This window comes from Neobacillus novalis NBRC 102450, assembly GCF_001591805.1.
Lineage (GTDB): Bacteria > Bacillota > Bacilli > Bacillales > Cytobacillaceae > Neobacillus > Neobacillus novalis.
In genome coordinates this window covers 1-57671 of sequence record NZ_BCVP01000028.1, presented here as the reverse complement: position 1 = coordinate 57671, position 57671 = coordinate 1, and the positions used below count along the sequence as shown (strand labels likewise).

The following is a 57671-nucleotide window of genomic DNA, read 5'->3' as shown; positions in this document are numbered from 1 at the left end:
TTGCTCAATCCACTTATTTTTCTCGTTCACTTATTCCCCTTGCTTTCTCATTTATTTTATCTTATGTGGCAATAAGACTTATTTGGTTATTAATGTAGAAGTCTTCTAGCCACAAATTATAGTAGATGAAATTTCTTCCAACTATATAAATATATATCAAAATAAAGGACATTTCAACAGATAATATACTATGTATTAACCTCTATCTTCAATAAAATAAAAAAAAGCGTTCTCTGAATAAAGCGGCGCTCCGCCCCTTTTCCACATAAAAGGGCGTCCCATAATATATGGGACGCCCCTTCTTAGATCATCTCTCAAATTAAATTCGATGAGTGTTCCTTAGTATTTAATCGTTATCACGTTGTCTGGCACGTGCTTCGCCGCCTTTACGACCTGCTTCTGCTTTGCTCATTTTTCCATCGCGGTTATTATCGTCGTCGCGTTGGTTAGCACGTGCTTCTCCACCCTTTTGACCAATTTCCTCGTAAAATTCTCTGTCATGATTTTTAGAAGTTGCTTCGCCGCCTTTGCGACCAATCTCCTCATAGAATTCTTTGTCATGGCTTTTAGCTGTAGCTTCGCCGCCTTTACGTCCTGCTTCTTCGACGGTCATCTTTCCATTATCATTGTTATTTTGTCTTTTGTCAGCCATTAAGAATCCCTCCATAATTTTAATTGAGTTCCCTTACACGCTTTATATTCCCGCCCTCTATTAAATGAAACCTTTTTCTATTACTCTTAAAATTTCTCTAAATTGATAGATTATGTATCCAAGACAAAAAAAGAGGTTTCCTATAAGTTTTCTCAACTTTGGGAACCTCATATTTTTATATTATTTAAATCATTTTTCCTTAGAAATGGAATTATAATTTTTTAATTTTGAAAACCGTTTTTTCTTTCTTATATACTTTTCGTTAAGCACAAGAACTTTCCCGTTCTCTGCGGGTGTATATTTTCGAAGTTTTTCTGATTCAATATTTTTACACCTTTATTATCGAAAAAAACTTCGTTAAAAGCCAAGGTCCTTGTGTGAATCCCAATGTTAATTGCCAGGCACCTAAGCCTTGTAGTCCATATTCACGAATTAGTACCATTTTAGCACCCATGCTTCTTACATCTTCAAACCAAACTTCATGTGTTAATCCCTTTTGATCTGTATAGTGGAAAAAAGGCGACTCAAATTCAGTTGAATACTGTATTGGTGATTGGTACTTCATAGCTGTTTCAATAGCATTCTGATTTGAAATCGCTGGGGCAACTCTCCCTGGACTGTATGGAACGATCCAATCATATCCATATAAAGGCATACCTATAATAATTTTTCGACGAGGAACATATCTTATAGCAAATTCAACAGTTCTTCTTACCTCAGTAATGGGAGCTGCAGGTCCTGGTTCACTTCCTGCATGATGCCAGTCATAAGCCATGATAAACATAAAGTCCACAACTGACCCTATTCCTCCGTAATCATACCCCCTAAGCCAAGGTATTTCTTCACTTGTTTTTGCAGGAAGCGCAATTGTTAGCGTGCGTCCTATTGGCTTCAAACGATCTCGTAATTCACGTAAAAAGCCTGTGAAAAGATCCCTATCTTCAGCCCTAACACGCTCAAAGTCAATATTGACTCCTCCATACCCCCTATTGTTCACTAAATAAGTAATATTATTAACAAGGTTCGACCTTGTAGAAGGATTGTTTAATACTTGATGAACTAGTTCGGGACTAAAACCCTCAGGTGTTAAGTTCGTGACAGTCACAAGAGGTCTTACCCGATGACTCCAAGTTGTTTGAATAGCAGTCAAATCATTTAAGGTGTTTGCGATATCTCCATTACTAGCAATGTGATATTCAAAAATGGATATGGCAGTACAATATGGGGCATCATCACTGATTAAAGCCCTGTCCAGTTCCGGACTTCGAATAACATAGAAGCTCAGTACTGATGCATGGTAATTTGATATATTAGGAATCGTGAGCCTCATTCCTGGTTGTAATGCAGCAGGATTAACAGCAGGGTTGGCATCTGTTAGTTGTTTTAAAGATAAGTATGATTTTCTAGCAATCCCTGTAAATGTATCCCCAGGTTGCACAATATACGTATATAACGGAATGAGCAAGGCCTGACCCGGAACAATATTGGTCTTCTCTAAACCATTCACACGGCGAATCTCATCAATAGAAATTCCAAACCTGCTGCCGATCGTAAATAAGGAATCCCCAGCTTGAACCTCATGAAAAAACATATTTGTCCCTCCACTAAAGGGCCCCAAAATTTATATACCCTTCACTCAGGTTTAATGGCCAGATCGATTTTATAAAACTATACAGTAAATTCCTTTTATTATATGAACAATTCTTATATGTAGAACACAATTCTTGGGTAAATAAGATTTTAACTCTTCCCCTGCCGCTTTCTCCATTTCTTTTAACTTTTTATCTACCTCTTCTAATGTATATATTTTTATAACAGTTACTCGAATATGGAGGAAAATATAAGCGCTTGAAATAAAATAATCTTTCATTTTACATCATAATAAATTAATCTGTCAACATAAAATTTGTGGTATTTCTATAAATATGTTACAATAAAAATACAATTATTTTTTAAATCGTATTTCAAATTCTTGTGTAATCTTTTTGCAGATAGAATTTAGGTGCGTTTTTTTTATATCCCTTTTTCAAATCGAAGGAACTGAAGAAAAAGGAAGGTTGTAATGGAACTAGTAGTTTAAATAATGAAAGTCACCTGTGAAGGGCATCAACCAGATAGGAGAAAAGGCACTGCAGAAACTTCGGCTTCAAATAATAAGAGAGCTTACTCTAATAGAATGAACCAAGTTTTAGTATTACAAGGAGGTCAAAAATAATGAATCTAATCAATAAAGAAGTAACACACAAGCGTTTTGGCAAAGGAAGTGTTGTTGAATATAATGATTCTTCCATAGAAATACATTTCGCAACGGAAAATAAAAAGTTTGTTTTTCCCGATGCATTTGGAAAACACCTAAAGCTACATGATAAAAGTGCTGCCAATTCACTAGAAAAGGTTATACAAAAAAAGGAACTAGAACAGGAGAAGGTAAAACAGGAAAAGGAAGAAGAAAAAAACCGACAACGTAAAGAACAGCAACTTCGTTTGGAACATGAAAAACTTATGAAGAATCATAAACTTCATCCCGAATCACAAATGGTTTTTTGGTGTGACGACGAAGAACTGAGCAGGGTTTTTACAGAGTGGAAGGTTTTTACTGGCGTAATAAAAAGCGGTAATAACAAAGGAAAGCCAAACAAACCTACCCGCATATACCAAAATAGTGTTTGCCTTTTAACAGCAAGAGATTCCAGTATACCTGAAAAAGACAGACGTATCTTAGGTGTTTATATGGTGAATGAAGATTTTATCGGTAAGTTTTGTGAAGATGGATATATTCCTGCTCATTCAGAATACAGACTACAACTTACAGAACAGGAATCTGATAGGATGCCTCTTTGGAAATATTACGTAAATGAAAAATCCCCTCACAAAATGAGTTGGAATACAGGTAAATACCGTTATTTTGATAATGTATGGATGGCTCAAATTTTACTTGATATTGTTTCTTTGAAAAGTGACACACAGGAAAAAGAACTAGCACAGAACTTTTTTGAACATTTTTGTAGATTAAATCGGATCAGGGAAGAAGAGTTACCAGAGCCTAATGGCGCATTAATGCGTTTATAGATTTTACTACCAAAGAAGTCAGTAAATAATTTTTTCCGTTGTATATTCAAATGCAAGTGAACGTGGTAAGTGAAGTACACCAGCTGTTGCGGTGTTTTATGCATCGTTTCCAAGTGTGCTAGTATCCCATCCATCGAGGCTTCATTAACAATCATGCCCCGCCAAATAAAAAGAGTCAGTCCCCAACCCATTAATGGATTGGGGACTGACTCTTCTTTTCCGATGATATAAATTGTCATTACAGCATGCGCCGCAAAAGAAACCATTATAATAATAAAAACATTACATATATGAAAAAGTACATCAGCTTTTTTTTCGCGAAAAAGCTGCTCCAGTTCAGTCTTAATCATAAGTGTGTTACATTAAACTTACAACAATTCCCGCGCGATTAATCGATAAACATCGAGACGTTTCTCTTGTGAATGGGGAATACTGACAATCATCGCTTCATCAAACCCGTATTGCTCCTGTTCTTTTTGTAGCAACGTAGCTATATCTTTCGCATCTCCAACTAAATGTATGTTACGATTTTCTTTAATAGTCATACGATCCATTTCCGTCAATTGATAATCACGGGCCTCCTCCGGTGTTAACAGTGGTGTGATCCTGCCTCTCATAAACAGTAAACGCCAAATATCTTGAGGCTTTGCTTCGAATTCAGCTTCTTCTTTGGTTTCGGCTGTTGTCACCATATAGGAAACATTGATTTTCGGTTTCTCCATAAAAGCAGAAGGTTTAAAGTTCTTTTTATAAGCATCTAAAATTGGTTTGGACAGCTCACCATTGAAAAACTGCGCAAAAGAATAGCCGACGCCCCTTATCCCCGCCTGAATAGCACTATTACCAGTAGAACCCAATAGCCAAGCTTCTGGCAAATCGACTTGGGATGGTGTGGCGATTGTTTGATTATATAAGCCATCTTCGGGTACTTCATCATTGATTAACTGCAATGCCGTATCAAATTTTTCATACATATTATGCAGCAGCGGCTGACGTCCTTCAGATAAAGCATAGATGGAACGCTGGTCCCCACCCGGAGCTCGACCAACGCCAAAATCAATCCTACCTGGCGAAAATGCGCTTAACGTTTTAAACACTTCAGCTAGTTTTAATGGAGAATAATGCATCATCATCACTCCCCCAGTGCCGATTCGAATATTTCTCGTTTTAGCAGCCAAATGAGCTGCCGTCACTTCTGGAGCTGAACTTGCAAAATCGTTTGTTCCATGATGTTCTGCCATCCACATTCGATGATAGCCTAATTCATCTCCTAAAATAGCCAACTCTTCCGCCTTTTTTAATGCATCTGCAGCCTTATTTCCCTTCGTAATCGGGGCTTGGTCCAAAATACCTAAATTCATTTTTCAACACCCTTCCAACCAGTTTATTCCATCAACAATGAAAGCTTTCATTTATTATAAAGCTCCTATATTTTAATACTAAACCAACTTTACTCTAGATTGAATTGTGACCAAATGCTTACGCTCCTTATTGTTCAGAAAATCATTAGTATGCTAACGATTTCCATAAAAGAGCCGAACTTATGATAGATTATCTGCCATTTTTTTCAAGAGTTTTTTTAATAATAATAGCTCCTCGGATGACATTCCATCCAATAACTTATCCTGCTGCTTTCTCCAAACTTTTTCAATTGGCTCTTTTATGTCTTGTCCCTTAGGTGTTAAATAGACTCTGTTGACTCTTGCATCTAATGCATCACGCTGCCGGTAGATTAAACCGTAGTTTTCCAATGCTTTCACCATATTTGCAATAGTTGGGGGTTCACAATTCAAACGTTCGCTTAACTGGGTCTGTGTAATGCCATCCTCTTTCCATAACCGGCATAATAACTGATCTTGACCTATATGAAGATCTATTTGACGCAGCATTTCTGAATAGTTCCTACGCTTCTTGGTCGATATTTCATCAAGCATTTCCCGAATTTCATCCTCAATCAAAAGTTCACCTACTTCCAGTAGTAATTAGTTAGTATGCTAAGCATATCGATAAATTGGTTTAACTTCAAGCAATTTGTTTTATAACAAATATCTTCTATATAAAAATAAGTTGATTCATGGATTGACATTGGGGACAGTCCCTCCAACTGAATTAAAAGCTTTAATGCGCCGGAGGACCCCATATCCTGTTAACATCGTGTTCAAAGAGTAAGATAAATCAGAGTTTTTTTAAATTTTTCCTGTAACATCTTTAACGGGATTTTACTGTTTCTCATGAGATTGCGTTAGCAAAACAAAAGAACTATCTGATTAGCAGAGTGATAACTAAAAAATCATTCCTTGGCGGCCACTTTTTAGGAATTTTACCTGAGTTAAACCCAATACATTAGTTGTTACTTAGAATATCGTTAATACGATTTAATTCTTCCTTTGAAAAAATAATTTCACTCGCATGAATGTTTTCAAGTATGCGCTCTTTCCTTTTTCCTCCCGGAATAACTGCATCAACACCTGCTTGAGCAAGTAACCAAGCTAGCGCTAAATTAGGAAGAGACGTTTCCTTTTGAGCAGCAATTTCTTTCAATTTGTCCACTACTTCAAGTGTTCGGTGAAATTGCTCACCTTGAAATAAAGGAAGAGAATTTCGCCAATCCTGTGAATCTAACTTAGAGTCTTTTGTGAAACCCCCGCCTAGTAATCCAAATGCTAATGGACCATATGGAATAAAGGAAATATTATTTTCAACACAATATGGCAATACCTCTGCCTGGGCTGAACGATCTAACATATTATATGGTGATTGTAAGACGGAAATTTCACCATGAGCGTTCGCCTCTTTTAATTGTTCAATTGAAACGTTTGAAATCCCAATTGCACGAATTTTTCCTTCTTCTTTTAAACGAGCTAATTCACCAATTGATTCTGCAAAAGGTGTTTCATTGTCTGGGAAGTGTAAATAATACAGGTCCACATAGTCTAGTTGTAACCGTTGTAAACTCTTTTCAACTGCTTCTCGAAAATATTCAGGACGATTGTCCGTTTTTACAGAACCATCGCGGAACCAATGTTGCGCTCCCTTTGTTGCAATCACAAAGTCATCTCGTTTAAATTCTTTTAATACTTCACCTACTAATTCTTCGGAACGTCCAAGACCATAAATATCTGCTGTATCAATAAAGTTTACCCCATTGTTCAATGCTGCTCTTACAAAGTCTATTCCATCCGCTTCATTTAAATTTTGAAACAAATTATGCCCGCCAACTGCATTGGTGCCAAGTCCAATCTCTGATACTTTAAGTTCTGTATTTTTTAATGTTGTATATTTCATGTCTTTTTCCCCCTATCATTCATTAGCCTTATCATAATGACCAAAAATAAAATCTACAAATTATTTCGTTCAAGTTTCATTTATTGAAACTTTCTTTAATGAGTATCCTATTCTCTCCGAAATTCGAAAAAACCCCACTACCTTTATTGCCACCAATCATTAAAATAACGTGCTTATATTTATTTACCATCTTGAAAGTTTCAAATAATGAAACTCCTTCTACATATTTTGAGACAATAAGTATAAGAATCTATACTAGTAGAAGATGAGGTGAGCAAATGGCAAACAATGAAGTATCAACACTGAAAAAAGGACTTCTCGTTTTAGAATTAGTCAAACAATATCGAGGGATTACGTTGAGAGAAGTGATGAATCAACTCAACCTAAGTAAATCTACGGCATTTCGATTATTAACAACGTTAGAAGAGATGAATTATATCTATAAAATTCAAACTCAATATTTTATTAATCATAAAATGTTTGGTGACAATTTTGAAAAACGCTCCGAAAAGGATTGGGCCTCATTACATTCCATCCATCAAGCAGCACAAAATTTACAAATGAGTACCTATTTAGGCAAAGTGGATGATACCGATCTTGTCATGACTCAGGTATTACATGCTCCATTTAAAAAGTCAGCTGACGAAGAAATCGGAAATCGTTCAAAGTTACATCAATCGGCTTTAGGAAAAGTCATTTTGGCCCATTTAGATGAAGAACTGTTAGCGCCTTTATTCAGTAAAATGTCACTCGAACCTGCGACGGAAAATACGTTCCAAGACTCTCAACTATTCCATTATCATTTAAAGGTAATTCGTCAAGAAGGCTATGCATTTGATGATGAGGAACGGATCGTCGGTATCCGTTGTGTAGCCGTTCCAGTATTTCGTCATAAAAAAGTAATTGCTGCATTAGCTATTGCAGCACCTGCAGAACAAATTTCACGCGGCAATATAAAATATATTGCCCAAAAGTTAAATACAGGTAGCGAAGCCATTACAAAGGAAATCGAAGCTTTAGAAACTATTCATTAATTATGAAGCTTAAAAGAGGAATTCATTAAAGGAGAATTTAAATGAAGGATAACTATCAAAAATTATTTCGAGATTATACATTTAAAAGTGGTGTCCATGTAAAAAATCGTCTCATGATGGCGCCAATGACAACTTTTTCTGCTGACGAGAATGACTATGTATCACAGGAAGAACTTAATTATTACAGAGAACGTGCAAATGGTGTCGGTACGATTATTACGGCATGTGCATATGTTTCGAAAAATGGGAAAGGTTTCGATGGGCAAATGGGCATTGATCATGATGGTACAATTGAAGGTCTTTCCAAATTAGTCGATGTGATTCATTCTGGCGGTGCTAAAGGAGTCGTTCAACTTTATCATGGCGGACGTTTAGCCGTGCCAAGACTTATTCCAAATGAGGAAACCGTAAGTGCTAGTGCCATTGCTCCACTTGAAGACCGTGGATTTTATAGCATTAAACAAGCACCACGAGCATTAACGACTGAAGAGGTATACGATATTATTGCTGATTTTGGTGAGGCAACACGTCGAGCTATCGAAGCTGGGTTTGATGGTGTTGAATTACATGGGGCAAGTGGTTACTTAATTCAACAATTTATTTCACCCCATTCAAATAAACGAAAGGACGAATTTGAAAATCCGTTCCTCTTCCCATTTAAACTTATCGCAGAAGTTAAAAAAGTAATTCAGGAACATGCCAAAAAACCGTTTTTAATTGGCTATCGTTTTTCACCAGAAGAGCCGGAAACACCGGGCATTACAATGAAAGAAACGTTTTCTTTAATTGATGAATTAATCCAGGCAGATATTGATTATCTTCATATCGCAACAACAGATGCTTGGGCAAAACCACGTCGAGGTATTGTGAGTGAAAAATCACGTACCGAATTAATTGCTGAATATATTAACGGGCGTGTACCGTTAATTGGTGTAGGTAGTATCCATACATCTGATGATGCAGCACTCCTATTAGAAAAAGGAAAAACAGATTTTGCGGCGATTGGAAGAGCGCTAATTGTTGATCCGCATTGGGTTGAAAAAGTACAGAATCATAAAGAAGGAACGGTTTCTCAACAGTTAAAACAAAACGAACAGCACCATGCTGTCATTCCAACTCCTTTATGGAAATTGATTTTAGAGGTTGAAGGTTGGTTTCCCATTGAGCGATAAATTAACTTGTGTATCATTTAAAAAAGTAGCTTAATGAGCTACTTTTTTTGTACACTTATTGGACTCTACCCTGCATACTTATGATTGGGATTTGATAGGAATTGTCTGAAGCTAAAAAAGTCTATAGCAGAAGGCAATAAATGCTTCCGCTATAGAACTGATTGAAGATAAATTTTTGCTTAAAAAGTATTGAAATAATTATTAGTTTTGTTTATACTTAAAAACGGTAAAAGACATCGAGTATTAAAAGTCTAATAGTAACTTAGCCTGGTAGAGCATTTACTATAAGATACTAAGTGTTGTACTAATAAGAATTGTTGTTCTCTTCATTAGTATTTTACCACATTAAAGTACTAATGTGATAGGATTAAACACCCGAGGCTTCAAGTTTACTCGTATCCTCAGCTTCCTCTGTTTCAGGTTTTACATAGTCGATCATCGCTATAGTTTCATCATCCTCATGGTTGATCGAACAGTTACTATAATCTTTTTTAATATCTGCTACTTTTACGGCATGGCCGATTTCAAAATCAGTGATGTCAATTTCAATTTCATTTGGAATATCATTTGCTTTTGCTGTGATATCCAATTCGTGAAGATATTGTTTAGCAATTCCTCCGACTTTCTCACCTTTAGATGTTCCCTTTAGAATAACACTCACTTTTGCATTGATTTCAGTATGCTTATCAACTTGAAGAAAATCCACATGAAGTATCTCCCTAGTTACAGGGTCATTCTGATAATCTCTTAACATTACATTTTTTGATTTCCCATCAAGATTTAGAGATAAAATACCATTCCTACCAACATCCCTCATCACTTTTAATAAATCTGCATTTTTTATAGAAATAGATTCCGTATCAATATTGTTCCCATAAACAATTGCAGGGATTTTCCCATCGTTTCTCAATTTTTTCGAAGTAGATTTTTTGTAATTTTTCCTTTCTTGAGCTACTAGCGTATTCATTTTATTTCCACCTTTCTAATTATATAAATCTTAGACATTAATTTTTATAGAAATATCTAAGATATTTAAAAATTACTTACAATTCAAGTATATCTAATCTTATATATTATTTCAAACTTACCTTATCGGTTAACTGAGTAAGCCGTGTAATTTTTTATACTCTTTCCATACTGCATTGCCGTTATCAAAGCATAAATCACCTTGCAATCTTTTGCAATATTATCTTATAATTATAAAAAAGTTGCAAAAAATTGCACCTTATTGCAATGTAGATTATTCTATACACAGGGAGTTGTTTTATGCTAATCGAAGAGAGACTTGAAAAAGAAAAGAAAATTATTGAAGAAAATATTAGTGTGACAATTGAAAGTCTTGCTGAAACACTTGGAGTTTCAAAAGATACGATAAGAAGAGACTTAATTAAACTAGAAAAAAAGAATGTTATTAGAAGAATACATGGAGGAGCAGTGTTAGCTAGTAAAGAGGCTCTTATTTTAAATTACTCAGAAAGAGCAAATCAGGAAAACACTATTAAGGAAAAAATTGCAGAGAAGACTGCTAAAATAGTCAAAGATCATTCATCCGTTATTTTTGATTCGTCCACAACAGTGGAAGCTGTTATTCCTAAATTAAACGGGAAGAGTTTGAAAGGGATTACCAACTCTCTTACACATGCTATTCTTCTTTCTAAGAATGAAAGGACAACTGTTTCAGTTCTTCCTGGCAAACTTAATATTGAACAGTTGTTTTTATATGGGGCAGATACGGTGGATAAAATCAGACAATATAGTGTTGACTATACATTATTAGGGGTTTTTGCAATTTCTGAAAAGGGCTTGTTTATTCATACAGAGGAGGAAGGGTTGGTTAAACGGGCAATGGTTCAAAGAGGGAACACGGTAATTGCTTTAGCAGATCATACAAAAATTGATACAACGGGGTATTTCAAAATATGTTCCCTCGATGAAATTGATATATTGGTTACTAATAAGATGCCGGAGCAGAAATTTGTGGAGTCTTTAGCTCAAAATAACGTAGATCTTGTAGTTACCGAAGAATGATGAAAAGAATAGGAGAATATGTTTATGACAATGAAGAAACAAGTACTATTGAAGGAAATAGAACAGCCTGAAATTGAAGAAAATGTTTCTCCCGTTTACTTAACGGATGAGACGATCAACGAAAGAAAAGAAAAACTTCTTCAATTGATGAAACAAGAAGAGTTTGATGTATTGGTGATATACGCTGATAAAGAACACGGAAGTAATTTTGAATACTTGACGGGTTTTATTCCAAGATTTGAAGAAGCTCTTTTTGTAATGAAAAACAATGGAGAATGTTCATATATTTTGGGGAATGAAAATCTAAAAATGGCAAAATATGCTCGTACAATGGGTACTGTTTATCCTTTTTCACTTTTTTCTTTGCCTAATCAACCGATGAACGATGATCATCCATTAGAAGGTATATTGGATCAAATTAATTTCTCAACGAGTCAAAAGATTGGCCTTGTCGGCTGGAAAATGTTTACTTCAAAAGCACAAGCTAACGATACGCTATTTGACATTCCTCATTTTATTGTTGAGGCATTACAAAATGCAAAGCATGATCATGCAAAGATTGTCAATGCCTCTTACATATTTATAGGAGGAGACATTGGGGTTAGGACAACAAATAATCCTAATGAAATTGCTCATTATGAATATGGGGCAAACCTTGCTTCATCTTGTATGCTAAAAGCTTTAAATGCGATTGATATAGGTGTTAAAGAATCCTTTTTAGGAGATATTCTGAATGCTGATGGGCAAGCAAATAATGTGGTTACCATTGCGGCTACTGGCAAGCGTTTTGAATATGCAAACGTTTATCCTACTAATAAACGGACCAAAGTAGGGGATCCTATATCATTAACCACAGGCTATAAAGGTGGTCTGACCAGTAGAACTGGGTTTATTGTTGAAAATATTGAACAACTCCCGTCTACTCAAAAGGATTATTTAGATAAAGTTGCAATTCCTTATTATCAGACTGTTGTATATTGGTTAGAGAACATTAAAATAGGGATGTATGGTGGAACTTTTTACGAGGTAATTGAAGGGATCTATCCGAAAGAAAAGTACAATTGGCATTTAAACCCCGGACATCTTGTTTCCGATGAAGAATGGATGTCTTCACCAATATACCCAGATTCAATTGAAGAACTTAAAAGCGGCATGATTTTTCAAATTGACATTATCCCTTCCATTGAAGGCTATGCTGGTGTTAGTGCAGAAGATACCATTGCTCTTGCAAATGAAGAATTAAGAAATAAGCTAAAAGACGAATACCCACAATTATGGAAGAGAATTCAAAAACGAAGAAATTACATTCAAGAACAGTTAAATATCAATCTATCGGAAGAAGTACTCCCTCTATCAAACACCGTTGGTTATTATAGACCATATTTACTAACGAAAGATAAGGCATTAGCCTCTGAATAAGGCAAAATAAAAGGTCTTCATCCATTCAGGATGAAAGACCTTTCTTTCATTTTACTTTAAATTTTTAACCCCAGTTTCTAATATTTCCATTTGCAGCAGTGTCTGTTCATCTGTAATGGTTTTATCATTACCATTTATGATGGCTTCATATAAATCATCATATACTCTTCCATAATCACCATTTACGGATTTCACTGTTTCTTCGTGGATTGTACCTTCTTCATCAATATATGTGAGTACACCATAATGGTTTATTGTATCTATCCCAAAGTCTTTGTTATCAGGCATATAAAATAACTTTAAATGTTCTTCCTGACGATCTTTGGAATATTTCACAAAGCATCCCTTTTTTCCATAGACGACAAAGCTAGGTCTTTCTTTAAGTCTAAAATAACTGGATTTTACAGATACTTTTAACTCACCATAATATAAATCTAAATCAAAATAATCATTCATTCTTCCTTGGCCTAATAATTGCCTTACATCATAATGAATATGTTCCGGCTTGCCAAAGTAGCTGATAACCTGATCCAGTGTATGACAGCCATGTCCATATAAAAATGACTCTGCGGGATTAAAGGAATGAGCAGACTCTGGTACTTCGGGACGATAATAGTCATAATGCATTTCCACTTCCAGCAAGTTCCCTAGTTTCCCTTCTTCGATGACTTTTTGAACGGTTAAAAAGTCACTATCAAAACGCCTGTTTTGATATGCCTGGACAATTAATCCTTTCTTGCTTGCCATTGCAAATATTTCTTTTGCCTGTTCTGAGGTTTCCATAAAAGGCTTTTCAACCAAACAGTGCTTATTATGCTCTAATACTAATTTTGTGTATTCGTAATGACTGTCAGTTCTTGTGCAAACAACTATTAGTTGAATGTCCTTGTCATGTAATAGTTTATCTAAATCAGAAGTATAATTAACCCCTGCAATCCTTTCCCAACTTTCATGCTTAGGATTTCTTTGATAAATAGTTTTTACCTTTATATTCTCTCTTTGCAGTACGAACGGCAGATGATATCTGTTCGTGCTTTTTCCATTTCCAATATAACCAATAGTAAGCATGGCTGCCTCCTAAAAAATATTTATTTTTATATGAAAAGCACCTCCGATTATTATAACAGGAGGTGCTGCTCTATTTTATTATTACATTAAGTGTATTAAGTGGAAGACGATACCAACCACGAACAATCCAAGAATCATAACGATTGGAGAAACTTTCTTCTTAAGAAGCCACATGCAAAGGAATGTGATAAGCAATCCGGCTAAACCAGGAATTAAGCTGTCCAAGTTGGCTTGTAACGTAGTTACTTTAACAGGTTCTAATGAAAGACCACTAGCTTGCTGTTGTAAAGCAGTTTTAATCCCTTCTGCCCCAGCAGGTAATTTATCCCAATCAATATAAGCGCCTTTGGAAAGTTTAACTTCGGATACAACTGGCGCAAATTGTACAGATACCCACCGGTTAACTAATGCACCAAGGATGAACATACCCAGAATGGATGCACCCTTGGTAATATCTTGAAGTATTCCGCCAGATAAGTCGTCAGTAATTTTAGAACCAGCTTTGTAACCAAATTCTTGCGTATACCACGTGAATCCCATACGAATGAGATTCCATAAAACGAAGAAAATAATCGGCCCAAGGATGTTACCGGTCAATGCAAGAGAAGCGCCTAATGCACCAAGGATTGGTCTAACCGTGAACCAGAAAACCGGATCTCCGATACCTGCTAATGGCCCCATCATACCGACTTTAACCCCTTGAATGGCTGTGTCGTCAACCGGCGCACCATTTGCACGTTCTTCTTCAAGCGCTAAAGTTACACCAATAATAGGTGAAGCTACATATGGGTGAGTATTAAAGAATTCTAAATGACGTTTTAGTGCCGCAGCACGATCTTCTTTCGTTTTATATAATCGTTTGATTGCGGGAATCATCGTATATGCCCAACCACCGTTTTGCATACGTTCATAGTTCCAAGAACCTTGAATGAATGTGGACCGCCACCAAACAGAAATACGATCTTTTTTTGATAATCTCAATTCATTTGCCATTTTTGTGTCCTCCTCCTTCTTAGTAATTATCAATAATATCGCCTAGTGGATCACCATGTTTACCGTTTCCGCCATTACCAGAACCGCCTTGTTTAGAAAGCGCTAAATAGATAAGTGCAAGAGCCACACCGATAGCACCTAAACCGATAAGTGTGATTTGTGAAACAGTCGCTAATACGAAACCAATTGCGAAGAATGGCCATACTTCTTTTGTAGCCATCATGTTGATAACCATTGCATAACCAACGGCTACGACCATTCCCCCACCGATTGCTAAACCGTCTGTCAACCAAATTGGCATAGATGTGAGTAATTCTCTAACCGGACCTGCACCAATAGCTATAATTAATGCAGCCGGAATAGCAATACGTAACCCTTGCATGCAAATAGCAACGATTTGCCAAAATTCAACTTTTCTGATGTTTCCTTCTTGAGCTGCAGCATCCATAAAGTGTACGATTGCTGTTGCAAGTGTACGAACGATGATTGTTAATAAAAGGCCAGCAACTGCAAGCGGAACAGCAATCGCAATTGCAGAAGCCACACCAGCTTTACCTTGTCCACCTAAAACTAAAATAATGGCAGATGCAACTGAGGCTAACGCGGCATCCGGTGCTACGGCAGCTCCGATGTTTGCCCAACCTAAAGCGATCAATTGAAGTGTACCACCTAAGATAAGACACGGTACTAAGTTTCCTGTAACTAAGCCAATCAACGTACAAGCAACGAGTGGTTGGTGGAATTGGAATTCATCCAAAATTCCTTCCATACCAGCTAAAAATGCTATGACAAAGACTAATATTATTTGAATCACATTCAAATCCATGTTTATTAATCCTCCGTTTTCTCTGGATTTATTTTTGTTTGTTTAACTCTTCTTGAGCCTTCTTGATAATTTCGTTCATGTCGCCTTTTGAATCATTCGGCACTTTACGTACATCGAAATTCAAACCAGCTTCTTTTAACTTTTTAAAAGTATTTATATCATCTTGGTTAAAGGCCAATACCTTATTCGGTTGAACTTTACCAGGTGAGTGTGCCATAGAACCAACGTTGATTGTCTTCAACGGAACGCCGCCTTCTACCGCTCTAAGCACATCTTGCGGGTTTTCGAAAAGAAGTAACGCGCGCTGGCCGCCGAAATGTTGATCATCTTTTGCAAGATCAATCATTTTATTAACAGGAACAACGTGTGCCTTTACACCCGGAGGAGCAGCCTGTTGGATCAATTTCTTACGAAGGTCATCCTTAGCTACTGCATCAGATACCACGATGATACGTGTAGGCTGTGTCGTTTTTGTCCATGCAGTTGCTACTTGTCCATGAAGAAGTCGTGAGTCGATACGTGCTAACACGTATTCAAATTTACCAGGAGCACCTGCATTTGATGGCCCTTCAGCTGCAGTAACAGAAGTAGCTGCTGCTGGTTCTAATTGTTCAGGTCTTACTTTAACTCCTTCTTTAGCTGTGCCCAAAATATGGGCGGCAATTTCATGGGCTGTGTTCATTGAGAAGCGCGATGCAAAAGCTTCAATCAGCATCGGTAAGTTCATACCAGCAACGATTGCCCATTTGTCATTGTGTTCTTCAAACAAGCTGTTGGCTTGATTGAAAGGAGTTCCACCCCAAAGATCGACTAAGAATAATACTTCGTCTTGGTTGTCGAAAGAAGCAATTGCTTCTTTTATTTTTGCCTTTACATCATCAGGTCCTTCGCTCGGCATCAATGTAACAGCTTTAACATTTTCTTGTTTTCCAAAGATCATCTCTCCAGATTGCAAGATACCATTGGAAAATTCACCGTGACTTGCAATGATAATTCCTACCATCTTTTTACCTCCTATTATTATTTTTTCAGCTCATCTAAAGCGGTTACAGTTTCAACAAAACAATAAAAAAAGCATGAGCAAAAAGTAGATTGAATGAAGATATAGGTATAGAATTACCCTTAATCCTTCATATCAATCAATACTTTTCACTCATGCCTGATCGGATCAGTAACACGTAAAAAATAATAGCGATTTAAATTTATTTTGCAAACGCTGTAAATAGAGTGTTAAATAAACAGCATCTGCGTCACTTCAATGAGCTTCCACGATAATTATAGCACACTAATTATTCCTCTTACAAGAGGAGAAAAATTTATTTATCGTAAACAAATTTTCGGAATTGTCCCAACAAAAAAAAGACAAGCTCCAACCTGTCTTGTATGTAAAGCTATTACTTTTTAAATTTACTCTTCAAGCCGCGTTTGATAACATCCAAGAAACTTAATGATTGGACCATCTGATTCGGATCAACGTATTCACGAATTGTTCGCAAAACTTTTTTCTGCTCTTTTGAAGAAAATGTATACTTCCCATTTCGTTTAGTTTGGATAGCATACCGTGGGATCCATTTCCCTTTGAACATGACTGAAGCGATCACGTACTCAACTTCTACCCAAGGAATTTGAATAAACTTACGAGCATCACGATTATTGAAGAATTCAAATCCTTTGTCTCCAATCATGATTTTACCATAATCTGAAATTCCCATATGTGAGGTTGCATCAATAACTAAATCGACTTTTGTATTGATTGATTGGACCATTTGATGTACTCCATTTCTTTCTTATAATAATAATTATTATACGCGTTTTTTCATTTCACGCAAAAAATACTTGGGACAAGTTCGGGCATTATCCTCAAAATTATAACAGACCGATTAAGTATCCGACAATATCGACTAAGAATAGACCTAAGATAATAATGAATACTCTGGCTGACAATAATTCTAAGAAGAAAAGAGACATTGGGGTCAGGCATCTTGATTAAATTATATAGAACGTACTGAATCAAATGCTTATATTACCTTAATACATCCGTAATAAATATCATCGTTAACAAACCAATAACAAAGGAAAAAGTTGCTGATCTTTCATTACCATCGCCGTGACTTTCTGGAATCAATTCTTTGTAGACAACAAACATCATAGAACCGGCGGCAAATGCTAATCCATACGGAATAATATCTAAATGTTGGTCGCTTATTTGCAGACCAATAAATGAGGAAACCAATTCTATTCCCGCAGTAAAAGCAGTATATAAGAGTGCTTGTACCTTTGGGATTTGATTCGTTATTAAAAATAGGCAAACTAAGAATCCTTCGGGTATGTTTTGAAGACCAATGGAAAAAGAAACGAGGGAGCCTAAATCGTCTAGTTGACTAGCATAGCTGATTCCTACTGACATGCCTTCAGGTATATTATGTATCGCCATTGCAGCGATTAAGAGAAGAGGATTGGTTTTCTGGTTAGCGTGGACCGAGTGATCCATCTCTAAATGTGGTAAACTAATCTCTAATAATGTAAGTGTCGTAGTTCCTAGTAAAATTCCAATCACCAAAACAAACATATTAGATAACTTTAACGTTGAAGGGATTAAAGCATAGGTAGAAGCTGCTACCATGATTCCAGCACTATAGGCTAATAAATTATCCTTAATACGATGTGTTACATTGCTTAATAATAAAGCGGGCATCGCACCTAAGATTGTCCCTAACGCACTAATGAGTATTCCTAAATTAACTGCCACGAGTATCCACCTTTAATTAGCTTTTTAGCATTATATGTAAGGGGATTGTATTGCAGAATAAAGAACAACGGAAATCCCTATTTTTCAATAAGGATTTCCTCCATGGTACAGTTACAGGTCTAATTTTTTAAGAGTCTTAAGCCATTCAATATAACTAAAATGGTACTTCCCTCATGTCCAATCACACCTAGCGGCAAATCCAAAACTTGAAGGAAATTTGAGGATATTAAAACCATGATAACTAAAATAGAAAAACAGATATTTTGTTTAATGATTCTGTTCATTTTCTTTGAAAGTTGAATCGCTTGCGGAATCTTTAAAAGCTCATTCTTCATCAGAACCACATCCGCAGTTTCTAATGCTACATCCGTCCCTTCTCCCATTGCTATCCCTATACTTGCAGTTGCTAGAGCAGGCGCATCATTCACACCATCTCCAACCATTGCTACAACCTTATATTTCTTTTTCAATTCCTTTACCTTCTCAACCTTGTTTTCCGGCAGACAATCTGAAATATAGTCGCTTAACTTAATATCTTTTGCGATTGCTCTAGCTGTTTTTTCATTATCTCCAGTAATCATAACCGTTGCAAGATCAAGAGAATTTAAATCTTGTAACGCTTTCTTAGCATCAGAACGAAGAATATCTTTTAATGCCACTAAAGCAATTACCTTTTCATTTTTTTGAATATAAACCATTGTTTTCCCTTTTTCAGTCATGTCAACAAGAGGCGCACCAAATATTTCGGAATCCTTCTCTAAATTTACAAATTCGGCTTTACCAATTTTCCATATATCTCCTTGTATTATAGCTTCAATACCGAAGCCTAAAACATCTGTTATTCCTTCTATTTCAACCAAGTCCACATTACCTTTTACAACATGACGAACGATTGCTTTGGCAAGCGGGTGGTTTGAATGGCATTCAATGGAAGCTGCCATTTGTTTGATTTCTCTTTCATTTTCCTCCTCAACGACAATAAAATCTGTTACTTCAGGAGTTCCTCTTGTAATAGTCCCTGTTTTATCAAAGGCAATAGCTTTTAATGACCCCAAATTTTCCAGGTGGACTCCACCCTTAAATAATATCCCATTCCTGGCACCATTTGATATCGCAGAAAGGGTTGCTGGCATAATCGATGCTACCAATGCACATGGTGAGGATACAACCAAAAGGACCATCGCCCGGTAAAAAGTTTCCTGCCATGACCAGCTGAATAAAAAGTGAGGTAAAATCATCATTAGCGCGACCACCGATAACACCACTTTTACATAAGTGCCTTCAAACCTTTCAATAAATAACTGTGAAGGCGACTTCTCACTTTGAGCCGTTTGTACAAGATTAATAATTTTTTGAAAAATGGTGTCAACACTCAGCTTCGTTACTTGAATGGACATAGAACCAGTTATATTCACTGTACCAGCAAAAACTTCATCGCTGATATTTTTTTGGATGGGCATGGACTCTCCCGTAATTGCAGATTCATCAATGGCACTTCCTCCTTTAACCACCACTCCGTCGGCTGGAACTCGTTCACCCGGTTTTACAAAGATCACATTTCCAATTTCCAGTTCAGAAACATCCACTTTTCTTTGCTCTCCATTTGATACAAGAAAGGCTTCTTCTGGCTGCAATTCCATAAGAGAGGATATTTCTTTGTTACTTCTATTCATCGTATAAGTCTCCAACGCTCCACTAAGCGCAAAAATAAATATTAGGATTGCTCCTTCCGTCCAATATCCTATAATGGCTGATCCTACAGCAGCGATGAACATGAGCAATTCAACATTTAATTCTTTCTCCTTAATGGTCGCCTCCAAGCCTTCCTTTGCTTTTGCAAATCCTCCGATACAAAACGCCATGATATATAGGGTGATGGATGCAGTATTTATTTCTGCCTTGTTCAACAGCCAGCCGCCAAAAATCAGGAGACCGCTTAGGATTGCAGCCATTAATTCTCCATGCTCTTTCATCTTACCTTTCATCCGGCTTTCCATAGCTTTAGTCTGCACCACTTGATTAGTGGCAATTTTAGCTTCTGAACTCATGTATCTCACTCCTAATTGATAATAATATTCAAAATCACTGACCTTAAAAATGCGCGAAAGCTGCCATCCGTATGGCAGCTTTCAAAATATTAATAGTTTTTTAGTTTCCTAACCACCGGAATTGTTTTCAACAGCTAACTCGGATGCATTTTCTGTTGTCCTTTTCTTCTTTCTACTCCCCTTATTCTTCATTTTTATTTAAATTTCCCTTATGAACAAATGTTGCCCAAGGGAAAGTTTGAGGGTAAAAAAATTTACCTATATCTGATTATGATCCCTCTCTTTCTGCTAATTTTATTGGTGGTGATTTGATTTAGATTTGTTAACGATTAAACGATATTCTTCTTCCTTAATTGCACCTAACAGTTTACAAAGATAGGCACTAACTACAATTTTCTTTTTAATTCGTTTAGATTGATACATGTAAATCAACTCGCTTTATTTGTATTTTATTCATCATTTTCAAAATGTTTCCTTAGACCAATAAAAATTTATACTATAAAATTTATTTCCTGGAGCCAACTTTTTTTACATCATTGTATTAATTACCAGCAATTTTGAAGGAAATATTTTTTTCCTTCCCCTTTTACTAATGATTAAAATCCCATTGGTTATTTTCCGTAAATTCAGTATTATGGATAATAACATTTTACCTCATGCAACTTTTTAAGTCTAGGTAAAAAAAGGAGGTTAGTGTAAATTTTTTTCGACAAAGGAAATGCTGGTGTTACAACATGGTTGAAGGCATATCAACTCTATAGGTTTCTTTTGGACTTAAATACAGGTGGAAGTAGAATTAGATGAGTTTATGGATAGATAAGGACTTGAAGATAATGAAGAGAAAAGAAAAGTGTATCTTCATCTTACAAACCATAGTAGAAGAAATACCTCGAACAAATTCAGCAATTTGGTTCGAGGCATTAGAAAAAATAAAACCTTGAAGGCATAGTTACCTTCACACTACATAGGCTTCCTGAACCTTGTTAGGAAATCTTATTACATATGAGCAGCCCAATTTTTTGTCGATTTCTACCCAAAATTTGTAGATATTTCCCGGGAATTTGTTGAAATTTGAAAAATAGTGATTTCTTTTAACTGATTGGGGTCGCTGGTAGATTTTCAAATGTATAAGGTATCGTAATTTCCGTTTCATTGGTTGCTTCTAATCTTTCTTTGTTGATACACAAGGTTTTTAGCTGTATCGTCTAAGGTTTTGTACATATCGGGTAACGCTATAAAAGTCCCGATGAATTGCAAGGCATATCACCCTGCGATACGACCATCATCTAAACCCTATCTTCTATAAACTTTAACATATCGTACCTTATTTTTTTGCAAAAAAACTTCCCACAAGGTTAAAACCCGTGAGAAGCTTGAATTGTATCCTTTAGTAAAGAGTCAGTTAAGCGACTAAAGAATAATATGATTTTCGTGATATAAAAAGTAATCAGCTCTAATGAGTGATTTCACCACTATTTAATAAATGACCCTCCAATTATGATTTACGGTTGCTTTTACTACTTTATTTTCAAGTATATAGTTTGCTATGATTTCTGAAATATCTGTTTGGATCTCTTTAATAACCGGTTTGTTTTGATACATAAGATAATTCCCGCCGCCACTTGCACGATAGTTATTCATAACAACGTCATAATCTTTTTCCGGTTCAACCGGTTTGCCTTTGCACTCCAGCTTTACTATTCTTTCACCAATGGGCTTCGAGATATCAATCAAATATTCAATCCCTTCCCACATATCATAATTGTAATGTTGCGGTTTTGGTGTAATAAATGAAGGATTTACTTTTATTTCCTCACCGTCAAATTGTTCAAAATAAGAGGCTGACTGCTCCAATGCATCCTTCATATCTTGTCCCGTAATACGGATTACCTTTAAGGTATTCGGATAGATATAGTTTGAAACAACTGCTCTCATTGTTACATTCTCGGGAAACCCCTGTGATAGGATATCAAATATGGCTGTATTTGAGATATCAGCTCCCGTAACCTCCATTTGGACACGGTTGATAAATTCTACTAGCGTATTATCCTTTGTTCTAATTTCCATTGGATCTCGAAAAATCATATCTCCTTCGATTTTTCCAATCGGTTGATCCAACCATTCCTGTGTAACGTCTTCGTACATCTTCACCTTTTCCAGTAAGCTGATATCTTCTTCGACAGCAGTTATGGATAGCAATTCAGAGGATTTTTGCACACATTTCCAGCTAGGTTCATCCTTTTCTAGCTGTAAAGTTACTTTTCCTAAGGCACTCCCATCTTTTCCAGGCTGAACAACGATCACTCCATTAATCCTGTTTCCAGCAATTTGACGATGCTGGTGACCTGTTAATAGCACGTCAATACCTTCTACTTCCATACAAATTTGGTATCCTTGATTTTCACCTGTCAATGTTTCAGTTGGCTCTCCAGTTTCTAAATCTCGTTCAAACCCACCATGGTAGGAAACCACGACAATATCTACTTTTTCATCATCCTTTAATAGCTTAACCCACTTTTTGGCCGTTACAACAGCATCCTCAAATCTCAACCCTTCAATATGCTGAGGCTGTTCCCAGTTAGGTATATACTGGGTTGTTAAGCCAAGAATGCCCACTTTTAGGTCTCCTAACTTTTTTACTATATAAGGTTTTCCAAAGTAGGGTTCACCCGTTTCTTTACTAACAATATTAGCTGAAAGCCAAGGAAACTTAGATTCATTGACAGCCGAAGCTAAGATGTCTTTACCATAATTGAATTCATGATTTCCAAAAACAGCCGCATCATAATTCAATTCATTTGCTAACATAATCATTGGATTGGGCCGATCGCCTTGGATTTTGGCATAGTGATAGGTTAAAGGAGTTCCTTGAATTAAATCACCATTGTCAATCAATAATACATGCGGGTTTTTTACTCTCTCCTTTTTGATTAAAGAAGCAATTTTACCTAAACCAACATCGGATGATTGATTACTGCCATAGTTAATCGGGAAAATGTTGCCGTGTACATCACTTGTTTCAAGGATGACAAGATCCATTTTTTCCATTTGTGAACTCCTCTCCTTAATTTGCAGTTATTTGATGATCTTTTAAAACATAATCTACACCATAATCCACTAGCATTTGCATTCCGGATTTAGGTTTTAACCTTTCTGGATTAAAGCTGTGTAATGGAATTAAGATTTTTGGATTGATTCGATCTACGATATATTTTAAATGCGAAGGAATAGCATGTCCCCCTGCACCAATATAGACATAGTCGACTTTCAATTTCGTTAAGATTTTCTTTAGATTTTCATAAGCGGGATCAAAGTCCCCCAAAGGCACACCGTTTGAATGGATGTATATCCCCTCACTAACATTTATATCAAATAACTCGAGGACATTTTCATACGTATTTTGCAAATAATATTCACCAGGACTATTATTAATCATTTCTGCACGAATTGTGTCATGCTTATTGAACAAATTCAATTTCCATTCTGGTAATGTTCCTGCTTGTTCTTCAAATATTGTTTCAATTGACTTATAAACTAGAAAGTCATGCTCATTTGTTAACTTGTCTAGTAAATAAGCGGTCTCTGGTTCAAAAACAGCTTTCCTAGAAGAGTCTTGTGCTGCTTTTATTATTCCGGTTAACCGATCAAGATTTCGATGATAAACGTTAAATATTCCCAAACCTTTGGTCTCTTTTAGCCTGTCACTCATTTTTTCAGGAATATTTCCTTCTGTTGTCATCCCCTCAGGAATGATAGGATTCCCCATAATTGCCTCTCTCATTTCTTCCACACTGCCCAATGTGGTTCCTTCCATGATCATGGCATCTAAACCAAGTCGATTTACTTCATTAATAAAATGGTCTATTTGTTCTGGGTGTTTCCCATGCATTCTGAGGTCTCCCGTATAAAGAATGACTCCATCTGGTGTTTGGATATGGTAAGCACATGCCCCGAGAATATCATGGTCAACCTGTATAGGAGTAATCTTGATTTCTCCTATTGAGAAAGATACACCATAGTCACAGAATTGATAATCACGGATACCCGGAACCCCTTCCCCTATCACTTCTAATGCTTGATAAAGTTCATGGCTTTCTTTCGTTACATACACAGGAATGGAAGGAGCAATTAATCCCATTGCACCAATATGATCAAGGTGTAAATGAGAAATGATAACAGCCGTTTCTTGACCATATTCTTCCGCTGGGATAAGGTCTCGCTGGTAGGAACCCAGGCTCTCGGCTGCGTATAAGCCATCAATAGGTGGAATCAAATTTAGTCTGAGGTTATCACGCACCATCCCACGAGAACGTCTTTTTATTTGCCCATCGAAAATATTCGTTGCCGGATCATACGTAAGACCAAAGTCAAAAATAACACGAGAATTTTTGTATTCTACAGATACAACTGTTCCACCAATCGTTTTCAAGCCGCCCCAAAATCTTATATTGGTATGATGTAAATCTTTTGTCATTTAATTTTTCACCTCGTAAAATATTTTCAACGATTGAACTGTCTATTTTAAAGAAGAAGGGAACCATTGACTGGCCCCCATTTCTTCTTTTTTCTATTTATTTATTAGCCTTGTCTAAAGCATCTTGAGTATTCTTTGCAGCATCTTGGAGTCCTTGATCAACTGATTTTTTCCCAACTAATACTGCTTGAATTTCAGTAGAATACGCTGATTTCATTGCAAATGCACCGTCAAGATGCGGGAAGAAGTAACCAGCATCAAATTGTTTTTCTGCAGCAGCGTATTTTGGATTTTCTTCAATATATTTTAACCATACAGGGTCTTTTAAAGCTGATTCACGAACTGGTACATATCCAGTGTTTTGAGCCCAATAAATAGTCTGGTCTTTACTAGCAAGGAATTTCATAAACTCCCAAGCCGCAAGTTTCTGTTGATCGTCTGCTGAATTGAACGTCACTAAATTTGTACCTTGGAATTGTGTAGATGCTTTCTCGCCTGCAGGAAGTGGAGCTGTTGCCCAATTAATTTTACCTTTCGCTCCAGCTTCTACGAAAGAGATTCCTGCTGATGATCCGATATACATTGCTACATCACCACGGCTAAATGGATCAGACATATAGTTATCTTCACCAGCTAGTCTTGCAATCTTTTTATCGTTAACCATATCATTTAAGAAAGTAAGTGCCTTTTTACCCTCTTCAGAATCGAAGGTAACCTTTTTGTTGTCAACATCTACAAATTGGCCGCCGGCTTGTTGTACCCAAGTTGGGAAATTGAGACCAATTGCATTTTCAAAGCCCATCCCAATTACATTTCCCTTTGTTAGTGTTTGAGCGGCATTTCCAAGTTCTGCCCAAGTAGTTGGAGCTTTTAAATTATTTTCATTAAACATATCTGTATTATAGTAAAGAACTTCTGTACTTTTATTAAAAGGAACACCGTAGAATTTATTATTCCAACTATTCTCATCCCGGAATACTTGTACAATATCATTAAGTTCGGAATCAGACCAACCTACTGTTTTATTTTGAATATATGGGGTTAAATCCGTGATTAAATCGTTATTAATATAATCCTGCATCCAGTCTTCATATGCTTGTGCCATTACAGGTGAAGTATGTGATTTAGCTGCAGCCATTAACTTTTTGTTTAAATCATCATATGTCCCTTGATTGACCAGTTTAACAGTGATGTTTGATTGTGAATCATTAAATTTTTGTGTCATCGTTTGTAACGTCTTTTCTAAGTTACCGGTCATGGCATGCCAAAATTCAATGGTTACAGGCTTATCAATTTTCGTTGGGATATCTGCCGTTTTTTGCTTTTCAGGACTAGATGGTTTCGTTGCATTTGAACAGGCAGCAAGACTAATAGCCAACAAACAAACGAATAGAACATGTACGATTTTTTTCATGGTGTCTAACCTCCAATTTTTTATAAAAAATATGATAATAGCGTTTTATTTAAAACAGGATCACTTAGTGACAATCACCCCCTTCAATATTTTTTGAATTAACCCTTAATTCCCGCTCTAGCAACACCTTCAATGATATATTTTTGTAAAACGATATACAGAATAATCATTGGTAAGATAATCATCGATGACGCTGCCATTAATAATTCATATTTCGTACCGGTATCTGTACTAAATGCGATTAATCCCACTGGTAAAGTTCGCATATTTTCAGAACTCGTAACGATTAAGGGCCACATAAAAGCGTTCCAGCTGCCAATAGCTTTAAGGATGGCAATCGTTATTAATGCTGGTTTTGCCAGGGGAACCATAACAGACCAAAGAAAACGAAAATCACTGCAGCCATCGATTTTTGCAGCAAAAGAAAGTTCCTTTGGAATCGAGAGGAAAAATTGCCGCAATAAAAAGATGGAAAAAACACTTGCTAACCAAGGAACGATTAATGCCTGGTAATGATCAATCCATCCTAAATTCGATAAGGTGACAAAATTAGGAATCAGTAAGACTTCACCAGGGACCATCATGGTTCCAAGCAGTATAGAAAAAATAATATCGCGGCCATAAAAATTAATTCTTGAAAAAGCATAGGCAGCGAGAATTGTAGTGATTAGCTCACCTATAGTACTTGCGATGAGAACTATCACACTATTAACCGAATACACAGCAAAAGGAGCTGAGAACCACGCTTTTATATAATTGCCCCATTGAATATCAGTAGGAATCCACTTTGGAGGCATAATCATCACTTCGTTTGCTGCTTTTAAGGAGGTACTTATCATCCATATAAAAGGCAAGAGCATCAATAGGCTGCCTAGGATTAACAATAGATAAATAAAACCTTTAGAAAGTGCTTCTTTTTGCAATATTCTCCCCCCTTGTGTTAATAATTTACTTTCTTCTTACCAACATAAAGTTGAATTAGAGTAAAAATAAAAATAATAAATAGCAAGACATAGGCCGCTGCTGAGGCAACCCCAAAGTTCCATTCTCCGTAAAACTTATTATAAATATAGTAAACAATCGTCTCCGCACTTCCTGCAGGGCCTGGTTGTCCACCAAAGAGAGCAAAGACTTCATCAAACACTTTAAAGGAGTTGATAATGGAAACAATCGAAATAAAAAATGTTGTCGACGATAGTAATGGGACCGTAATATTCTTAAATCGTTCCCAAGCCCCTGCCCCATCGATTCTAGCGGCTAAATAGTATTGCTTATCAATATTTTGTAATCCTGATAAGAAAATAATGATATTGTAGCCAAGACCTTTCCATATCGCTAAAATAATCAGGGAAGGCATGGCCCAATCAGGGTCGGATAACCATTTAATCGGTGATATCCCCAAAAAACCAAGGGCATAATTCAGCACACCGTATTGGCTGTGAAAAATCCAGCGCCAAACAATTGATACTGCTACGACAGATGTAACAAACGGGATGAAGTAAATGGTACGAAACAACCCGCGAAACTTTATTTTTTGATTTAAAAATGTAGCAATGACCAATGAGATAATAATAGACAGCGGAACAACGCCGATGACAAAAATCATCGTATTTTGTATCGATTTCCAAAATTCAGGATCCTGGAAAATAAATGTATAGTTATCCAATCCTCTTGCAAAAACAAGGTCTTTAAAATAGTCATAATCCGTATAAAAACTCATAAAAAAGGACTTTATAATGGGATAAAAACTAAAAGTTCCAATGATTAGCAATGCAGGAATAAGATAAAGAATCGCCTTCATTGTTTTTTTCATTGTTGGTTTATCATTCAAAATAAGTACCTCCTATCCTTTTAATGCAGCAAGTTTTGACCATTACTCCTATCAAATAAATGAGTACGTCCAGGACGAATAGCTAATTTAACCCTTTCTCCTTGATTGACCTTTACATCCGGAGAAACAATGGCACGCAGGTTTGTTTGTCCCAATCTTGCATACAATAAATTATCTCTTCCAATTCGCTCAACCATCATGACCTCTACTGTGATCCCCGCTTTTGCTAAATCGGATTCAATGTAAAAGTCTTCTGGTCTAACACCAAGCTCCAATTTACTATTACTATCTACATAACTTTTTACAAGTGAATCTAATTGATAGGTATCCTCCGTATCGGGTAAAACAATCGTTTGCAAATCATTGCCGAGTTTAACCGATAATAAATTTATCGGGGGATTCCCCATAAATTGAGCGACAAACTGATTTTCAGGATAGTCATACATATCTTGCGGAGGACTAAATTGCTGTCCTTTTCCATCCTTCATTAATAAAACTTTATCTGAAATACTCATGGCTTCTTCTTGATCATGAGTAACAAAAATGGTTGTAATTCCAACTTCTTGTTGAATACGTCTAATTTCTTCTCTCATTTCTAAACGCAGTCTGGCATCTAAATTGGACAACGGCTCATCTAACAGGAGGAGTTTTGGCTTTTTAACCAAAGCTCGAGCAATTGCCACACGTTGCTGCTGTCCACCTGATAATTGACTTGGCTTACGATCTAATAAGTGATCGATTTGAACGAGGGCGGCCATTTCTCTAGCTCTTTCTTCTGCTTCCTTTTTTGGTACTTTCGCCATTTTTAACGGGAACATGATATTCTTGAGAACGGTCAAATGAGGATATAGTGCGTAGTTCTGAAACACCATTCCAATTTCGCGGTTTTCTGGTTCCACTTTATTTACGAGACGTTCGCCAAAATATAATTCACCTTCGGTTGGTTGATAAAGGCCTGCTAACATAAACAAAGTAGTACTTTTTCCACATCCGCTTGGCCCTAATAAAGAAACAAGCGTACCTTCTTCAATCGTCACATTTAAACGATCAACAGCGGTAACATTATCAAATCTCATGGTGATATCTCTTAGCTGTATTTTCAAAAGGATGCCTCCTCGTGTTTAGTTTTGTTTACTCCCTAATAGTACCGAAGATTTATTAAGTATTTGTGAATTTAATATTCAGATTACATGAATACTATGGTATAATAAAATCTTGACCGTTTACCTAAAATTAAAAAACATGATAAATCATTGGTCTGTTTTTTAACATATAGGTTGTTATTACCTTGCACAAGAAATGAAAAAAGAGGCTTCTCATAAGTTCAGTGAACTTATGAGAAGCCTCAATTAACATCCTCAATGACATTGGGGTCAGTTCCCCTTCCTATTAAGAAGAGGATAAACCGCCGAAAACCTTCTGGATTCATCATCTTTAGCCTTATTGCTTTTTCTAATACAAAAAGCACCTCATTTTTATTGTTCCGCAGATTGTTTGTGACTATTGTTAGCATCCCTACCCGTTAGAACAAATTTATTTAAGGCTTTCGTTTAATTCAATTAATGAACTAGCTATTCGCGATTTTCAGGGTTGTTCTTGCTCTTTTTTAAGTCATCCTGCACGCTTTTGTCCCATAGTTTGACTCCTGAATTGTATGAAGCCCTGCCAATAAGATGGCCTGCAACAGGCGTAGTCAAGAAAAAGAAAACAATTCCTAGTAATATTCTTGAATTAAAATGATGATTTATAAAATAAAAATATAGAAACGTTCCAAGCAAAATAGACATGATACCAAGCGCCGATGCTTTAGATGCTGCATGGTTCCTTGTGTAAACATCTGGAAGCCTGATGACTCCCAAAGCAGCAACAAGGTTTAGAAATGCTCCAACCATAATAAAAAAAATAATAATTAGTTTAACGATCTCGATCATTTTCAATCACTTCTCCCTTCTCTAAGAATTTAGAAAAGGCGACAGTTCCAATGAAGGCGAGAATGCCAATCAGTAAAATAACATCAAGAAAAGCATTTGTATCAAGTACAATAGATATGAGTGCAGTCAGGGCCACTAAATTGATCCCAAGTGCATCAAGTGCAATCACTCGATCAGGAATTGTTGGACCAATAATTGCTCTGTAAATAAACCCTAACATCGCGAGTGCGATAAATAAAATTGCAATCAAGATCGCTGTATGAAACATTATCGTCCCACCTCCATGATTGCTTTTTCAAAAGTATTTTTTATCGAATCAATCGATTCCTTTTTAGTATTAATATCCATAGCATGAACATACAGGATTTTGTTATCAGGTGATACGTCAATGACTAATGTTCCAGGTGTTAAGGTGATTAGATTGGCGAGAATTGTTATTTCCCAATCCTTTTCCAGAACAGTCGGATAGGCAAATATACCTGGATTCATATCAAGCTTAGGTTTTAATACCGTTTTTACCACGGCTATATTTGATAGTATCAGTTCTCTTACAAAAATATAAATAAGATTAAACACGGCAATCACATTTAAAAGATAAAACCGTGAATGGAAAAATCTCCTGAAAGCAAAGATAATGAGAAGGCCGAAAAGGTATCCTTTCAAAAAGGCAACAGGTTCAAATGTTACCGTTAGTAACATCCACATAAAACCTAGGAACACGTTTAATAATAGTTGAAATGCCATTCTCATCTCTCCTTTAAGACTGCTTCAATGTATATTTCTGGGTTTACCAATGTTTCAGCAGCCTGTGAGATATAAGGAAAAATCACTTCAGAGCCTACTCCGTAAAAGACAGAAATCGTAACAAGAACCACTGGTGCAATCATTAACGTTTTTACCGGTACCTTCTCTTCTCCTTCATAAGCACGAGGTGTTCCCCAAAACCCATTTATAAAGATTTTCATAATTGAAAATAGGATCAAGAGACTAGACATTAATACAATGGCGGCTCCCCAATATTGCTCTGCTTCAAATCCGCCCTTAATAATTAAAAGCTTACCGACAAATCCACTTAGAGGGGGAATCCCCGCAAGCGCCAGTGCGCTTATGAAAAAGGTCCAAGCTAATCCTGGATAGCGTTTAATCAGGCCGCTAATATCCTTTAAGTTACTTGTGCCAGAAATAGCTATCATAACACCTACCAATAGAAATAACGCTGCTTTGATAAGCATATCATGAATTAAATAAAACACCGATCCTGTAAGAGCATCGGGTGTCATTGCAGAAACACCGAAAAGAATGGCTCCCACCGCAATAATGATGTTGTAAATAATGATTTTTTTGATATCCCAATAGGCAATTGCACCAATTACACCAAATATAATGCTCAAAATGGCCAAAATGGCAAGAATCTGGTGGGTATAGCCAGTATCATGATAAAAGAATAAAGTGTACGTTCTCATGATGGAGTAGACCCCCACCTTTGTCAGCAATGCACCGAAAAGAGCCATTACAGGAACAGGCGGTGCATAATAAGAGTCTGGCAGCCAGAAGAATAAAGGGAAAATCGCACCTTTTAATCCAAAGACAATTAGAAATAGAATCGCGATGACTGTAATAATTCCTGGCTGTCCCACTTCACTAATTCGCTCTGATATATGCGCCATATTAAGCGTCCCAACCACTGAGTAAAGGTAAGCGACTGTTATCACAAATAAAGCGGATGAAATCACATTCACAAGCAGATATTTGATCGTTTCACGCAGTTGTATTTTTGTTCCCCCAAGCACCATTAGTGCGTAGGAGGCCATTAACATGACTTCAAAAAAGACAAAGAGGTTGAAAATATCACCTGTTGTAAACGCGCCATTTACTCCAACTATTAAGAAGCTATAGCAAGGATAGTAGTAAAATTTTTCTCGTTCTTCTCCAATGCTTCGGAATGAAAAAAGGAGACAGGCAAATGCAACAATGCTTGTTGTTAATACTAGCAAGGCAGAAAGCATATCAGATACAAGTGTGATTCCAAAAGGAGCATCCCAGCTAGAAACGTCAAGTGTTTGAATACCATCCGTTTTAACCTTTTGTACCAACATTGTAGAAACAATAATCGTTATAAATGAAAAAATTCCTGCAATCCATCTTTGCCATTTGATATGTTTTGGAAAGAAGATGAGAAGGACTCCGGTCATTAACGGGATCAGTATCGGTAATAGTAAAAAATTAATCATTTCCTTTATTTCCTCTCATTTTATCCATATTATCTGTACCAAGTTCCTGATAAGCACGATAGGCTAAAACAAGGAAAAAGGCTGTAACACCAAAACTAATAACAATAGCAGTTAAAATTAATGCTTGGGGAATTGGATCCGTATAAGAGCTTGCATTTTCTCCGAGCAGCGGAACGGCTCCTCTTTTTAAACTGCCCATTGTTAGAATGAGTAAATGTGCACCATGACTTAATAATCCCGTTCCAACAATAATGCGGAGTAAGCTCTTTGAAAGCATTAAATAGGTTGCACACATAAATAATATTCCTATTACAAAGGCCATTAATATTTCCATTATTCATCTCCCCCAATCGTTTGAATAATGGTCATCGTTACACCCACAACGACTAAGAAAACTCCAAGATCAAATAATGTAGCGGTATGAAGCGATAGGTCACCAAGAATCGGTAAATCGATATGAGTAAAAGCATGTGTAAGAAAAGGAACATTAAAAAGCAGCGATCCTGCTCCTGTTCCGATTGAAAAAAGCAGGCCGATAGCAATCATATAGATATAATTGAATGGTAAAAAATTTTGCAATGTTTTTAGGTCAAATGCTAATAACAGTAAAACAATAGCTCCAGATGTCAATAATCCGCCTACAAATCCTCCGCCTGGCGTATAATGACCCGCAAAGAATATATAAACTGCGAAAAGAAGAATGATAAACACCACAACTTTCGTCGTTGTTTGTAAAATAAGGTCATTGGTTTTCATTTTTCTTTCCTCCTTCCAGACGCAACTTGATCATTCCGAAGATTCCAAGTGCTGCGATGGCAAGAACAGTGATTTCAAACATCGTATCAAAACCACGGAAATCAACAAGGATTACATTCACCATGTTCTTTCCGGCTGCTTTTTCAAAGGTGTTATCAACATAGTATTGGGCGATAGAATCAAATAGCTTATTACTATGTGCTGACAAAGCAATCATTGTTACAATAGCTCCAACTCCAACGGAAATAACCGCATTTGTGATTCTGAATCTCATTCGTTCTTCTCTCTTTTTTAACTTTGGCAAATGATAGAAGCAAAGCAGGAATAAGGCAACAGAGATCGTTTCAATAACCAGCTGTGTCAATGCTAGATCGGGCGCCCTGAATAAAACAAAGAATATTGAAACAGTGTATCCTACAGCCCCCAATAAGATGATCGAGGTTAATCTTGATTTGGCAAAAATAATACTAATAGCACCAATAGATATAACAAGAGCAAGGATGGCCTCAGATATATGAATGCTTGATACATTATTTGTTTTAATGATAAAGGCATCTTTTACAAATAAAGTAGTTGCTAAAATGATGATAAAAAATGCAAATAAATAGAGGAGATAGGTCCTTGAAAAGCCTGTCAAATATCTGTTGGTAATCGTACGAGAAGCTCTTTGTGAATCGGCTAAAATACTATTATACAGACGGTTTAACGAGAACTTCTCTGGGAAAAGCCTGTACACCTTTCTCCATTTCGGGAAAGTTTTATAAAGCAAAATACCTAGCAGAATGACTCCAATTGTCATAAATAATTCTGTATTAAATCCATGCCAGAATGATATATGAACATCCACTTTAAAATTAGGCATGATAGCAGACACAGCTGGTGCAATAATCGTATTTGAAAGAAGGTTAGGGAAAAAACCGATAATAATGACGAGAGACGCCAAAATAATAGGGGAAATTAACATTCCTATTGGAGCCTCGTGTGGTTTTTTCGCTAATTTCTCTGGCTGAAACTTGCCTGTGAATGTTTTAAAGACGAGGATCACGCTATAAACAAACGTAAATATACTGGCAACCCAAGCAATGATAGGGAACAGGACTCCCCATGTTTCCAGATTGAAAAAATCGATTTCAAGTACACGCACCATGGCGGTAAAGAACATTTCTTTACTTAAGAAGCCATTAAAAGGGGGAAGACCAGCCATTGAAAAGGTTCCGATAATTGCAATGGTAAATGTAATAGGCATAAAGTGCATTAACCCGCCGAGCCTGCGAATATCCCGAGTCCCAGTTTCATGATCGACAATCCCGGCTACCATGAAAAGGCTGCCTTTAAAAGTTGCGTGATTGATTAGATGGAATACTGCAGCTACTGTAGCAACACTGAAATAACTATCATTAATTGAATCAAAATGCAAGGCCGCTCCACCAATACCGAGAAGAGACATAATCATTCCGAGCTGACTGACAGTAGAAAAGGCAAGAATACCTTTCAAGTCTGTTTGTTTAACGGCTGAGAATGATCCCCAAAATAACGTCACAATCCCGAAACCTGCAACTAGCCATATCCATAGGCCATTTTCAGCAAATATCGGACTCATTCTAGCGACTAAATAGAGCCCAGCTTTAACCATTGTCGCTGAGTGAAGGTAAGCACTGACTGGAGTTGGCGCTTCCATCGCATCAGGTAACCAAATATGAAATGGAAATTGAGCTGATTTTGTAAATGCTCCAAGTAAGATGCACAGCATAGCTGGTATAAACAATGGATTTGTCAAAATTTCATTCGATTGTTGAATGATCTCAGATATACTGAAAGTACCAGTCATTAAATAGAGGAGAATGATCCCTCCAAGCATCGAAAGCCCGCCAAAAACCGTAATAAGCATCGATTTCTGTGCCCCGTATCGGGACTTTTCTCTGTCGTACCAATATCCAATTAGCAGGAAAGAGGAAAAACTAGTTAGTTCCCAAAATGTATACAGGACAATCAAATTTTCAGAAAGGACAACACCAAGCATGGCCCCCATAAAAAGGAGCAAGTATACATAAAAGGTGTTTAATTGTTCTTTATCCTTTGATAAATAATAGATGGAATAGAGAACTACTAACGAACCAATACCTGTAATTAAAAGAGCAAATAACAGCCCTAACCCATCGACTTTAACAGTAAAATCAATACCAAGGGTAGGAATCCAAGCGATGGATTTTATCACAGTCTGTTGATTAGAGGTAATAGGAATATAAGATAAAAAATAAATGAATAAAAAGATTGGCAAAGGAAGAACAAACCAACCCGCATGTACTCGCCTGAGAAGCTTATACAAAATTGGTACCAAGATGCCCAGTAAGAATGGTGAAATTATTGCTAGATGAAGCAAAGACAAAACAAGCCCCCCTTTAATAAATGTTATCCATGTAATTTAATACAGATGGTAAAGTAATTAGATATTATTAATTAAGGTTTCCCTTGATATTGTTAAATAATGTAAAAACATTGAAAAGATCATATAAAAACCCGTTTTTATTAAACCATCTTGTATAAAAATTTGTTGATTACACAAATTATTTATAGGATGGTGTTGTGTTAATGAAAGTGAAGATTTATGTAACCATTTCTATTTTCGTCTTACTATTCTCCTTTGGTTGGCTATTAAATCAAAAACAAAAACGAGAATTTTATCTACCAGTACTTAATCAAGAAACATTAGAAATACTTCAGATTAATAATGAGCTAGAAGCAGAGATAAAACAGAAAATAAGGGCATTTCAGCCTAGAGAATATGTCAGAGTTGAAAGAAATTAATAAAAGCTTAATTATGTATCCAGGATTAAACCAATTATTTATTCCACCTCGATTTTTATCATTTGTTTAAATGGAAAAAAACAAAAAGAGCCTATCACCAAGGGCATAGTTATCCCTTGGTGACAGACTCCTCCAAGTACAATCAATATTTTATTATTTATATAATAACATATCTATAGGTTTAAATGAAATTATCTTTGTACTTTGACCATTATGGTCTTTAATTTACCTGCTAGCAATTGGGGGTGCTTGCCCGATTCTTGCGCCTGTTGATTTAAACAGTCATTAACACAACCATGAAACCATAATATAAAAGCTAAAAAGTTAAGGTGACACCATCTATAAAAACTCAATCTCATAGATTCACAAAGATTCACAAGCTAACCCAGTTTTTTTCTTATGCCCGGAAACTAAAAAAGCATCAAGATTTCTGCCATAATCGGCTAAAATCTCGATGCTTTTTCATCTACGCTGTTAAAAAACGGCAGCTGTCTCAATTTTCATTTGGAACAGCCCCTTTTTATGAATAGGATATGCGATTCCGCATTCACCATCGGCATTAACAAATAACGTTATAGTTCCTGTATTACAAACAAATGCCTGTTATGCTTTTGGAGGTGTTCCTTCAGCGTTTGATACAATTGCATCGATTTGGATTAAAGCATCTTCAGGTAAAGCCGAGACGCCAACTGTTCTTCGTGCAGGAACACCGCCTGGGAAGAATGTTTTGTAAGCTTCGTCTACAGCATCAATATCTGCAATGTTTTTAAGGAAGATATTTACTTTAACTACATCGTCCATTACGTGGTCGATACTTTCTACAATTGCCTTGATATTTTTCAAGCACTGTTCAGCCTGCTCTTTTACACCACCAGCTACCAATTCACCAGTAGTTGGATCCAAAGGCAATTGAGCTGAAAGGTTATTGTAGTGAGAGAACGCTACAGTTTGTGTAGATAGAGAACTCTTTGGTGCATTTTCAGTGTTGTTTGCCCATATAACGATTCCATGTCTGTCTTCAACAGCTTGTGGAGGTGTACCATCTCCGTGTGACACCACTGCTTCAATTTGTACCAAAGCATCCATAGGTAAAGCTGCAACTGCAACTGTTGTCCGTGCAGGGACATAGGCTACGGCTCTGGCGATAGCAGAGTCTGGGAAGAATGTTTTATAAACTTCATTTACGGCTTCAGTATCCGAGAGGTTTTTAAGGAAGATAGTAATTTTAACAATATCGTCAAAAGGAACGTCGATACTTTCTAAAATTGCCTTGATATTTTTCAAGCACTGTCCAGCCTGCTCTTTTACACCTCCAGCTACCAATCGGCCAGTTTTTGGATCGATCGGCAATTGAGCTGAAAGATTATTGTAATGAGAGAAAGCTACAGTTTGTGTAGATAGAGAACATGTTGGTGCATTTGCCGTGTTATTTGTAAGCTTAATGAGGTCGCCTGCTTGTGGTGCGTTTGGAATTGTACCTTCACCGTGTGAAACAAGTGCTTCAACTTGCACCAAAGCATCCATAGGCAAAGCTGCAACTGCAACTGTTGTCCGAGAAGGAACATAGGTTGGGAAGAACGTTTTATAAACTTCGTCTACAGCGTCAACATCTTTGATTTCCTTAACGAATACCGTGATTCTAACAATATCGCTCATAACATGATCGATGCTGTCTACAATTGCCTTGAGATTTTTAAAGCACTGTTCAGCTTGCTCTTTTATTCCACCAGCTACCAATTTACCAGTTGTGGGTTCGATAGGTAATTGAGCTGAAAGATTGTTGTAATGAGAGAAAGCTACAGTTTGTGAATATATACCGTTACCGTTTGGAGCATTTTCCGTATTTTTTGCTGATACTGCGTTAAAGCCGCTCATGATGTATTCCCCTTTTAGATGAATTTTTTAATATTTATAACTCAAGTATGCACCGAAAAAACCGGTTTAATCCGGTTTTAAGTAAGTGATGTTTTGGTTTAGCTCGCAGCCTATTTATATCAAGGCTTTAATGCCTGATTTCTGCTGCGAAACTTGAGTTGGTAACCCCTTGGAGGGTTAAGCTTGCAATTATAGCAGGCTTTGTCCATTTTGACTACCACAAGGCGTTCTTCCTTTAACCGTATATCCTTTATAAAGGGTACTTTGAAAAGTATCTGCATTTTTTCTTCAATAATATAAGGAATTAACACCGCATTCACTTAGGCATACACATACGTCACTGCTTGCCGAGGAAGGTGTCTCACTTGAGCAGATTATGGACAGGCTAGGTCATACCATTGACCAGATTACGAAAAATGTGAACCTACCCGTTACGCAAGAAATGAAAAAAGAAGCCTCCCAAAAGTTCAGTGAACTTATGAGAAGCCTCGATTAAAATCCTCAACGTTAGCAAACCACTCTCATCTTACTTACAAACCCAGTCATATCAAGGGTTCAGGCGGCAGTTTACATCATGCCGCCCATATGGTTTTAAGCTGTAACATTTTTAACGACAGTAGAAGAAATCCCCGTAGAATCAGCATTTTACGGGGATTGAGTGTAATATCTTTAACCTTGATTTACTGCGTTTTATTGGACTTCGTTAGCAAAATGTTAGCATGTTGTTAGCAGTCAATGATTTTCCATTGACTTGATGTCTCTTATAACAGAAGCGGCGCAAATTCTGTTTGCGTCGCTTTTAAAACGCAGTTACACAATCCACATGGCTCGAGTTGCCATTATTGATGTCCGCGTTCTTGGGAACAAGTCAACCGTTTTTATCGCTTCAGTGGTATGTGGAAACATATCAACGGTTTGCTGTTCTCTGGAACATATCAACACCATGACTACTTATCCGGTGGTAGCCATCCTTCTTCGTAGCGTATTGAATTTAGGAAGGTCTTTCCGTTTCCTATAACCAAATAAGGCACATCATCACGGTTAACAAAAGCTTGATTTTTCTCATCTATAACATATTCTTCAAAGACTATCATAGGATTATCAAGCTGTCACAGTACTGACAATAATTTGATTGTCCAATCACTACTTCATTACTTGCGCCACATGTTTGACACTTAACTATCTTCCTAACAAACTTTTCAGGAATATAATTTTTATCCACCAACAGTCCCTGCTTATAGTCAATATAGTACCCATTTATGTAATTTGAATCGATCATATTTTGAAGGTCATTCATAACTTGGCGTGGATTTGAATTATTAATATCCGCGATTTGTTGAATTAATAGTTTGTCATTACCTTTGATAATAGCAAAATAATTTTTATACTTTCCTGATAATTGAGTCAATCTTAATGCAATAACAAGACAAACAACTGCCACTAATATTAAAACTATAGCTTCTATAAGATATGGTATCCTCTCACTCAAATCATGATGAATCGTAGTTTCTGTTGTTTTTTTCCAGAAAAGGTGCCCTGTTTCTTTTGTGATTGTCTTATTTTCTTCGGTAAAAGCACCATAGGATAATAAACCAAAAGCAAAAGCGAAAAATGCGGCCCACAACAGTCCATTTCTAAGTCCATTGTGATATTTCAACGGAACTTTACTTAAAGCATTTGTTAACATAATCTACAACCCCATTATCTCTTTCTTCTTAGCGTCAAATTCATCTTGCGACAAAATTCCGTCATCGAGCAAGTCTTTAAGCTTCTTGACAGCATTGATTTGCTCATCAAACGACATTTCGGGTTTTGATTCACTGTTTGAGGCGTTTTGTGGGTTCAAATATTGAGCCATATTCATTCCAAAAATCATACCTGCCCCATCCCCTAAACCATTGTCTTGAATGCCCTGTGCAATTTTTTGTTGAGCAGCAATATTTGATGACCTTTGAGAAATATCTTCGAAAGCTTTAAGATTCATTTTATTTGAAGAGTATTGTTTAACTAATTCTCTTGATTCAGGTGAAAATTCAATATTTTCAATACCCACTTTAACAATTTCAAAACCAAAACGATCTTTCCAGGTTCCAGCGTTTGAGTTGGCATCAGAAATTTTAGCGGCAATTTCGTTTGCTTGTGATGGCAATTGTGAAATTCTATATTTTATCGAGAGGGAATTTAATGCATCAACAAAAGATTGCAGAAATTCTGATAGCACCTGTGCTCTCGCTTTTTGATCATCGAATGAATAGAAATTGACATTTGTGGGAACATAGTTTTTAATGAATTTTTCTGCATCTACTATCTTTAATGAAAATGCACCAAAAGCCAATATTTCAAGGTCAGTACCATAAAATAAATCATTGTAAACAAGTGGCCCTTTTGTACCGAATTTTATGCCACGAATTTCACGTAAATTTACGAAAGCGATTTGTTTTTGGTCGGATGTTTGTCCGCCATACCCGATTCTAACTTTTACTTGTTTTAAAATAGAATTTGTAATTCCGTCACCATTAAAAATACTTTTTTGACCATTTTGGTATTCATATCCACCGGAAGTTGTAATAATTTCTTCAATTCCAGATTGACTAAAAATGAAAGCAGCTGTATTTTCAGGGATATAAATTTTCGAACCATTTGAAATAACACCGTTTGAACCATTATAGTTTGAACCACGACCTTTGTTTGTTTGTTTCAATATACCCGGAGATACAACAGTATGTTCATCAAAATGACTGGCAGTGATAATTTCTTTCCATTGATCAGCGAATGTTCCGCCAATTGCACCTGTAAACGCTTGAATTATACCCATTTTATATTCACCTCTTAATTTTTATAATTGTTGGACAGTAACGCTCTATTAATATGAAACAAAAGGCACAGGACACACTTGGACGGTTTCTTTGGCTATTGGGCCCCCAACTGAACTAAAGCTTTAATTGTGATCGGGTGACTGACCCCACAAGCCAAAATATTGCAATTGTCACTGACCCAATGTGCCTACAAAGTTTTCTTCACATGCTTCCTTACAATCCCGACACCATCTCAGCCTCTTCCATCGCCCGGGTCTGATTATATTCCTCTGCCAACATGGTTGTTACAAATTCCACTGTTGGGTCTATTTCCTCAACCATCTCTTTCAGGCTTTCAATATTTGTTTTAAAGAATTCTTTCCGGTAATTTACTTTATTCACTCTTTGTTGACTCAATATTTTATGCAACTTGTTTTCCAACCCAACAGCATCATCACTGAATACCATTGCATGTACATCAAATTTAAATGGAACTGAGGCACTACCCAATTCATCAACTCGTTCATGAGGATTCATTCTTCTAGTCATTCCAATTTTAAACATCTGCTCGCCAAAAGAGCCAAGGTTAGAAATGATATAGACATATCCTGCTTTGCCAAGTGTAAGGCTAGCGATTTCCTCTTTCTTAGCATCAATTTCTATAACTTGAAGTTCCAATTCCTTTAGACGCTCCTCTATTTGGCGTAACTTTTCCAAATCCGTTTCCTCTTCTAGCAACTTTTTGTTCCTGGTAATTTCAACAAAAAACTTTTCTTCTTCTTTCTCCAACTTTTTCTTTTCTTCAGCAAGCTGCTTTCTTTCCTCAGCTTCCTGCCTCATCTGTTCCTTAATCATTCTCTGCTCTTCTTTCTCTCGTTCTCTATACACATAATACTTATACTCAATGTTGATTAATTCAACATATAGTGGCTCCATTTCATTTAAGAACCTTGTAATAGTAGGCAGAATAGACATATTACCGGTGGCACAAATAGACAGATACTTTGTAATAATATCTTTGACTAACTGGATAGATTCATCAAGCTTATTATATTTCAATTGCAAGAGCAGAATTTGAATTTCAGCTTGAAGCCCGATAACCATTAGATTATAAATGGTTTTATTACCTTTTGTTGTATACCTATCTTCATATTTACTTAGAACATTTTGAATCTCTTTGTTTGTGGCATTGGATAATTTTCTAAGCTCTTTTGAATTATCTGAGTGTAAATGTAATCTAATTACAGTACCAAGCAATCTTTCTTCATCAAACTCTTTATTCAATTGCTCAAGTTGCTGGTTTACTGAATCAAAATTAATAGTATGAGGAAATCGCTCTTCATAATTTTTCAAGCCAAGGAGATCCGCTTTAAATTTTCTAGCTTGATTCTTGTATCGTTCCACTTCTTTTACTAACTTATTTTGTTCCTCGGTAAGCTCTTCTATGTTCGTTTGATATTCAGTCACTTTTCCAACTATATCCGCAATGCTTTTTGTTGATTCCTGTACAATCTTTTCCGCTTCTTCTTTCGCGTTTGTTAGGATGGACCCTCGTTCTTTACTTATATCTTCTTCAAATCTGGCTTTTAAACCTTGAATAAATGAATCTTGATCATTAATAATTGCATTATTTTCTTCAATCAAAATTTCAAAGTTTTTCAAGGACTCATTTAGCCTTTCCAGCTTTTCTTCCTTTTCTTTAATCGGCATATTAAACAATTCATTATCTTGCAAACTCTTGTAAAATTCACTTCGCTTCTTTGATTGGATGATCAATAGAACAATGGCTACGATAAACGGTATGATAAATATGCTAAAAATAGATAGAATGAAAATCGTAATCGTTGAGTACCACCACTCATCTTTATATTGTTTAATTTTAATCCACTCCCAATTGGTTTAATTAAACTTGCAATACACCATTTGTCAATGCGGCGAAAAGGACAACCTTTTGATGAATGCATAGTTGCTTTAAAGCTTCATAGACTCCTTAAATCTTTTACGAATTGTGCTAATACTATCCTCTTGTGGAACAAGAAAAAAGCGATTCCTAAATTGAACCGCGTCAGTTAATTTAATTAGTGCGGAACTTTTTTAGCATGACACCATTAGAAACAACCCCAATTAACCCAGTAATCGCCAAAATATAAGCTACAACCAAAGGCGTGGAGGAAAGTGATTCAGTAAGTATTCTAAATATAGCAACGGCGAAAATTAGTAAACTACAAATAAGTGTAATATTTATTCGAGTTTTATTTTTCATTCTTACACCTCCAATATAGTAAAGACTCACTTAAACGTTAACGCATCATTTATCTTTTTATGTCAGTTGTTTCTTTAGCTGTTAATCTCCTACCAATTCAACATTACCACAAATGACCAAATCCTTCATTAACTTATATTAAAGACTAAAACAAATCATGGACATGTTTGGCCATACCGATGACCAGATTACGAAAAATGTGTACCTTAAGGGAGGTTGTTAAGGTGAGTTTTAAAATAGTAGAGACAATCGAAATTCTCGAACGCACACCCATGACACTTGATAGTTTACATACTTGGTTATCGGATGACCCAATGAAGGTGACTCCACTAGGAGCGGGAATGTAAAACTTAGAAAATAATTAGTTACTTGGACTGCACATGACCTCAGCCACACCACAAATATAACAAGAGTACTGGCCTATCGCTTAAAAGAGGATGTCGGATCATGGAGGGCTTACCTTCGTATTAGGAATAACTAGTTTTCAAATAATATTAGGAATAAAAAAAGAGGCCTCAACACAAATTTAGTGCTAGGACTCTTTTGCCATTTGTTCAGACTAACACTAATCAACAATTGCAATAACAGGCGGCTTATTCAGAAAAGGCATTAGATTTGCGACATCGGCTTGTAATTCTTGCCCCTCAGCTGAGGCTAAAGCTTGAGTCAATTCTTCTGGATTGTTAAAATGAAGCTCAGCAATTAAGTACAAATGATCATTAGTGTTTAGGCCTTGAAATACACGATGAACCTCAGCCCCTTTAAGTTTGGGAACTTTGTGAACTAAGGGAATATGTACTTCCCGATAATAATTTTCAAAACTATCTTGGTCCTTTGGTTGATCATAAATAACAATAACTTTTGCCATTTCCTCTCCCTTTCCAAAGAAATAAGATTGTACCTCATCTTATATATATGGGAAAAAGGACTTACAATGCTTAATACTATTCGACATTAATCCATCCCATATTTCACGTAACCCAAGAAACGAAAAAAGAAGCTTCTCATAAGTTCAGTGAACTTATAAGAAGCTTCAATTAAAATCCTCTATGTTAGCAAAACACTCTCATCTTACTCACAAACCCATACATATCAAGGGTTGGAGGCACTTATTACATCATGCCGCCCATTCCACCCATACCGCCCATGTCAGGCATACCCATGCCTTGACCAGCTGGTTCTGGTTTGTCAGCAACAACTGCTTCAGTTGTTAAGAACATAGCTGCAACAGATGCTGCGTTTTGAAGTGCATAACGAGTTACTTTCGTTGGATCCACGATACCAGCATCGATCATGTTTACCCATTCGCCAGTAGCTGCGTTGAAGCCTGTGCCTACTGCTTCGCGCTTTAAGCGGTCAACGATGACAGATCCTTCAAGACCAGCGTTTTGAGCGATAGTGCGAACTGGCTCTTCCATCGCACGTAATACGATGTTGATACCTGTTGCCACGTCGCCTTCAGCTTGAACTTCAGCTACTTTGCTGTATACGTTAAGAAGGGCTACACCACCACCGGATACGATACCTTCTTCAACTGCCGCACGAGTTGCGTTTAATGCGTCTTCAATGCGAAGTTTGCGCTCTTTTAATTCAGTTTCAGTTGCAGCACCAACTTTGATAACTGCTACACCGCCAGCTAATTTCGCTAACCGCTCTTGTAATTTTTCACGGTCAAATTCAGAAGTAGTTTCTTCTAATTGAACGCGGATTTGGTTCACACGAGCTTGAATTTCTTCAGTCGCTCCTGCACCTTCAACGATTGTTGTGTTTTCTTTTGTCACAACAACTTTAGTAGCGCGTCCTAAAGATTCAATTGTAGTCGTTTTTAATTCACGGCCAAGCTCTTCTGTGATGACTTCGCCGCCAGTTAGAGCAGCGATATCTTCAAGCATTGCTTTACGACGGTCACCGAATCCTGGTGCTTTAACAGCCACAGCATTGAAAGTTCCGCGAAGCTTGTTCACGACTAATGTAGAAAGTGCTTCACCTTCAACATCTTCAGCAATCAACAATAATGGCTTGCTTTGTTGTACGACTTGCTCAAGAACAGGAAGGATTTCTTGAATGCTAGCAATTTTTTTGTCAGTGATTAAGATATATGGATTTTCTAATACAGCTTCCATTTTGTCAGTGTTTGTTACCATGTAAGCAGAAGTGTAGCCGCGGTCAAATTGCATACCTTCAACTACATCTAATTCAGTTGTGAAGCCCTTAGATTCTTCGATTGTGATAACGCCGTCGTTGCCAACGCGTTCCATTGCTTCAGCGATTAATTGGCCAACTTCTTGATCATCAGAAGAAATAGCCGCTACTTGAGCAATCGACTCTTTTCCTTCAATTTGTTTAGAAATCGTTTTTAATTCTTCAACCGCAACAGCGACTGCTTTTTCAATCCCTTTACGGATACCCATTGGGTTAGCACCAGCTGTAACGTTCTTTAAGCCTTCGCGAATCATCGCTTGCGCAAGAACAGTAGCCGTTGTTGTACCGTCACCGGCAACATCGTTTGTTTTGCTTGCTACTTCAGCTACAAGCTTAGCACCCATGTTTTCGAATGCATCTTCTAATTCGATTTCTTTTGCGATTGTTACACCGTCATTTGTGATAAGCGGTGAACCAAATTTTTTCTCAAGAACCACGTTGCGTCCTTTAGGTCCAAGAGTCACTTTAACTGTATCTGCAAGTGTATCAACACCACGTAACATTGCACGGCGTGCATCTTCACTAAACTTAATATCTTTAGCCATCGTTCAAAAAACCTCCTCATATTTTTTAATCGTTTATTTTTAAAAAATTACTCACCGATAACAGCAAGGATATCGTTTTCACGTAAAAGTAAATATTCTGTACCCTGGTATTTCACTTCAGTACCAGCGTATTTTGAGAAGATAATGCGGTCGCCTACAGCCACTTCAAGGGCTACGCGTTCTCCGTTTTCAAGGACGCGGCCAGTACCAACGGCAACTACTTTACCTTCCTGAGGCTTTTCCTTCGCTGAATCCGGTAATACGATACCGCTTGCAGTTTTTTCTTCTGATTCAACAAGCTCAATGACAATGCGATCACCTAATGGTCTTAACAAATCAAACAACCTCCTCAAAAATATATGTAATTTTGACATTATTAGCACTCTCCACTAATGAGTGCTAACACAATTATTATAATAATAAATCTGAAAATCTTTTGCAAGTCTGAAGCATAATTTTTTTCGTTTTTTTGCAACCTTACAAGTATGCGAAAGTCGAAAGTTTCTATACCTCATTTCGCTAATAATGTTCTTTAACCTCCCGCGACTGAAGTCACGAGTGTGCGCGCACTAATCATCAAAATTGAAACTTTCCTGTATTTAAGAGTACAATAAAAAGATACTATGGAAATAACGGATGGAATTAAAGGAGATATATAATTTGAAGAGGGAATATTGGATTATCATTATTGTTTACATCGGTATGCAGTTTTCCAGCTTAATCGGACTACCTGCATTGATGTTTAGTTTTAACTTTTTAGGTATCAGCCAAAATCTTGCTGTTCCTATTTGGCTCATTGCCAGTTTTTCGATTGCCCTGTTAATCATTCTTTTTATATTACGGAAGGAAATGAATACTCGAAGTTTCGATGAAAAGGGCAGTTCTCTTGGCCAATCGGTGATATGGGCTATCTTAGGAGTATTCTTAGCGTTATTTGCTCAGTACGCAGCGGCCATTATCGAGTCCCTATTAGGCATTAAAATGGGGTCAGATAATACGAAGGATATCCTTGATATTATCAACACCTTACCATTAGCAATGGTTGTTACAAGCATCATTGGTCCAATTTTAGAGGAAATCGTGTTTCGAAAAATAATTTTTGGCTCCCTTCATAAACGCTTTAATTTCTTTATCTCGGCGCTAGTCAGCTCAGTCATATTTGCTTTGGCCCATATGGAACCGGTGCATATACTACTTTATTCAGCGATGGGCTTTTCGTTTGCCTTTCTTTATGTCCGAACAAAGCGCATTTGGGTACCAATTTTTGCCCATGTCACGATGAATACCATGGTTGTCTTGGTCCAGTCTATTTACAAAGATGATATTGAGCGATTAAGGCGTGAGGCTGAGGCCGTTCAAAACTTTATCGGAGGCTTCCTATGAGACGTTCACCCTTGTTTTCCGGATTGATTTACTTCCTGCTTGGCGGATTATTTACTTACTTTGCTATCGATGATGTGCAAAAAAACGGCTGGGGCTTCTTTAGCTACCTGCTAATTTTATTAGCGACATTTGATTTTGGCTCTGGTTTGAAAATGATACTCTTTCATTTTAAACATAAGAACCAGATGAAAAAATAAAGAAAGGGATCCCTAATTTCAGGGGTCCCCTTATTTCTAGTTATCTCCTTTTGGGCAATGAGTGGTCTATGGGACAAAGACGCCAAGGAAATCGTCACAACTGTCCAATAGGGGCAGTCTATGAGACAATACGCCAAAGAAATCAGCGAAACTGTCCATTAGAAGCAGCCTATGAGACAATACGCCAAAGAAATCAGCGAAACTGTCCAATAGAGGCAGTCTATGAGACAATATCGACGAAGATACAACCCCAACTGTCCAATAGAACCGGTCTATAGGACAATATCGACGAAGATACAACCCCAACTGTCCAATAGAAGCGGTCTATTGGACAATAACGACTAAAATACAACCCCAATTGTCCAATAGAAGCGGTCTATAGGACAATAACGATGAAGATACAACCCCAACTGTCCAATAGAAGCTGTCTATGGGACAATATCGACGAAGATACAACCCCCAATGAAGAGTTCTTTCTTTTGCCACCGGAGCTCCTGTTTCAATTATTTCGAACCTTCTCCCCGATGGATCACCATTCGTTCCTTCCCTAAAATAAAGATAAACAGAAATGCCAATCCTGCGGGAACAAGCGCCCAGGTAAAGGTGTGGACGATTGAACTTGATAAGGCGTCGGTTATTTTCGTTAAGATTTGCGCAGGGATATGGCTTCTTGCTTCTTCCGATAATAAAGCACGCGAATCCCCAAAAGATTGCCCCTTCGGCATTGGCCCCAATAACTCTTCCAGGTTCCCGGTAAAATTACTTCTTTGAATCGTACCAAAGATTGTAATCCCCACGGTCATTCCCAGCGAACGAATAAAGTTACTCGTTGAAGTCGCCGAACCCCTTTGCTCCATACCAAATGGATGAATGGCTGCCATACTTAAGACTGAAAAAGAGAAGCCTACTCCAAGACCAATAACAATCATGTAAAGCGTTAAGAACAGCCTGCTTGTATCCGGCGTGATGGTGCTTAGTAACAAGAATCCAATAATCAAAATCACACCAGATAAAAACATGATGTTCCGGTAACTCATTTTTGTCGTCAAAAATCCGCCTACCTGTGCCGTAACAACGGAGCCGAGCATCATTGGCAATAAAATCAGCCCCGAATTGGTGGCACTGCCGCCATATACCCCCTGAACAAATATCGGAATATAAACGGTTGCGGCCATAAATGCTGCCCCGTAAAACAAGCCAACAATCGTACTTCCGGCAAACAGTTGGTTTTTAAACATTGAAAAAGAAATGATCGGATCCTTCACTTTCGTCTCAACCAATAAGAAGATGAGAAAAAGAACCCCAAATCCCGCAAATAGACTTAAAATGACGGTAGAATCCCAGTCATACTTCTGTCCGCCAAGTTCAAGGGAAAACATTAAACATACAACTGCGCCAACTAAGGTAACTGCTCCCCACCAGTCAATCGATTGCTTTTTGTGTATCGGTGATTCTTTATAGGAGAAGACAATAATAATTAACGCTAAAACTCCCAGTGGCAAATTAATATAGAAAATCCAATGCCAACTGATATGATCGGTAATATACGCTCCGAGCAATGGACCAAATATACTCGATAGCCCAAACACAGCCCCGAACAAGCCGCCCATTTTCCCGCGCTTTTCAGGCGGAAATAGATCGAACATTATCGTAAACGCGATTGGAACAAGCGCACCGCCGCCGATTCCTTGGATCGCCCGGTAGATACTTAATTGCGTAATCGTTTCGGCTGTACCACATAATACCGAACCCGCCATAAACACGATTAAGCCAAAAATAAAGAATCGTTTCCGACCATACATATCCGATAGTTTTCCGAATATCGGCATCCCGGCCATTTCCGCCACCATATAAGCGGAAACCACCCAAACAAAGCTCTCCAGCCCGCCGAGATCTCCGACAATCGTCCCCATTGCGGTAACAACTATTGTATTATCCATCGATGCCATTAAAATTCCTAATAATAACCCAGCAACAACCAATCCTAACTTACTTTCCTTCGCTACCATCCCATTCTCCTTTAAAGTTGTGTCTTTGTTTTAATCGTTGATGAAGGGTCATGAGCTAAATCATTTGTATACTCCACCAACCCTATTTGGCAGCCGGGACCAATATTGACCTGTTTGCCGCGAACGATGTCTGCCTTCGTATTTTCAAGGTAGATGTCGTCCCCTTCAATTACTTTGGCAGTGAGGAATCCTGCATCTTTTCCAAACGAAAGCAGCGAATTCTTCTTCCTTTTCACCGTGATTTTCCCGCCGCCAATTTCCTCTGCACGGCTCTCCCCAAATCTTAAGGAAACTTTAATCGTTTCAGCCGTTAATAGTCCTTTGATTTCAAACCCGCCGCTGGAGTCAAATGACTCATATTCCACATCGCCATTAACCGCGATACTCCCTTTAATGGTCGCTTCATCTCCACTAAGTCTTTCGCCGACTTCCAACATCCCAAGAATCTTTACTTTCTTCAATTGCGCACGGCTTCCGACCTTCATCGTCCCCATGACAAGCGTTTGGCCAGCCTCCACATTCCCTTTAAATTCTGCCTCCCCAACGATCTTCACGGAGCCTGCAGTCACATTTTCGACCGCCTCACTTGTTCCATAGACATGGAAAACGGAACATTCGACATCATTCACAATTGTCCCTTCTCCTCTGATGCTGATTTTATCGTAGCGGCCGCCGGGATAACTTCCCGACCCATTTATAATCAGATTTTCGTCTTTTCCCATTTCTTTACTCCCCCTATTAAGCCTTTTTTGAGTCACCAACAACGGCATTTTTATCCTGCGAAAATTCTTCTGTGTATTCGACTAAGCCAATCTGACAATTAGCCCCAATCTTGACCTGATTGCCTCGGACCACTTTTGCGATCGTATTTTCAAGTTCAATAATGTCCCCTTCAATTAAGTCCGTTTCCAGTTGCGTTTTAAGAAAAGGCTTGAATAACGTGCCGATGAACGACCCTTTTTGTTGTTTTACGGCGATTGATTGTCCGCCAATTTCTTTTGCCTTACATTCTCCGTATATCTCAATATCTACTTGATCGGCATTTAACAGTCCGCCAATCGTAAAGCGACATTTTCCTGTAAAAATTTCAGCTTCACAATCTTCACCCACCGCTAAAATCCCATGAAGGTTTATTTCCTCACATTTCACTTTGCCGCCAACAGAGGCTTTACCTGAAACCTGTAAATGTTTTGCATACAGGTTTTTCTCAATTTTTGCTGTTCCTTCAACTGTAACCTGTTGGCTATCGATGGTTCCTTTAAAACTCGCATTCCCACTTACTTTAGCTGTATTTGCTATTACATCGCCTTTAACCGTTCCTGAACCATTGCATTCAAAGTCACTGCACTCCAAATCGCTGTTAACCGTTCCACGTCCATTCAATATAACACGCTGGAACTTTCCGCCATTAGATGCCCCAATCCCATTAATGATCAAATCTCCTCTATTTTTTAATTCCATTGCCATTCTCCTTTATAATAATTTCGACTTAATCTCTTCCATACATGTCATCAGTGACAGCGACGCTACCATTTTCGTTCCCGGTTCTAAATAAACGGCTTCTGCATTAATTAATAATAGACACGAAGATACTCCAAGTTTGCGGATAATCACCAATTCACAGCTCTTTTGCTTGATAAGCGGCGCGTTGTCCTTCAATACCTGTAAAACCATCTTCCCTTCATCTAAATTAATTTCACCTGACTGAAGCAGCTTTTCTAACACATATGCTTCAAGGATTCTTTGGAATTGAAATGTAAGACCGTTCATATCATTCTCTAGATAAAAATTCATCACCGTATCAGAAACAATGTTACGTTTAATTAAATCATCCTTTTCCAACTGCAAATCACTGATATTCGGAGAAAACATATCTGCCAGTGCATCTAACGAAAGGTTTTCCTTCATCGTTTGGATTTTATCGATTCTTTCTAAAATCTTTTCTTTTGGAAAAAAGGTTTCCTGACCGGTAAACGTCGACTTTCGAATAAACCATTCTTCAGGAATTAAATCCTTCCGTTTCCATCTATATAGCTGCCCGTACGAAATCCCCGTTAGATCTAATAAGTCCTTCTTTGAAATTAACTCCTCGCTCATTTTTGAAAACCCCTTTCTGTTTTATAATGTAACATAACACTGTTACGCATGTAAAGTGGGAAAATAAAAAAGGGCCTTTCACGAGGGTATGCTCGCGAAAAAGCCCTTTTAAGATTATTCTTCTATCTCGACTGTTGGATAGTGCTTTAAAAAGTAAATCAGTGATTGCAGCTCTACTGCTAAATCAATATGATGAACCCGAATGGACGGAGGAACAGTTAACCGTGCCGGAGTAAAATTTAATATCCCTTTCACATCCGCCTTCACAAGTCGATCAGTAATCTGCTGAGCAACCGGAGCAGGTACGGTAAGAATTGCTACCGATATATTTTCATTGGCTAGGACGTTCTCCAATTCATCGAGATGGTAGACAGGTACCTCACGAATCATCGTTCCCATTTTATTCGGATCGACATCAAAGGCAAATTCTATTTTTGTGTTATTGTTTTTTAAAAAATTATAGTTTAAAAAGGCGGTACCAAGATTACCGACCCCAATTAAGGCCACCTTTGTTAGTTCATCTTGATCTAAGGTTTTGCGGAAGAAGGTTAATAAGTAATTGACGTTATAGCCGTAGCCCTTTTTCCCCAAGGCACCGAAATAGGAAAAATCCCTGCGAATGGTTGCCGAGTCAACTTTCACTGCTTCGCTCAGTTCTGCTGAAGAAACCCTTTGTTTACCGGAAGAATGAAGGTTTTTTAAAAATCGATAGTAGAGGGGCAGCCGTTTTGCTGTCGCCTGTGGTATTTTCATTGTTTCATTACCCATAATCTCCCCACCCCTTGAATAATTTTGTTAAATTTCATCGGTTCGTTTATAATCCCCGTTTTTACCGCCCGTTTTTTCGACTAAATAGGTCGGTCCAATGACCATGCCCTTATCCACTGCTTTACACATATCATAAACGGTTAAGGCACAAGCTGAAGCGGCTGTTAACGCTTCCATCTCTACACCCGTGTTCCCTTTTGTTTTTACCGCTGCTGCAATATACAGGTGATAGTTATCTTGCTTGTCCGCTTCCCATGAGAAAGAAATATTCACTCCTGTCAGCGGAATCGGATGACACATCGGAATCAAATCCCATGTTTTTTTCGCCGCCATAACCGCAGCAACCTGGGCAACAGCTAGCACATCGCCCTTTTTCATTTCATTATTGGTTATTTTTTCATAAATTTCTTTACTAACAGTTATGCTGGAATGGGCAAGAGCGGTCCGTGCTGTTTCAGGTTTATCGCTGACATCGACCATTTTCGCCCTGCCTTCTTCATTAAAATGTGTAAAATCTGCCATATAAATAATCCTCCTCTCAAATCATACACTATTTTTCCGGTAATGTGTGTGAAACTTTGAACTAGTTGAGACATTTTTTTCCGTTGAAGGAAACCCGCTTTTAAAGCCTTTTATTGCCGACACTCTAGTAATACGGTACACTATTTGTATGTAAGAGGTGAATGAAAATGATTTTACTGCAGGTCAATCAACTACAAAAATATTATGGTGCTGACCTTATTTTATCGAATATCAAGCTCGAATTACAAACGCGAGACCGCGTGGCACTTGTTGGCCGTAATGGTGCAGGCAAGTCGACGCTTTTAAAGATCATTGCCGGACACTTGTCACATGATGGCGGGGAAATTATCAAGCCAAAAGAAGTGACCATCGGTTATTTAGCGCAAAATACCGGATTAGAATCGAATTTGTCCATATGGGAAGAAATGCTGACCGTCTTCGAACCGCTGCAATTGATGGAAAAGTCGCTCCGCAGGCTTGAGGAACAGATGGCTGACCCCAGTGTGTTTGAAAACAATGAAAGATATGAACGAGTTCTTAAAGAATATGACCAGCTTCAGGTGAAATTTAAGGAGACTGGCGGGTATCAATACGAAGCAGATATTCGCTCCGTGCTCCATGGGTTAAATTTCCGCGAAAGTGCACTTGCAATTTCAAGTTTAAGCGGCGGACAGAAAACCCGCCTTGCCTTAGGTAAATTACTATTAACTAAACCTGATATCTTAATTTTGGACGAGCCTACCAATCATCTCGACATCGAAACTCTTTCCTGGCTTGAGCAATATTTACAGAGTTACGATGGAGCCATTTTAATTGTCTCACATGACCGTTATTTTTTAGATAAAGTTGTCACTCAAGTTTACGAAGTATCCCGCAAACAAATCGGGCGGTTTACGGGCAACTATAGTTCTTACCTTGACCAAAAAGCAGCAAATTATGAGCGTGAAATGAAGCTTTACGAAAAACAGCAGCAGGAGGTTGAGGATCTCCAGGACTTTATTCAGAAGAACTTAGCTCGAGCCTCGACGACTAAACGAGCACAAAGCCGCCGGAAAAAGCTTGAGAAGATGGAGATGATCGACCGTCCATTAGGTGGTGAAAAGTCTGCGTCCTTCTCGTTTGAAATCGAGAAGCAAAGCGGAAATGATGTTTTGACTGTAGATTCACTTGGCGTCGGTTATGGAAATGATAAGGTTTCTGAGGACATCAGCTTCCGTGCCTATAAGGGTGAAAGCATTGCCCTTGTCGGACCAAATGGAATCGGCAAATCTACGCTGCTAAAAACGATTATTAAAAGACTGCCTGCGCTGGCCGGAACGATTCAATATGGAACAAACCTTGCGATTGGGTATTACGACCAGGAACAAGCCGAGTTAACCTCCAAAAAGCGCGTGTTGAATGAGCTCTGGGATGATTACCCGTTAAAAAACGAAAAGGAAATCCGGACGGTCCTCGGTAATTTCTTATTTTCCGGTGATGATGTGCTGAAAATAGTCTCTACCTTAAGCGGCGGAGAGAAAGCCCGCCTTGCCCTTGCTAAACTGATGCTTGAGAAGGCAAATGTGTTAATTTTGGACGAGCCCACTAACCATTTAGACCTTGATAGCAAAGAAGTGCTGGAGAATGCCTTAATTGATTATCCAGGCACCATTTTGTTTGTCTCACATGATCGCTATTTCATTAACCGGATCGCGACAAAGGTACTGGAACTGAGCGGAAATGGAAGCAGTGAATATCTTGGCGATTATGATTATTATTTAGAAAAAAAACTGGAGCAAAAAGAACTTGAAGCACTGGCGCTTGAAGCATTAGCTACAAAGGCAGCCGATTCCGCAACGTACGAGAAAAATAGTTATCAACTGGATAAGGAAAGTAAAAAGCTTGAACGGCAGCGAAAAAGAAAATTAGATGAAATCGAGCTACGCATAGAGGTGCTTGAGGAACAAATTAGCGATTATGAGCAGCAATTATGTGCGCCAGAGATCTTTCAAAACCACGAGAAAGTGTTGGAAATTAATCTAAAAAGTGAAAAAGCGAAGACCGAGCTTGAGCAATTGATGGAGGAATGGGCGGAGTTAGCTGAATAATGGTTAAAACCGGGCTGGTTGCCCGGTTTTTTGCTACTGTTGTAAAAATTATAGTAACAAATTTTAATGAGATATTAACAACTTTTAAGAAATCCTCCACTTTTCCACAACTTTATTCACACTTTAAACAGAATAAATTCGGGAGATTTTTATGCTTTTCCACATTATCCACAATAAGTAACGTCTTTATCCACATTACCCACAGTATCCACAGGCTTATCCACAATTATTGCTTTTCCTATCTTTTTTAAAAAAATCTTATCCACAAAGGACGTAAATGGTGTTACTGATTTATTTGTGCGACGCTCTGCCCCTTTTCCATAAAAAAACTCTTCTTATTCAGAAGAGTTAGCTAATCATTATAGATTTCAATATCCAGTCCGGGATTCGCATTTAGGGAAAGCCCTGCCCTGATCCCTTTTTCAAACATCACACTTCCGGCAGCGGCAATCATCGCAGCATTATCGGTACACAAGGATAATGGCGGAATCACCAATTCTACCTTGTCATTATCCGCAAACGCCTTTTTTAACGCCGCCCTGAGGCCTTTATTTGCCGCAACACCACCAGCAACTAATACTTGGTTCACACCATACTCAGCTACGGCTCTTTCCGTCTTCCTAACTAATACCTCAATCACACTTGCTTGAAAGCTGGCGGCAAGATCCTCAGGTGCTATTAATTCCCCTCGCTGTTCGGCATTGTGAACGGTATTAATGACAGCTGACTTTAAGCCGCTGAAACTAAAATCATAAGAGCCTTCTTCTAACCATGCTCGAGGTAAATCAATTGTCGGGCTTCCTTCCTGGGCCAAACGATCAATATGCGGGCCGCCTGGATATGGCATATTTAAGGTTCTTGCCACTTTGTCATAAGCTTCCCCCGCTGCATCATCCCTCGTTTCACCAATCACTTCGAAATGGCCATGCTCTTTCATATAAATAAGCTCGGTATGCCCCCCTGAGACAACTAGTGCTATCAGTGGAAACTTCAACTCCGTTATCAGCCTGTTCGCGTAAATATGCCCGGCAATATGATGAACCGGAACTAGTGGTTTGTTATGAGCAAAGGCTAACGCTTTGGCAGCATTTACTCCTATTAAAAGGGCACCAACCAATCCCGGCCCTTCAGTAACAGCTATAGCATCAAGCTCAGCAAAGGATAGCTTCGCTTGAGTCAATGCCTCTTCAATGACGATTGTTATTTGTTCCACATGATGGCGTGAAGCAATTTCAGGGACTACCCCGCCAAAACGTTTATGGCTCTCAATTTGTGATGCCACTACATTAGCCGCAATTTCACGGCCATTTTTAATAATCGCGACTGCCGTTTCATCGCAACTTGTTTCAATTCCTACTATCCACTGATCTCTTTTCATAAATTCACCCACATGACTAACCCATCTTCCTGGTTATCTGCATAATAATTTTTCCTAATCCCGCCATCTTGGAAGCCTAGTTTACGATAAAGGGATTGCGCTCTATGATTGGTTACCCTTACTTCGAGGGTCATGGTTCTTGCCCCCTTCGCTTTGGCAACGGTCATAAGTTTCACCATTAAGGCTTCCCCGAGTCTTCTTCCTCTATATTCCGGCAAAATGGCCACATTCGTTACGTGAGCCTCATCAATGACAAGCCACGTTCCACAATAACCGATGATTTTTTTATTCTCCTCCAAAACGATATAGACAGCAAACTTGTTATTGTACAATTCATTATAAAATGCCTCCCGGCTCCAAGGCGTTGTAAACGAGGCATGCTCAACTTCTACTATCTGATCTATATCCTCTTCCCTCATATAACGAAACACGTAAGAATCTACCATTTCTCTTATCCTATCCATTTGAAATTTTTCCTTTTGCCTCTAACCACTTTGCTTCCGCTTCGGCTAAACGGATATAATTCGGTACAAAGGAATGTATATCTTCTCCTTGTTTATCACTGCCTAACAATGCAAGTTCCGACGGACGCGGATTATGTTCCGTGATACCAGCAAACATTGCTTTCAACCCGAGCAGTTCTTCAATCTTTGTCCGGTGGATTTGCAAGTCATTCCCAACAAATAAAATGGGCTTGGGCGCTTCAACTAATTTTGCTGCCCAGTCCACTAATAGTATCAACTGATCCGGCTCTACGTTTACAAGCCCTTCGTTCTCAAATTGATACAGTCCTGTATAAACCTGGCCCCTTCTAGCGTCAAATAAAGGAGATATATAGCCATCAAAGTATCGTCCCGTTCCGGCTGCTAAAATTTCCAGACTCGAAATCCCGACAAGCGGAATTTGTAATGTCCAAGCCAATGTTTTGGCAATCGTAACACCAATTCTAACCCCTGTATAGGAGCCAGGGCCTTTTGCCACGACAATCTTCGTTAAATCAGCCGGCACCCTCTCACAATCCTTCATAAGGGTCTCGATAGCCGGCATAATTCGAACGGAGTGGTTCTTTTTTAAATTCGTTATATACTCGCCAAGAACCTGATTATCTTCTAACAGCGCTACCCCTAAGCAATAGTTAGAAGTATCAATCGCTAATATTGTCATCGAAAAATCTCCTTACATAGGTGCTCATATCTTTCGCCCTTTGGCGTTAACACCATTTTCCTTTTATCTCCTTCATCGCGGTACAAGAAAATAGTCAGCCTCTCAGATGGAAGCTGCTCTTCAATTAAATGGGCCCATTCGACTACTGTAACTCCATTCCCTTCAAAGTATTCATCAAACCCAAGATCTTCAAAAGCATCAGCTACACGGTAAACGTCCATATGATACAAGGGCAGCTTCCCTCTATACTCTTTAATAATGGTAAATGTCGGGCTATTAACTGTCTTCTTAATTTCCAATCCTTTGGCCAACCCTTTGGTAAAGGTTGTTTTCCCTGCACCTAAGTCCCCCTCAAGCGCAATGACATCACCTGGTTTTAAAAAGCCGGCTAATCTTGCTGCAAATTGCGAGGTTTCTTCTGAAGTCGTTGTACTCAGTTCAAATTGATTCATCCAATCACCTTTACACTTTAACATATCTTCATTTTACCCTTATTTAACTGCAAAAAAAACCTTAGGATGTCTCCTAAGGATGCTTATTTCATATGTAGTTTATAAAAGACATAAAAAAAGACGAAATCTAGTTTCGTACAAATTTTAAA

The 57671-nt window shown here is 37.7% G+C and carries 57 protein-coding genes and 1 pseudogene (1 of these 58 running past the window's edge); 11 read left to right on the top strand and 47 right to left on the bottom strand.

Features of this window, described 5'->3' with window-relative positions:
- The 4 genes from BANVL01_RS19880 to BANVL01_RS28060 all read right to left on the bottom strand — a co-directional run.
- Positions 1-30, bottom strand: partial view of an integrase gene (locus BANVL01_RS19880; RefSeq protein WP_066095421.1) — the beginning only. It extends 522 nt beyond the left edge of the window; 30 of the gene's 552 nt are visible here — the first part of the coding sequence; the start codon lies at positions 28-30; the stop codon falls past the left edge of the window.
- A 316-nt stretch (positions 31-346) separates the two neighbouring features.
- Complete coding sequence (locus tag BANVL01_RS19875) at positions 347-652, bottom strand: KGG domain-containing protein (protein WP_066095420.1); 306 nt, start codon at positions 650-652, stop codon at positions 347-349.
- Between the two features lie 328 nt (positions 653-980).
- Positions 981-2243 (bottom strand): glycoside hydrolase family 18 protein, encoded by a 1263-nt coding sequence (locus tag BANVL01_RS19870; RefSeq protein ID WP_066095417.1) that lies wholly within the window; start codon positions 2241-2243, stop codon positions 981-983.
- A 69-nt stretch (positions 2244-2312) separates the two neighbouring features.
- Positions 2313-2522, bottom strand: a complete 210-nt coding sequence (locus BANVL01_RS28060) for a hypothetical protein (protein ID WP_218010679.1) — start codon at positions 2520-2522, stop codon at positions 2313-2315.
- 344 nt (positions 2523-2866) lie between these two features.
- Here BANVL01_RS28060 and BANVL01_RS19865 point away from each other — a divergent pair, with 344 nt between their 5' ends.
- Positions 2867-3721, top strand: a complete 855-nt coding sequence (locus BANVL01_RS19865) for a malate synthase (protein ID WP_066095416.1) — start codon at positions 2867-2869, stop codon at positions 3719-3721.
- A 368-nt stretch (positions 3722-4089) separates the two neighbouring features.
- Here BANVL01_RS19865 and BANVL01_RS19860 read toward each other — a convergent pair whose 3' ends face one another.
- The 3 genes from BANVL01_RS19860 to BANVL01_RS19850 form a co-directional block, all read right to left on the bottom strand.
- Positions 4090-5082, bottom strand: coding sequence for an LLM class flavin-dependent oxidoreductase (locus BANVL01_RS19860; RefSeq protein ID WP_066095413.1), 993 nt, complete (start codon positions 5080-5082; stop codon positions 4090-4092).
- A 180-nt stretch (positions 5083-5262) separates the two neighbouring features.
- Positions 5263-5679 (bottom strand): MarR family winged helix-turn-helix transcriptional regulator, encoded by a 417-nt coding sequence (locus BANVL01_RS19855; RefSeq protein WP_235845672.1) that lies wholly within the window; start codon positions 5677-5679, stop codon positions 5263-5265.
- A 385-nt stretch (positions 5680-6064) separates the two neighbouring features.
- On the bottom strand, positions 6065-7006 hold the full coding sequence (locus tag BANVL01_RS19850; RefSeq protein ID WP_066095412.1) for an aldo/keto reductase: 942 nt from the start codon (positions 7004-7006) through the stop codon (positions 6065-6067).
- A 278-nt stretch (positions 7007-7284) separates the two neighbouring features.
- On the opposite strand from BANVL01_RS19850, the gene BANVL01_RS19845 reads away from it, so the two are divergent.
- On the top strand, positions 7285-8040 hold the full coding sequence (locus BANVL01_RS19845) for an IclR family transcriptional regulator (RefSeq protein ID WP_066095409.1): 756 nt from the start codon (positions 7285-7287) through the stop codon (positions 8038-8040).
- Positions 8041-8081: 41 nt separating this feature from the next.
- Positions 8082-9212, top strand: coding sequence for an NADH-dependent flavin oxidoreductase (locus BANVL01_RS19840; RefSeq protein ID WP_066095406.1), 1131 nt, complete (start codon positions 8082-8084; stop codon positions 9210-9212).
- A 367-nt stretch (positions 9213-9579) separates the two neighbouring features.
- Here BANVL01_RS19840 and BANVL01_RS19835 read toward each other — a convergent pair whose 3' ends face one another.
- The gene (locus tag BANVL01_RS19835) at positions 9580-10179 is read right to left on the bottom strand and encodes a 50S ribosomal protein L25/general stress protein Ctc (RefSeq protein ID WP_066095403.1); all 600 of its coding nucleotides are present in this window, start codon (positions 10177-10179) and stop codon (positions 9580-9582) included.
- 299 nt (positions 10180-10478) lie between these two features.
- Between BANVL01_RS19835 and BANVL01_RS19830 the strand changes: the two genes are divergently transcribed.
- Both BANVL01_RS19830 and BANVL01_RS19825 read left to right on the top strand, forming a co-directional pair.
- Positions 10479-11240: a DeoR/GlpR family DNA-binding transcription regulator gene (locus tag BANVL01_RS19830; RefSeq protein WP_066095400.1), complete on the top strand. Its 762-nt coding sequence runs from the start codon at positions 10479-10481 to the stop codon at positions 11238-11240.
- Between the two features lie 24 nt (positions 11241-11264).
- A complete protein-coding gene (locus tag BANVL01_RS19825) occupies positions 11265-12659 on the top strand; it encodes a M24 family metallopeptidase (protein WP_066095397.1) in 1395 nt (464 codons plus the stop codon).
- 51 nt (positions 12660-12710) lie between these two features.
- On the opposite strand, the gene BANVL01_RS19820 is transcribed toward BANVL01_RS19825, so the two are convergent.
- From BANVL01_RS19820 to BANVL01_RS19725, 20 genes are all read right to left on the bottom strand, one after another.
- Positions 12711-13727, bottom strand: a complete 1017-nt coding sequence (locus tag BANVL01_RS19820; RefSeq protein ID WP_066095394.1) for an oxidoreductase — start codon at positions 13725-13727, stop codon at positions 12711-12713.
- 81 nt (positions 13728-13808) lie between these two features.
- On the bottom strand, positions 13809-14720 hold the full coding sequence (locus tag BANVL01_RS19815; RefSeq protein ID WP_066095391.1) for a PTS system mannose/fructose/sorbose family transporter subunit IID: 912 nt from the start codon (positions 14718-14720) through the stop codon (positions 13809-13811).
- A 19-nt stretch (positions 14721-14739) separates the two neighbouring features.
- Entirely contained in the window at positions 14740-15546 is an 807-nt protein-coding gene (locus BANVL01_RS19810) for a PTS mannose/fructose/sorbose transporter subunit IIC (protein ID WP_066095389.1), read from the bottom strand.
- A gap of 28 nt (positions 15547-15574) precedes the next feature.
- A complete protein-coding gene (locus tag BANVL01_RS19805) occupies positions 15575-16549 on the bottom strand; it encodes a mannose/fructose/sorbose PTS transporter subunit IIA (RefSeq protein ID WP_066095386.1) in 975 nt (324 codons plus the stop codon).
- 391 nt (positions 16550-16940) lie between these two features.
- A complete protein-coding gene (locus BANVL01_RS19800; protein ID WP_066095381.1) occupies positions 16941-17312 on the bottom strand; it encodes a DUF956 family protein in 372 nt (123 codons plus the stop codon).
- A gap of 257 nt (positions 17313-17569) precedes the next feature.
- A complete protein-coding gene (locus tag BANVL01_RS19795; RefSeq protein ID WP_047771483.1) occupies positions 17570-18241 on the bottom strand; it encodes a ZIP family metal transporter in 672 nt (223 codons plus the stop codon).
- A 173-nt stretch (positions 18242-18414) separates the two neighbouring features.
- Positions 18415-20343, bottom strand: a complete 1929-nt coding sequence (locus tag BANVL01_RS19790) for a heavy metal translocating P-type ATPase (RefSeq protein ID WP_066095376.1) — start codon at positions 20341-20343, stop codon at positions 18415-18417.
- A gap of 1476 nt (positions 20344-21819) precedes the next feature.
- On the bottom strand, positions 21820-23391 hold the full coding sequence (locus tag BANVL01_RS19785; protein WP_066095373.1) for a bifunctional metallophosphatase/5'-nucleotidase: 1572 nt from the start codon (positions 23389-23391) through the stop codon (positions 21820-21822).
- A gap of 16 nt (positions 23392-23407) precedes the next feature.
- The gene (locus tag BANVL01_RS19780) at positions 23408-24817 is read right to left on the bottom strand and encodes an MBL fold metallo-hydrolase (protein ID WP_066095370.1); all 1410 of its coding nucleotides are present in this window, start codon (positions 24815-24817) and stop codon (positions 23408-23410) included.
- A gap of 97 nt (positions 24818-24914) precedes the next feature.
- Entirely contained in the window at positions 24915-26231 is a 1317-nt protein-coding gene (locus tag BANVL01_RS19775) for an ABC transporter substrate-binding protein (protein WP_066095367.1), read from the bottom strand.
- 98 nt (positions 26232-26329) lie between these two features.
- Entirely contained in the window at positions 26330-27154 is an 825-nt protein-coding gene (locus BANVL01_RS19770) for a carbohydrate ABC transporter permease (protein ID WP_156482372.1), read from the bottom strand.
- A 17-nt stretch (positions 27155-27171) separates the two neighbouring features.
- Complete coding sequence (locus tag BANVL01_RS19765; RefSeq protein ID WP_066095364.1) at positions 27172-28062, bottom strand: carbohydrate ABC transporter permease; 891 nt, start codon at positions 28060-28062, stop codon at positions 27172-27174.
- Positions 28063-28082: 20 nt separating this feature from the next.
- Positions 28083-29165, bottom strand: coding sequence for an ABC transporter ATP-binding protein (locus tag BANVL01_RS19760; protein WP_066095362.1), 1083 nt, complete (start codon positions 29163-29165; stop codon positions 28083-28085).
- A 468-nt stretch (positions 29166-29633) separates the two neighbouring features.
- The gene (mnhG, locus tag BANVL01_RS19755; protein ID WP_066095361.1) at positions 29634-29993 is read right to left on the bottom strand and encodes a monovalent cation/H(+) antiporter subunit G; all 360 of its coding nucleotides are present in this window, start codon (positions 29991-29993) and stop codon (positions 29634-29636) included.
- Positions 29977-30213 carry a Na(+)/H(+) antiporter subunit F1 gene (locus tag BANVL01_RS19750; RefSeq protein WP_425311871.1) on the bottom strand — a complete coding sequence of 79 codons (237 nt, stop codon included), beginning with the start codon at positions 30211-30213 and terminating at the stop codon, positions 29977-29979. The genes mnhG and BANVL01_RS19750 overlap by 17 nt, the downstream gene beginning before the upstream one ends.
- 47 nt (positions 30214-30260) lie before the next feature.
- Positions 30261-30737: a Na+/H+ antiporter subunit E gene (locus BANVL01_RS19745; protein ID WP_066095356.1), complete on the bottom strand. Its 477-nt coding sequence runs from the start codon at positions 30735-30737 to the stop codon at positions 30261-30263.
- Between the two features lie 2 nt (positions 30738-30739).
- Complete coding sequence (locus BANVL01_RS19740) at positions 30740-32224, bottom strand: Na+/H+ antiporter subunit D (RefSeq protein ID WP_066095353.1); 1485 nt, start codon at positions 32222-32224, stop codon at positions 30740-30742.
- Positions 32217-32558, bottom strand: a complete 342-nt coding sequence (locus BANVL01_RS19735) for a Na(+)/H(+) antiporter subunit C (protein ID WP_024027262.1) — start codon at positions 32556-32558, stop codon at positions 32217-32219. The genes BANVL01_RS19740 and BANVL01_RS19735 overlap by 8 nt, the downstream gene beginning before the upstream one ends.
- The gene (locus BANVL01_RS19730; RefSeq protein ID WP_066095351.1) at positions 32558-32980 is read right to left on the bottom strand and encodes a Na(+)/H(+) antiporter subunit B; all 423 of its coding nucleotides are present in this window, start codon (positions 32978-32980) and stop codon (positions 32558-32560) included. Before BANVL01_RS19730 ends, BANVL01_RS19735 begins: the two co-directional genes overlap by 1 nt.
- Positions 32967-35366, bottom strand: coding sequence for a Na+/H+ antiporter subunit A (locus BANVL01_RS19725; RefSeq protein ID WP_066095345.1), 2400 nt, complete (start codon positions 35364-35366; stop codon positions 32967-32969). The genes BANVL01_RS19730 and BANVL01_RS19725 overlap by 14 nt, the downstream gene beginning before the upstream one ends.
- Before the next feature lie 203 nt (positions 35367-35569).
- On the opposite strand from BANVL01_RS19725, the gene BANVL01_RS19720 reads away from it, so the two are divergent.
- Positions 35570-35785: a hypothetical protein gene (locus tag BANVL01_RS19720; RefSeq protein ID WP_066095342.1), complete on the top strand. Its 216-nt coding sequence runs from the start codon at positions 35570-35572 to the stop codon at positions 35783-35785.
- Between the two features lie 603 nt (positions 35786-36388).
- On the opposite strand, the gene BANVL01_RS19715 is transcribed toward BANVL01_RS19720, so the two are convergent.
- A complete protein-coding gene (locus BANVL01_RS19715; RefSeq protein ID WP_066095337.1) occupies positions 36389-37660 on the bottom strand; it encodes a RidA family protein in 1272 nt (423 codons plus the stop codon).
- A 301-nt stretch (positions 37661-37961) separates the two neighbouring features.
- Here BANVL01_RS19715 and BANVL01_RS26920 point away from each other — a divergent pair.
- A pseudogene (locus BANVL01_RS26920) lies at positions 37962-38156 on the top strand (tyrosine-type recombinase/integrase); the annotation flags it as partial.
- 314 nt (positions 38157-38470) lie between these two features.
- On the opposite strand, the gene BANVL01_RS28640 reads toward BANVL01_RS26920, so the two are convergent.
- From BANVL01_RS28640 to BANVL01_RS19690, 5 genes are all read right to left on the bottom strand, one after another.
- Positions 38471-38599: a hypothetical protein gene (locus tag BANVL01_RS28640; protein ID WP_268874955.1), complete on the bottom strand. Its 129-nt coding sequence runs from the start codon at positions 38597-38599 to the stop codon at positions 38471-38473.
- A 151-nt stretch (positions 38600-38750) separates the two neighbouring features.
- Entirely contained in the window at positions 38751-39347 is a 597-nt protein-coding gene (locus BANVL01_RS19705) for a hypothetical protein (RefSeq protein WP_066095329.1), read from the bottom strand.
- A 3-nt stretch (positions 39348-39350) separates the two neighbouring features.
- Positions 39351-40475: an SPFH domain-containing protein gene (locus BANVL01_RS19700; RefSeq protein WP_066095326.1), complete on the bottom strand. Its 1125-nt coding sequence runs from the start codon at positions 40473-40475 to the stop codon at positions 39351-39353.
- Positions 40476-40689: 214 nt separating this feature from the next.
- Positions 40690-42189 (bottom strand): GIY-YIG nuclease family protein, encoded by a 1500-nt coding sequence (locus BANVL01_RS26915; RefSeq protein WP_082805075.1) that lies wholly within the window; start codon positions 42187-42189, stop codon positions 40690-40692.
- A gap of 340 nt (positions 42190-42529) precedes the next feature.
- Positions 42530-42718 carry a hypothetical protein gene (locus BANVL01_RS19690; protein WP_066095322.1) on the bottom strand — a complete coding sequence of 63 codons (189 nt, stop codon included), beginning with the start codon at positions 42716-42718 and terminating at the stop codon, positions 42530-42532.
- 224 nt (positions 42719-42942) lie between these two features.
- Here BANVL01_RS19690 and BANVL01_RS28635 point away from each other — a divergent pair, with 224 nt between their 5' ends.
- A complete protein-coding gene (locus BANVL01_RS28635; RefSeq protein ID WP_268874954.1) occupies positions 42943-43065 on the top strand; it encodes a hypothetical protein in 123 nt (40 codons plus the stop codon).
- Positions 43066-43283: 218 nt separating this feature from the next.
- On the opposite strand, the gene BANVL01_RS19685 is transcribed toward BANVL01_RS28635, so the two are convergent.
- The 3 genes from BANVL01_RS19685 to groES form a co-directional block, all read right to left on the bottom strand.
- A complete protein-coding gene (locus BANVL01_RS19685) occupies positions 43284-43586 on the bottom strand; it encodes an EthD family reductase (protein WP_066095319.1) in 303 nt (100 codons plus the stop codon).
- A gap of 244 nt (positions 43587-43830) precedes the next feature.
- The gene (gene groL, locus BANVL01_RS19680) at positions 43831-45465 is read right to left on the bottom strand and encodes a chaperonin GroEL (protein ID WP_066095316.1); all 1635 of its coding nucleotides are present in this window, start codon (positions 45463-45465) and stop codon (positions 43831-43833) included.
- A gap of 47 nt (positions 45466-45512) precedes the next feature.
- The gene (gene groES / locus BANVL01_RS19675; protein ID WP_066095313.1) at positions 45513-45800 is read right to left on the bottom strand and encodes a co-chaperone GroES; all 288 of its coding nucleotides are present in this window, start codon (positions 45798-45800) and stop codon (positions 45513-45515) included.
- A 325-nt stretch (positions 45801-46125) separates the two neighbouring features.
- On the opposite strand from groES, the gene BANVL01_RS19670 reads away from it, so the two are divergent.
- Entirely contained in the window at positions 46126-46848 is a 723-nt protein-coding gene (locus tag BANVL01_RS19670; protein ID WP_066095310.1) for a CPBP family intramembrane glutamic endopeptidase, read from the top strand.
- Positions 46845-47045 carry a YdiK family protein gene (locus BANVL01_RS19665; RefSeq protein ID WP_066095304.1) on the top strand — a complete coding sequence of 67 codons (201 nt, stop codon included), beginning with the start codon at positions 46845-46847 and terminating at the stop codon, positions 47043-47045. The genes BANVL01_RS19670 and BANVL01_RS19665 overlap by 4 nt, the downstream gene beginning before the upstream one ends.
- Positions 47046-47548: 503 nt before the next feature.
- Here the strand turns inward: BANVL01_RS19665 and BANVL01_RS19660 are convergent.
- From BANVL01_RS19660 to moaC, 6 genes are all read right to left on the bottom strand, one after another.
- Entirely contained in the window at positions 47549-49054 is a 1506-nt protein-coding gene (locus tag BANVL01_RS19660) for an MDR family MFS transporter (protein WP_066095301.1), read from the bottom strand.
- A gap of 11 nt (positions 49055-49065) precedes the next feature.
- Entirely contained in the window at positions 49066-49776 is a 711-nt protein-coding gene (locus BANVL01_RS19655) for a cytoplasmic protein (protein ID WP_066095298.1), read from the bottom strand.
- A gap of 16 nt (positions 49777-49792) precedes the next feature.
- Positions 49793-50515, bottom strand: a complete 723-nt coding sequence (locus BANVL01_RS19650) for a polymer-forming cytoskeletal protein (protein WP_066095297.1) — start codon at positions 50513-50515, stop codon at positions 49793-49795.
- Between the two features lie 12 nt (positions 50516-50527).
- Positions 50528-51151 carry a YhbD family protein gene (locus tag BANVL01_RS19645; protein WP_066095296.1) on the bottom strand — a complete coding sequence of 208 codons (624 nt, stop codon included), beginning with the start codon at positions 51149-51151 and terminating at the stop codon, positions 50528-50530.
- A gap of 114 nt (positions 51152-51265) precedes the next feature.
- Complete coding sequence (locus BANVL01_RS19640) at positions 51266-51919, bottom strand: redox-sensing transcriptional repressor Rex (protein ID WP_066095293.1); 654 nt, start codon at positions 51917-51919, stop codon at positions 51266-51268.
- Between the two features lie 27 nt (positions 51920-51946).
- Positions 51947-52441 carry a cyclic pyranopterin monophosphate synthase MoaC gene (gene moaC / locus BANVL01_RS19635; RefSeq protein WP_066095290.1) on the bottom strand — a complete coding sequence of 165 codons (495 nt, stop codon included), beginning with the start codon at positions 52439-52441 and terminating at the stop codon, positions 51947-51949.
- Between the two features lie 167 nt (positions 52442-52608).
- Here moaC and BANVL01_RS19630 point away from each other — a divergent pair, with 167 nt between their 5' ends.
- Entirely contained in the window at positions 52609-54528 is a 1920-nt protein-coding gene (locus tag BANVL01_RS19630; RefSeq protein ID WP_066095287.1) for an ABC-F family ATP-binding cassette domain-containing protein, read from the top strand.
- 352 nt (positions 54529-54880) lie between these two features.
- On the opposite strand, the gene tsaD is transcribed toward BANVL01_RS19630, so the two are convergent.
- Genes tsaD through tsaE form a run of 4 tightly spaced genes read right to left on the bottom strand, consistent with a single transcriptional unit; the run spans position 54881 to position 57522 of the window.
- The gene (gene tsaD, locus BANVL01_RS19625) at positions 54881-55906 is read right to left on the bottom strand and encodes a tRNA (adenosine(37)-N6)-threonylcarbamoyltransferase complex transferase subunit TsaD (RefSeq protein ID WP_066095282.1); all 1026 of its coding nucleotides are present in this window, start codon (positions 55904-55906) and stop codon (positions 54881-54883) included.
- Positions 55903-56352: a ribosomal protein S18-alanine N-acetyltransferase gene (rimI, locus tag BANVL01_RS19620; protein WP_066097193.1), complete on the bottom strand. Its 450-nt coding sequence runs from the start codon at positions 56350-56352 to the stop codon at positions 55903-55905. The genes tsaD and rimI overlap by 4 nt, the downstream gene beginning before the upstream one ends.
- Positions 56353-56362: 10 nt before the next feature.
- Positions 56363-57070, bottom strand: coding sequence for a tRNA (adenosine(37)-N6)-threonylcarbamoyltransferase complex dimerization subunit type 1 TsaB (gene tsaB, locus BANVL01_RS19615; protein WP_066095279.1), 708 nt, complete (start codon positions 57068-57070; stop codon positions 56363-56365).
- Positions 57067-57522 (bottom strand): tRNA (adenosine(37)-N6)-threonylcarbamoyltransferase complex ATPase subunit type 1 TsaE, encoded by a 456-nt coding sequence (gene tsaE, locus BANVL01_RS19610; RefSeq protein WP_066095276.1) that lies wholly within the window; start codon positions 57520-57522, stop codon positions 57067-57069. The genes tsaB and tsaE overlap by 4 nt, the downstream gene beginning before the upstream one ends.
- Positions 57523-57671: the final 149 nt, after the last annotated feature.

Bases quoted from the DNA above. Each gene is read 5' to 3' on its own strand.
- BANVL01_RS19730 (WP_066095351.1), bottom strand. From the start codon at position 32,980: ATGAAAACCAATGACCTTATTTTACAAACAACGACGAAAGTTGTGGTG.
- BANVL01_RS19740 (WP_066095353.1), bottom strand. From the start codon at position 32,224: ATGATTAATTTTTTACTATTACCGATACTGATCCCGTTAATGACCGGA.
- tsaB (WP_066095279.1), bottom strand. From the start codon at position 57,070: ATGACAATATTAGCGATTGATACTTCTAACTATTGCTTAGGGGTAGCG.
- BANVL01_RS19700 (WP_066095326.1), bottom strand. From the start codon at position 40,475: ATGGGTATAATTCAAGCGTTTACAGGTGCAATTGGCGGAACATTCGCT.
- BANVL01_RS19660 (WP_066095301.1), bottom strand. From the start codon at position 49,054: ATGGTAGCGAAGGAAAGTAAGTTAGGATTGGTTGTTGCTGGGTTATTA.
- BANVL01_RS19745 (WP_066095356.1), bottom strand. From the start codon at position 30,737: ATGGCATTTCAACTATTATTAAACGTGTTCCTAGGTTTTATGTGGATG.
- BANVL01_RS28060 (WP_218010679.1), bottom strand. From the start codon at position 2,522: ATGAAAGATTATTTTATTTCAAGCGCTTATATTTTCCTCCATATTCGA.
- BANVL01_RS19780 (WP_066095370.1), bottom strand. From the start codon at position 24,817: ATGACAAAAGATTTACATCATACCAATATAAGATTTTGGGGCGGCTTG.
- BANVL01_RS19735 (WP_024027262.1), bottom strand. From the start codon at position 32,558: ATGGAAATATTAATGGCCTTTGTAATAGGAATATTATTTATGTGTGCA.
- tsaD (WP_066095282.1), bottom strand. From the start codon at position 55,906: ATGAAAAGAGATCAGTGGATAGTAGGAATTGAAACAAGTTGCGATGAA.
- BANVL01_RS19795 (WP_047771483.1), bottom strand. From the start codon at position 18,241: ATGCCCGCTTTATTATTAAGCAATGTAACACATCGTATTAAGGATAAT.
- moaC (WP_066095290.1), bottom strand. From the start codon at position 52,441: ATGGCAGATTTTACACATTTTAATGAAGAAGGCAGGGCGAAAATGGTC.
- BANVL01_RS19845 (WP_066095409.1), top strand. From the start codon at position 7,285: ATGGCAAACAATGAAGTATCAACACTGAAAAAAGGACTTCTCGTTTTA.
- BANVL01_RS19655 (WP_066095298.1), bottom strand. From the start codon at position 49,776: ATGGGAAAAGACGAAAATCTGATTATAAATGGGTCGGGAAGTTATCCC.
- BANVL01_RS19835 (WP_066095403.1), bottom strand. From the start codon at position 10,179: ATGAATACGCTAGTAGCTCAAGAAAGGAAAAATTACAAAAAATCTACT.
- rimI (WP_066097193.1), bottom strand. From the start codon at position 56,352: ATGGTAGATTCTTACGTGTTTCGTTATATGAGGGAAGAGGATATAGAT.
- BANVL01_RS19640 (WP_066095293.1), bottom strand. From the start codon at position 51,919: ATGGGTAATGAAACAATGAAAATACCACAGGCGACAGCAAAACGGCTG.
- BANVL01_RS19860 (WP_066095413.1), bottom strand. From the start codon at position 5,082: ATGAATTTAGGTATTTTGGACCAAGCCCCGATTACGAAGGGAAATAAG.
- tsaE (WP_066095276.1), bottom strand. From the start codon at position 57,522: ATGAATCAATTTGAACTGAGTACAACGACTTCAGAAGAAACCTCGCAA.
- BANVL01_RS19830 (WP_066095400.1), top strand. From the start codon at position 10,479: ATGCTAATCGAAGAGAGACTTGAAAAAGAAAAGAAAATTATTGAAGAA.
- BANVL01_RS19705 (WP_066095329.1), bottom strand. From the start codon at position 39,347: ATGTTAACAAATGCTTTAAGTAAAGTTCCGTTGAAATATCACAATGGA.
- BANVL01_RS19785 (WP_066095373.1), bottom strand. From the start codon at position 23,391: ATGGAAAAAATGGATCTTGTCATCCTTGAAACAAGTGATGTACACGGC.
- BANVL01_RS19815 (WP_066095391.1), bottom strand. From the start codon at position 14,720: ATGGCAAATGAATTGAGATTATCAAAAAAAGATCGTATTTCTGTTTGG.
- BANVL01_RS19825 (WP_066095397.1), top strand. From the start codon at position 11,265: ATGACAATGAAGAAACAAGTACTATTGAAGGAAATAGAACAGCCTGAA.
- BANVL01_RS19850 (WP_066095412.1), bottom strand. From the start codon at position 7,006: ATGAAATATACAACATTAAAAAATACAGAACTTAAAGTATCAGAGATT.
- BANVL01_RS19865 (WP_066095416.1), top strand. From the start codon at position 2,867: ATGAATCTAATCAATAAAGAAGTAACACACAAGCGTTTTGGCAAAGGA.
- BANVL01_RS19820 (WP_066095394.1), bottom strand. From the start codon at position 13,727: ATGCTTACTATTGGTTATATTGGAAATGGAAAAAGCACGAACAGATAT.
- BANVL01_RS19630 (WP_066095287.1), top strand. From the start codon at position 52,609: ATGATTTTACTGCAGGTCAATCAACTACAAAAATATTATGGTGCTGAC.
- BANVL01_RS19750 (WP_425311871.1), bottom strand. From the start codon at position 30,213: ATGTTAGGGTTTATTTACAGAGCAATTATTGGTCCAACAATTCCTGAT.
- BANVL01_RS19840 (WP_066095406.1), top strand. From the start codon at position 8,082: ATGAAGGATAACTATCAAAAATTATTTCGAGATTATACATTTAAAAGT.
- BANVL01_RS19870 (WP_066095417.1), bottom strand. From the start codon at position 2,243: ATGTTTTTTCATGAGGTTCAAGCTGGGGATTCCTTATTTACGATCGGC.
- BANVL01_RS19800 (WP_066095381.1), bottom strand. From the start codon at position 17,312: ATGGTCCAATCAATCAATACAAAAGTCGATTTAGTTATTGATGCAACC.
- groL (WP_066095316.1), bottom strand. From the start codon at position 45,465: ATGGCTAAAGATATTAAGTTTAGTGAAGATGCACGCCGTGCAATGTTA.
- BANVL01_RS19665 (WP_066095304.1), top strand. From the start codon at position 46,845: ATGAGACGTTCACCCTTGTTTTCCGGATTGATTTACTTCCTGCTTGGC.
- BANVL01_RS19715 (WP_066095337.1), bottom strand. From the start codon at position 37,660: ATGAGCGGCTTTAACGCAGTATCAGCAAAAAATACGGAAAATGCTCCA.
- mnhG (WP_066095361.1), bottom strand. From the start codon at position 29,993: ATGATCGAGATCGTTAAACTAATTATTATTTTTTTTATTATGGTTGGA.
- BANVL01_RS19775 (WP_066095367.1), bottom strand. From the start codon at position 26,231: ATGAAAAAAATCGTACATGTTCTATTCGTTTGTTTGTTGGCTATTAGT.
- BANVL01_RS19650 (WP_066095297.1), bottom strand. From the start codon at position 50,515: ATGGAATTAAAAAATAGAGGAGATTTGATCATTAATGGGATTGGGGCA.
- BANVL01_RS19875 (WP_066095420.1), bottom strand. From the start codon at position 652: ATGGCTGACAAAAGACAAAATAACAATGATAATGGAAAGATGACCGTC.
- BANVL01_RS19790 (WP_066095376.1), bottom strand. From the start codon at position 20,343: ATGAGTTCAGAAGCTAAAATTGCCACTAATCAAGTGGTGCAGACTAAA.
- BANVL01_RS19805 (WP_066095386.1), bottom strand. From the start codon at position 16,549: ATGGTAGGAATTATCATTGCAAGTCACGGTGAATTTTCCAATGGTATC.
- BANVL01_RS19810 (WP_066095389.1), bottom strand. From the start codon at position 15,546: ATGGATTTGAATGTGATTCAAATAATATTAGTCTTTGTCATAGCATTT.
- BANVL01_RS19690 (WP_066095322.1), bottom strand. From the start codon at position 42,718: ATGAAAAATAAAACTCGAATAAATATTACACTTATTTGTAGTTTACTA.
- BANVL01_RS19720 (WP_066095342.1), top strand. From the start codon at position 35,570: ATGAAAGTGAAGATTTATGTAACCATTTCTATTTTCGTCTTACTATTC.
- BANVL01_RS19645 (WP_066095296.1), bottom strand. From the start codon at position 51,151: ATGAGCGAGGAGTTAATTTCAAAGAAGGACTTATTAGATCTAACGGGG.
- BANVL01_RS19685 (WP_066095319.1), bottom strand. From the start codon at position 43,586: ATGGCAAAAGTTATTGTTATTTATGATCAACCAAAGGACCAAGATAGT.